This window comes from Aliifodinibius sp. S!AR15-10, from assembly GCF_031569985.1.
In the GTDB taxonomy this organism is placed as follows: Bacteria; Bacteroidota; Rhodothermia; order Balneolales; family Balneolaceae; genus JAMQKA01.
The window spans coordinates 1-56,096 of the sequence record NZ_JAMQKA010000040.1 but is presented as its reverse complement, the minus strand read 5'-3'; the positions used below and the strand labels follow the sequence as shown (position 1 = coordinate 56,096).

43 protein-coding genes are annotated in these 56,096 nt (G+C 44.3%); 38 read left to right on the top strand and 5 right to left on the bottom strand.

Translation table 11 applies throughout. From position 1 onward, the window contains the following. The 6 genes from NC796_RS19950 to NC796_RS19925 all read left to right on the top strand — a co-directional run. Nucleotides 1-237 (top strand): hypothetical protein (locus tag NC796_RS19950; RefSeq protein WP_310687094.1); only part of this gene is annotated, 237 nt, incomplete at its 5' end. A gap of 360 nt (nt 238-597) precedes the next feature. Then, the gene (locus NC796_RS19945) at nt 598-3,036 is read left to right on the top strand and encodes an SLBB domain-containing protein (protein ID WP_310687092.1); all 2,439 of its coding nucleotides are present in this window, start codon (nt 598-600) and stop codon (nt 3,034-3,036) included. A 1,752-nt stretch (nt 3,037-4,788) separates the two neighbouring features. After that, nucleotides 4,789-7,185, top strand: a complete 2,397-nt coding sequence (locus tag NC796_RS19940; protein ID WP_310687082.1) for a polysaccharide biosynthesis tyrosine autokinase — start codon at nt 4,789-4,791, stop codon at nt 7,183-7,185. A 2,603-nt stretch (nt 7,186-9,788) separates the two neighbouring features. Then, the gene (locus NC796_RS19935; protein WP_310687078.1) at nt 9,789-11,147 is read left to right on the top strand and encodes a UDP-glucose/GDP-mannose dehydrogenase family protein; all 1,359 of its coding nucleotides are present in this window, start codon (nt 9,789-9,791) and stop codon (nt 11,145-11,147) included. A gap of 116 nt (nt 11,148-11,263) precedes the next feature. Then, a complete protein-coding gene (locus NC796_RS19930; RefSeq protein ID WP_310687076.1) occupies nt 11,264-11,635 on the top strand; it encodes a four helix bundle protein in 372 nt (123 codons plus the stop codon). Between the two features lie 213 nt (nt 11,636-11,848). Continuing rightward, complete coding sequence (locus NC796_RS19925) at nt 11,849-12,823, top strand: UDP-glucuronic acid decarboxylase family protein (RefSeq protein ID WP_310687074.1); 975 nt, start codon at nt 11,849-11,851, stop codon at nt 12,821-12,823. Nucleotides 12,824-12,956: 133 nt separating this feature from the next. Here NC796_RS19925 and NC796_RS19920 read toward each other — a convergent pair whose 3' ends face one another. Together NC796_RS19920 and NC796_RS19915 are read right to left on the bottom strand one after the other, a co-directional pair. After that, nucleotides 12,957-13,094, bottom strand: coding sequence for a hypothetical protein (locus NC796_RS19920; protein ID WP_310687073.1), 138 nt, complete (start codon nt 13,092-13,094; stop codon nt 12,957-12,959). Between the two features lie 211 nt (nt 13,095-13,305). After that, nucleotides 13,306-13,743 (bottom strand): hypothetical protein, encoded by a 438-nt coding sequence (locus tag NC796_RS19915; protein ID WP_310687071.1) that lies wholly within the window; start codon nt 13,741-13,743, stop codon nt 13,306-13,308. Nucleotides 13,744-15,079: 1,336 nt separating this feature from the next. On the opposite strand from NC796_RS19915, the gene NC796_RS19910 reads away from it, so the two are divergent. The 4 genes from NC796_RS19910 to NC796_RS19895 all read left to right on the top strand — a co-directional run bounded on the left by NC796_RS19910 (nt 15,080) and on the right by NC796_RS19895 (nt 17,460). Continuing rightward, on the top strand, nt 15,080-15,508 hold the full coding sequence (locus tag NC796_RS19910) for a nucleotidyltransferase domain-containing protein (protein WP_310687069.1): 429 nt from the start codon (nt 15,080-15,082) through the stop codon (nt 15,506-15,508). Then, nucleotides 15,501-15,899 carry a type VII toxin-antitoxin system HepT family RNase toxin gene (hepT, locus tag NC796_RS19905; RefSeq protein WP_310687067.1) on the top strand — a complete coding sequence of 133 codons (399 nt, stop codon included), beginning with the start codon at nt 15,501-15,503 and terminating at the stop codon, nt 15,897-15,899. Before NC796_RS19910 ends, hepT begins: the two co-directional genes overlap by 8 nt. 905 nt (nt 15,900-16,804) lie before the next feature. Next, a complete protein-coding gene (locus tag NC796_RS19900) occupies nt 16,805-16,984 on the top strand; it encodes a hypothetical protein (protein WP_310687066.1) in 180 nt (59 codons plus the stop codon). After that, the gene (locus NC796_RS19895) at nt 16,981-17,460 is read left to right on the top strand and encodes a nucleotidyltransferase (protein ID WP_310687063.1); all 480 of its coding nucleotides are present in this window, start codon (nt 16,981-16,983) and stop codon (nt 17,458-17,460) included. The genes NC796_RS19900 and NC796_RS19895 overlap by 4 nt, the downstream gene beginning before the upstream one ends. A 679-nt stretch (nt 17,461-18,139) precedes the next feature. On the opposite strand, the gene NC796_RS19890 is transcribed toward NC796_RS19895, so the two are convergent. Continuing rightward, nucleotides 18,140-18,562: a hypothetical protein gene (locus NC796_RS19890; RefSeq protein WP_310687061.1), complete on the bottom strand. Its 423-nt coding sequence runs from the start codon at nt 18,560-18,562 to the stop codon at nt 18,140-18,142. A 1,098-nt stretch (nt 18,563-19,660) separates the two neighbouring features. Here NC796_RS19890 and NC796_RS19885 point away from each other — a divergent pair. From NC796_RS19885 to NC796_RS19780, 23 genes are all read left to right on the top strand, one after another. Then, entirely contained in the window at nt 19,661-19,876 is a 216-nt protein-coding gene (locus NC796_RS19885) for a hypothetical protein (protein WP_310687060.1), read from the top strand. Between the two features lie 1,883 nt (nt 19,877-21,759). Beyond that, nucleotides 21,760-21,927 carry a DUF4258 domain-containing protein gene (locus tag NC796_RS26880; protein WP_409070398.1) on the top strand — a complete coding sequence of 56 codons (168 nt, stop codon included), beginning with the start codon at nt 21,760-21,762 and terminating at the stop codon, nt 21,925-21,927. A gap of 125 nt (nt 21,928-22,052) precedes the next feature. Next, complete coding sequence (locus NC796_RS19880; protein ID WP_310687096.1) at nt 22,053-22,277, top strand: type II toxin-antitoxin system MqsA family antitoxin; 225 nt, start codon at nt 22,053-22,055, stop codon at nt 22,275-22,277. 171 nt (nt 22,278-22,448) lie between these two features. Continuing rightward, nucleotides 22,449-22,622 carry a hypothetical protein gene (locus NC796_RS19875; protein WP_310687058.1) on the top strand — a complete coding sequence of 58 codons (174 nt, stop codon included), beginning with the start codon at nt 22,449-22,451 and terminating at the stop codon, nt 22,620-22,622. A 478-nt stretch (nt 22,623-23,100) separates the two neighbouring features. Then, entirely contained in the window at nt 23,101-23,547 is a 447-nt protein-coding gene (locus tag NC796_RS19870; protein ID WP_310687057.1) for a hypothetical protein, read from the top strand. Nucleotides 23,548-23,612: 65 nt separating this feature from the next. Next, nucleotides 23,613-24,572, top strand: coding sequence for a GDP-L-fucose synthase (locus tag NC796_RS19865; protein WP_310687055.1), 960 nt, complete (start codon nt 23,613-23,615; stop codon nt 24,570-24,572). Between the two features lie 143 nt (nt 24,573-24,715). Then, a complete protein-coding gene (locus tag NC796_RS19860) occupies nt 24,716-25,084 on the top strand; it encodes a four helix bundle protein (protein WP_310687053.1) in 369 nt (122 codons plus the stop codon). 102 nt (nt 25,085-25,186) lie between these two features. Next, a complete protein-coding gene (gmd, locus tag NC796_RS19855; protein WP_310687046.1) occupies nt 25,187-26,257 on the top strand; it encodes a GDP-mannose 4,6-dehydratase in 1,071 nt (356 codons plus the stop codon). Nucleotides 26,258-26,294: 37 nt separating this feature from the next. Continuing rightward, complete coding sequence (locus NC796_RS19850; RefSeq protein WP_310687042.1) at nt 26,295-27,644, top strand: UDP-glucose/GDP-mannose dehydrogenase family protein; 1,350 nt, start codon at nt 26,295-26,297, stop codon at nt 27,642-27,644. A 49-nt stretch (nt 27,645-27,693) separates the two neighbouring features. After that, the gene (locus NC796_RS19845) at nt 27,694-28,677 is read left to right on the top strand and encodes a UDP-glucuronic acid decarboxylase family protein (protein WP_310687040.1); all 984 of its coding nucleotides are present in this window, start codon (nt 27,694-27,696) and stop codon (nt 28,675-28,677) included. A gap of 20 nt (nt 28,678-28,697) precedes the next feature. Next, complete coding sequence (locus tag NC796_RS19840; RefSeq protein WP_310687038.1) at nt 28,698-29,657, top strand: GDP-mannose 4,6-dehydratase; 960 nt, start codon at nt 28,698-28,700, stop codon at nt 29,655-29,657. 30 nt (nt 29,658-29,687) lie between these two features. Next, a complete protein-coding gene (locus NC796_RS19835; RefSeq protein ID WP_310687037.1) occupies nt 29,688-31,154 on the top strand; it encodes a lipopolysaccharide biosynthesis protein in 1,467 nt (488 codons plus the stop codon). Nucleotides 31,155-31,165: 11 nt separating this feature from the next. Continuing rightward, a complete protein-coding gene (locus NC796_RS19830) occupies nt 31,166-31,834 on the top strand; it encodes a hypothetical protein (RefSeq protein ID WP_310687036.1) in 669 nt (222 codons plus the stop codon). Between the two features lie 142 nt (nt 31,835-31,976). Beyond that, nucleotides 31,977-32,459, top strand: coding sequence for a methyltransferase domain-containing protein (locus NC796_RS19825; RefSeq protein WP_310687034.1), 483 nt, complete (start codon nt 31,977-31,979; stop codon nt 32,457-32,459). Nucleotides 32,460-32,468: 9 nt separating this feature from the next. Next, complete coding sequence (locus NC796_RS19820) at nt 32,469-33,347, top strand: glycosyltransferase family A protein (protein WP_310687033.1); 879 nt, start codon at nt 32,469-32,471, stop codon at nt 33,345-33,347. A gap of 19 nt (nt 33,348-33,366) precedes the next feature. After that, nucleotides 33,367-34,116, top strand: a complete 750-nt coding sequence (locus tag NC796_RS19815; RefSeq protein ID WP_310687031.1) for a hypothetical protein — start codon at nt 33,367-33,369, stop codon at nt 34,114-34,116. A gap of 15 nt (nt 34,117-34,131) precedes the next feature. Next, the gene (locus tag NC796_RS19810; protein ID WP_310687029.1) at nt 34,132-35,094 is read left to right on the top strand and encodes a glycosyltransferase family 2 protein; all 963 of its coding nucleotides are present in this window, start codon (nt 34,132-34,134) and stop codon (nt 35,092-35,094) included. Then, the gene (locus tag NC796_RS19805; protein WP_310687028.1) at nt 35,091-36,275 is read left to right on the top strand and encodes an O-antigen ligase family protein; all 1,185 of its coding nucleotides are present in this window, start codon (nt 35,091-35,093) and stop codon (nt 36,273-36,275) included. Before NC796_RS19810 ends, NC796_RS19805 begins: the two co-directional genes overlap by 4 nt. Before the next feature lie 12 nt (nt 36,276-36,287). Continuing rightward, a complete protein-coding gene (locus NC796_RS19800; protein ID WP_310687026.1) occupies nt 36,288-37,238 on the top strand; it encodes a glycosyltransferase in 951 nt (316 codons plus the stop codon). 9 nt (nt 37,239-37,247) lie between these two features. Next, a complete protein-coding gene (locus NC796_RS19795) occupies nt 37,248-38,099 on the top strand; it encodes a glycosyltransferase family 2 protein (protein WP_310687024.1) in 852 nt (283 codons plus the stop codon). Between the two features lies 1 nt (nt 38,100). After that, a complete protein-coding gene (locus tag NC796_RS19790; protein WP_310687022.1) occupies nt 38,101-39,042 on the top strand; it encodes a glycosyltransferase in 942 nt (313 codons plus the stop codon). Continuing rightward, nucleotides 39,024-39,893: a putative capsular polysaccharide synthesis family protein gene (locus tag NC796_RS19785; protein ID WP_310687020.1), complete on the top strand. Its 870-nt coding sequence runs from the start codon at nt 39,024-39,026 to the stop codon at nt 39,891-39,893. The genes NC796_RS19790 and NC796_RS19785 overlap by 19 nt, the downstream gene beginning before the upstream one ends. A gap of 370 nt (nt 39,894-40,263) precedes the next feature. Beyond that, on the top strand, nt 40,264-40,980 hold the full coding sequence (locus NC796_RS19780; protein WP_310687019.1) for a WecB/TagA/CpsF family glycosyltransferase: 717 nt from the start codon (nt 40,264-40,266) through the stop codon (nt 40,978-40,980). Between the two features lie 1,184 nt (nt 40,981-42,164). On the opposite strand, the gene NC796_RS19775 is transcribed toward NC796_RS19780, so the two are convergent. Next, nucleotides 42,165-42,458, bottom strand: a complete 294-nt coding sequence (locus NC796_RS19775) for a GIY-YIG nuclease family protein (RefSeq protein WP_310687018.1) — start codon at nt 42,456-42,458, stop codon at nt 42,165-42,167. A gap of 713 nt (nt 42,459-43,171) precedes the next feature. On the opposite strand from NC796_RS19775, the gene NC796_RS19770 reads away from it, so the two are divergent. The 4 genes from NC796_RS19770 to NC796_RS19755 all read left to right on the top strand — a co-directional run bounded on the left by NC796_RS19770 (nt 43,172) and on the right by NC796_RS19755 (nt 46,100). Next, nucleotides 43,172-44,422, top strand: a complete 1,251-nt coding sequence (locus tag NC796_RS19770) for an MraY family glycosyltransferase (RefSeq protein ID WP_310687016.1) — start codon at nt 43,172-43,174, stop codon at nt 44,420-44,422. A 482-nt stretch (nt 44,423-44,904) separates the two neighbouring features. Then, complete coding sequence (locus tag NC796_RS19765) at nt 44,905-45,123, top strand: hypothetical protein (protein WP_310687014.1); 219 nt, start codon at nt 44,905-44,907, stop codon at nt 45,121-45,123. Further along, complete coding sequence (locus NC796_RS19760; protein ID WP_310687013.1) at nt 45,123-45,356, top strand: hypothetical protein; 234 nt, start codon at nt 45,123-45,125, stop codon at nt 45,354-45,356. The genes NC796_RS19765 and NC796_RS19760 overlap by 1 nt, the downstream gene beginning before the upstream one ends. Nucleotides 45,357-45,638: 282 nt before the next feature. Then, on the top strand, nt 45,639-46,100 hold the full coding sequence (locus tag NC796_RS19755) for a zeta toxin family protein (RefSeq protein WP_310687011.1): 462 nt from the start codon (nt 45,639-45,641) through the stop codon (nt 46,098-46,100). A 2,492-nt stretch (nt 46,101-48,592) separates the two neighbouring features. Here NC796_RS19755 and NC796_RS19750 read toward each other — a convergent pair. Continuing rightward, the gene (locus tag NC796_RS19750; protein ID WP_310687010.1) at nt 48,593-50,845 is read right to left on the bottom strand and encodes a tetratricopeptide repeat protein; all 2,253 of its coding nucleotides are present in this window, start codon (nt 50,843-50,845) and stop codon (nt 48,593-48,595) included. A gap of 2,220 nt (nt 50,846-53,065) precedes the next feature. Between NC796_RS19750 and NC796_RS19745 the strand changes: the two genes are divergently transcribed. Further along, nucleotides 53,066-55,339: a S9 family peptidase gene (locus tag NC796_RS19745; RefSeq protein ID WP_310687008.1), complete on the top strand. Its 2,274-nt coding sequence runs from the start codon at nt 53,066-53,068 to the stop codon at nt 55,337-55,339. The last annotated feature ends 757 nt before the right edge of the window (nt 55,340-56,096 follow it).

Sequence of the window (56,096 nt, the reverse complement as noted above, 5' to 3'; positions counted from 1 at the left end):
TCGGGCAAACGCAGCGAAGGCGTTAAGAAAGAAACCATGCGAGAAATTTCGGTATATGCGGAGAGAGTGGAAAACCTCCATCTTTCGGGAGGGCTGCTAACGGGAACATATGGGTTTCTTTTATCCCATACAGCTGTCGGGACAGGCGAAGAAATCCCAGCCGGTGATTTTTTGGGTTCCTTTTTGTTCATACAAAAAGGAACACCTCTTGAACGGGGAAAAGCTTGTACTTTTTGAGGATGCCCTAATTAGATCTCCAGTTTTTCCTCCTCGTCGTTTATTCAATTCTAACTAGAGAAGCCAAAGAATCTGCTGGTCATCCCCCCAACCCCCACTCCTTCGTCTAAAACTACGGAGCGTATTCTTCAGTTTTCGTCCACTGCATTTATAAACTTTGATATGCCAAAAGGGGGAACTCTCAGGTGCTCAGCTCCAAGATAGTGCTTCTAACAATTCCTAATTTTTAAATCTTAATTCCTAATTCTTCCTGACTATTACTTTTGAATATTAATTCATTATCTTCTACCGACCTTGGCAGAAAAACTAAATTCCAATTGATTTAATCAACATATCATAGACGTTACTTAACTTATGATAATGAAACAGCTATACAGAGCCTCAGCTATAGCAGCTACACTTTTTTTCCTCTTCCTGGCCTCCGCCGTCGCCCAGGATATCAGCTCCATCGACTTTCAGAACCTCCGCTCCGCCGACCTGTCCGACCAGCAGATACAGCGCCTTTGGCAGCGAGCCCAGGATGAAGGCTACACAATTTCTCAGCTCGAGCAGATGGCCCTGGCACGTGGTATGCAGCCGACAGAGGTTACCAAACTCGTCAGGCGACTCAGAAACATCAGGATGCAGGGAGGGCAACAGCAAACACAGCGGCGAGCCACGCAATTGCGAACAGTGCAGACCGACAGCCTGGCCATACAACCAGACAGCCTGAGGAAAGATACCGCCAAACACAGGATATTCGGCTCCAGCCTGTTTCGTCGTGACAAAGTAACGTTTACCCCATCACTGAATATTCCCACACCCGAAAACTACCAGCTGGGACCCGGGGACCAGCTCATTATCGATATCTGGGGTGCAGCAGAACAGACCTACGAACTTACGATATCGCCGGAAGGAACCATCACCATTGCTAATTTGGGCCCCATATATGTCAACGGCCTGACCATCGAAAGAGCTCGCGAGCGGATTAAGAGCTCCCTCTCCAGAATCTATTCCGGCCTGCAAGCCGATCCTGACGAGCCAACCGACACCCAGGCACGTATTTCGCTGGGGAATGTACGCAGTATCAATGTCACCGTCCTGGGAGAAGCCCGCTTTCCCGGTACCTACACACTGCCATCACTGGCCACCGTTTTTAACGCCCTCTACTCAGCCGGTGGACCCGATTCAACCGGTACCTACCGTGATATTGAAGTGATCCGGGGCGACAGTATCGCCGCGCGACTGGATATCTACGACTTCCTGGTATATGGAGACCAGTCCGATAATATTCGGCTGCGAGACCAGGATATTATCAAGATAGATCCCTATATCTCGCGCGTTGACCTTCAGGGTAGGACCAAGCGTACAGGTTTGTTTGAGCTGAAGGAAGGGGAGACCATACAAGATCTCGTTAACTTTGCCGGGGGATTTGCATCCAACGCATACACCAAGCGTCTCACGATAGTAGGTAACACCGGTACTCAAAAACGGATTAACGATGTCAGTTATCCCCAACAGAGTGATTTCAGGCTCCATGATGGTGATAGCCTTTATGTAGGCAAGGTGTTGGACCGATTTGCCAACAGGGTGGAGATCCAGGGCGCCGTATTCCGTCCGGGTGGCTACGAGCTCAAGGATAGCACGACCGTGCATTCACTCATTCAAAGAGCAGAAGGTGTTAAGGAAGATGCATTCATGAACCGGGGGCTCATATATAGGGAGCAGCCTGACCTTACTATTGAGGCCGTCCCGTTTAGCGTCCGAGAAGTACTGACCAATCCAGAAGATGCCGATATTTCGCTGCAGAGAAATGACATCGTACAGATTTCCTCTATTTTTGACCTCCGCGAGGATTACACCATCAGCGTGGTAGGGGCAGTCCAGGAACCAGGCACGTTCCCCTATGTAGAGAATATGACCCTGGAGGATGTGATCTTGCAGGCCGACGGTTTCAAGGAGTCGGCAGCACCCTACCGGATTGAAGTGTCCAGGCGTATTGACAGTGGAGATTCCACCTTTGTGCCGCGAGAGATAGCCGATATCCACCGCTTCCGCGTGGATGAGAACCTGGAGCTGGGGGATGAGGCGGCAAAGTTTACCCTCAAGCCATTTGACAAGGTTTTTATCAGGAACTCCCCATCCTATTTTGAGCAGGAGCAAGTAACGATTAAGGGAGAAGTACTCTTTCCCGGTAAGTATACGCTGGATCAAAAGTATATGCGCATATCGGATCTCATCCAGCGGGCTGGTGGATTGACGCAGTATTCCTATCCCCAGGGAGCCAATCTGACGCGGGAGATTGAGCAAAAAGTTGACACCACTTTTTTGAATATTCCCGATACATTGCAGGATGGAAATGATCTGCAACAGAATACGACCAGGGTTGGTATTGAATTAGCCGAGATCATAAACAATCCCGGTGGGGAAGGAGATCTTATCCTGCGGGCCGGGGATGTGCTTGAGATTCCCAAAGAACTGCAGACCGTCCAGATTGCCGGAGAAGTGCTATATCCCATAAGTGTTCGTTATGAAAGGGGAATTTCCTTTAAGCAGTACCTTCGTGCGGCGGGGGGAGCCTCTGAACAAGGCAAACCAAAAGATGCCTACATCGTCTACGCCAATGGGGAAGTGGACCGTGCCCGAAAAATCCTGTTTTTCAGGGACTATCCAAGAGTGAGACCCGGTGCCACCATCTACGTGCCGCGCAAAGAACCAGGCGCAAAACTGAGCCCACAGGAGCGAATCAGTATCTTTTCCGCTATCGTTTCCATGGCCGCAATCGTAAGTAACACCATCTTCCAGATTTCACGGAATTGACAGACTCTGTTACCCATTAGTTTTTATCGGTCCCGGGATAGAATATAATCGCTTCACGTTCAGTGCATGTGCATGGGACGTTAGTTTTTCGAAAATATAAGACGACATCGTTTACCATTTAACTTAACGTCAGTCCGATATAAAATTTCTTATTAATAATAACCCCACGCTTGGTCCCTATGCTCTGCGTCCAGTATAACCTATAAGTGCGACAGAGACGCGGAGCGCCAGAGGGCTTCCGCCGCAAAGCGGACGGAAGCGAGCAATTGGTTGAACAGTCGTCGGGCTATCCGGAATGCTAAATGCCGGTCATCGACCGGTTTTTGGCAGATGGAAGTTCAGTGGTTGCAAAAGCAAATCGGAACGGCTGTTTATATCGTACTGACTTAAAATAATAGGGCACGGGTGTTAGTGCACCACGATTTCCCCTGAGAAGGGTTTGGGGGGATGAGGTAATAGTTCGTAAGGTTCCCAAGGCAGCAATGACGAGACCGTTCTGCTATTGATAGTCCAATTCAAACCGCGCCCTTCTCAGGAAAGATTTCTCCTTGTCAGTCGAAATGACGCTAGGGTGGAGGGGCTAGGTTGTTATTTTCTGCCCACTTTCTGATATAAATGACCCTTCCCCAGAACCGTCATCTCGAACGGAGCCTGCGCAGTGAGAGATCTTCCTATGAAAAGGGCAAGGAGGTAAAACAGTGCTGCTGGTCTGAAAGACAACTTCATCACCAGTTAAGTGCCCTTCTTATCTTAGCTTCCAAAAGAATATTCAGGCCGTATTCGTTTTATAGCCAAAAGTAAATTTTAGCCCTTATTCAGGAAAGATTTCTCCCTCTCGGTCGAAATGACGCTAGGGTGGAGGGGCTTGGGTTGTTGATCACGGCCCGCCCTCTAATATTGTGACCCTTTCCCAGAACTGTCATCTCGAATGGAGCCTGCGTAGTGAGAGATCTTCCTATGAAAAGGGCAAGGATGTAAAACAGTGCTGCTGGTCTGAAAGACAACTTCATCCCCAGTTAAGTGCCCTTCTTATCTTAGCTTCCAAAAGAATATTCAGGCCGTATTCGTTTTATAGCCAAAAGTAAATTTTAGCCCTTTTCAGGGAAGATTTCTCCCTCTCGGTCGAAATGACGCTAGGGTGGAGGGGCTTGGGTTGTTATTTTCTGCCCACTTTCTGATATAAATGACCCTTCCCCAGAACCGTCATCTCGAACGGAGCCTGCGTAGTGAGAGATCTTTCCTCGGAAAAGGGCAAGGATGTAAAACAGTGCTGCTGGTCTGAAAGACAACTTCATCCCCAGTTAAGTGCCCTTCTTATCTTAGCTTCCAAAAGAATACTCAGGCTGTATTCGTTTTATAGCCAAAAGTAAATTTTAGCCCTTATTCAAGAAAGATTTCTCCCTCACGGTCGAAATGACGTTATATTGGTTGGCATGGATTGTTGATTACGGCCAGCGCTCCAAAAACAAAAGCCCACTTCCCCATAACCGTCATCTCGACCGAAGCTTGCGTAGGGAGAGATCTTTCTGCGAAGAGGCAACAGTCTGGAGAGCCGGATACCCTTACGAGGAGCTCTTTCTGACTGATCCTAAACAACTTATGGAAACAAATCTCCGTGACTGTTGTAAACAAGTAAAACACAGGACATTAGTGCTTTATAGGTGAAGATATATTAATTGGCGAAAGCATATGTTAAAAAGTAATTTTATATGTATTTTCTAAGCCTTCAATAATTCAAGTTAATTCAAGTTAATGGCGAATAGTAATTATCCTCGGAACGGAGAAGGATTCTCCTCCAACGGTTCATACAAAGGAGAATATCACGGCAATAAACTTCCTGACCGTACCGATGAAGATGAGATAGATCTAAAACGACTTTTTTATATACTCTGGAATAACAAATGGCTCATCATTGGGTCTACTCTACTGTTTAGTATTATAGCAGGAGTCATTGCCTACCAGGTTACCCCCATTTATCAGAGCCAGGCATCGCTGCTGATCAGTCAGTCGCAGAACAGGTATTCATATGCCGGGAGTGATCTCGGCAGCCTTCTTTCCTCAACTTATGGTATTGGGACAGGTAGTACTATAGCCAATGAGCTCCAGATTTTGCGTTCGCGGCGCCTCTCAATGGAGATGGCCGATAGCCTGATGCAGGAACGATTGATGAAAAACGGGCGCCAGTTCCCGGTCCTTTTCAAAAGCTACCCGGAAGATTCCGCGATGACCGTGCAGGATACGGTGGCACTAAGGCTCCGTAACAGCATCCAGTTTACACAGGTCGACCGTGAAGCGGATATGGTGGAGATTACATACGAAAGTCCGGCCCCCCTGGAAGCAGCCTATATCGTAAATTTGGCAATCGATGTCTATTCAAAGCTATCCACCCGCCAGAACCGGAGTACCGCTAACTCCGCGGTGCAGTTCCTGCAGAAAGAGCGAAACCGTATAGAAGAACGACTGAACTCCGTGGAGAGCAGACTCAAGGAGTTTATGAACCAGGAGCAGCTGGTACAGGTGGATGCCCAGACGGAAGAACTGATTCGACGGATGGCCGAGCTGGAATCGCGAAGGCAGGAGGCTAGAACCAAGCTGGTAGCGGCTAATTCTGCTATTGAGCAGTACAAGCAGCGTCTCAACAGTATAAAACCCGGCCTTGCTAAGCAGTATGCCGATGCTGTGGGCCCCAATATGGTTCGACTGCAATACCAGGTCGCCGAACTTGAGATCGAGAAGATGCAGCTGCTGGCTAACAACCCCGGACTGAAAGACAGGCCCAATCCCCCGAAAGAGCTGCAGGAGCTCAATCAAAAAATTGAGCTTTACCGCAACCAGATCAGGAGCTTGACGGAGGATCTGATTAGCCAGAGCGACCAGTATGTCGGGTTCCTGGGTGGGGGAGACGGTAACGTGGCACAGACCATTACCGAGATAAACCAGAAGCTGATCGAGCTGCAGGTAGAGCAGCAGCAATACCAGGCCCAGGTTGATGTGCTGGATGAACAGCTCGGTGAGCAGGAGCAATTTTTTGAGAATCTGCCCGACAACATGATAGAGCTGGCCCGCCTGAAACGGGATGTAACGATCAACGAGGAGTTGTACCTTACGGTCTCCAAGCAGTATGCGGAGATGTCCCTTTGGGAGCAGACCCAGTTTGGCCTGGGGCGCCCGGTTGATGATGGCTTTGTGCCTGAAGATCCGGTGAAGCCGAATAAAGTATTATATGTGCTGGTCGGATTTATTTTGGGAGGCATACTCAGTGTGGGCTACATTTTTGTAAGTGAAGCCTTCAATACCACCATCGACAGCCTTGAAAAGATCAAGCGTTTTGGTCCGCCACTCCTTGCTGTAGTTCCGGATATGGATGACCACCTTAAAGAGAATTACGACGGCAAACGGACCGTGCAGGTAGGCAAGACGAAAGTCAACACCGGCCTGGTCACCGTTTTGGATACTGTATCACCCATTTCTGAAGCATACCGCAGGTTGGAAAGCAATATTATCTACTCCAACCCGGATCGCAAGATGCGCTCAATTCTTGTAACAAGTTCCTCCAAAGGGGAAGGTAAGACGACGCTGACCTCGAACCTCGGCGTAGTCTTGGCGGAAGCCGGCTACAGCGTAGTCATTGTTGATACTGATCTCCGCCGACCCAACCTCCACAATATGTTCGGGTTGAGCCGCTCCCCGGGAATCATTGAGATCCTTTTCGACGATCTCAGTCCCGAAGAGGCGATCAGGGAGACCGTGGTGCCGAACCTCTCCGTTTTACCTTCCGGGAAACGTCCGCCGAACCCGTCCGCCATCACGCAGAGCCGCAGACTTATTAAGGAAATACAGAAGTTGGAAGAGCAATTCGATTATGTATTGGTCGACTCTGCCCCCTATGGTATTATAACCGATCCTTCCGCCCTTATTAAGGAGGTTGACGGGGTACTGCTGGTAACCAGGTTTGGAAAGACCGATGAGGCCGAAGTGCAGCATACCATCGACAACCTGGGCCAGATCAACGCCCATATTATCGGTTCCGTGATCTCCTCGTTCGACTATGAGAAGAGCAACGATTACCACTACGGCTCATACCAGTACGGTTCCCGCTACTACCGCAGCCTGTACGAGGATTACGAGGCATATCACAAAGAAGCATAAGGATGTAATCCGCAGCGCTGCTGTTGGAATGAACTTTGAAAATGGCTGGTAACCGCGCCAGTGGCTTAGGGATCACCTGTTCGCTGCTTTTTCAGCATCATAAAAGGAAGGTGGGGGCAGCTTTGTATGTTATGCCTGCTTCAAAACAGAGCCCTTATTGAGGAGGATTTCTCCCTGACGCTCGAAATGACGTTGAGGTGATGGGGCTTGGTTGATGATTGCGGTCCGCGCTCCCAGAACAAAAGCCAATCCACCAAACCAGTCATCTCGACCGCAGCCTGCGCAGGGAGAGATCTTCCTACGAAGAGGGCAAGGCCTGGAACCTCCGCCTCGCATTAAAATACGGGGCTATGCTCTTTCGTGTATTTAAACACACGCAGGGTTTCTAGCCTGGTATTTTCAATGCCAGGCGATAGGGGAAGAGGCTACTGATTCATAAGGATTAGCACTCCATGTAATTTTGCTAGTCATAGGACCTGGACGCAGATCGCCCGGCCGGGTACCGCCGCAGAGCAATGGTACCGAGATAAAATGTTCAGCCAGTACAACCATATTGTTGCCCAATTCAAAACCGAACCCTTTTCAGGAAAGATTTCTCACTGACGCTCGAAATGACGTTTGAGTGGGAAGCTTGGTTGTTGATTGCGGTCCGCGCTCCCAAAACAAAAGCCCAATCTACCAAACCCGTCATCTCGACCGCAGCTTGCGGAGGGAGAGATCTTCCTAAGAGGAGGGCAAGGACGGAAACAGCGCCGCTAATACCTAATAAAGCCTGAGTTCGAAATAAGAAATACTTAAACAAAATAACTGTGATCCCGAGAAGCTTTGATGATGGCCGATTATCCTGTATGTAAAATCAGCTGATTTCACATTTCACAGTTGGAACCGGGATGGGCAGGATCAAAGGATTTTCGGGATTCCTTCTCAGGCAAACATTCCCATCCTGCAGATCCTCTGATCCTGTAAATCCTGGTTCCAATTTTCCCCGATGGTCACATAATCCCTCCCAATGACAGAATTGATATCGAACGGACGTTAATAAAGGTCACTGGTTCAATCACTGGGAATAAGCCAAATAACTTTGAAAGGAGTAGGTTACCGTTGGCACCCGTGACTGCACCAGATGAAATTATATTAGCCCCCTCAGCCACCGCCCCGCATTAAAATACGGGGCTACTGATTCATAAGGATTAGCACTCCATGTAATTTTGCTAGTTATAGGATACCTGGACGCAGAGCGCCCGGCCGGGTACCGCCGCAGAGCACCGGTACCGAGATAAAATGTTCAGCCAGTACAACCATATTGTGACCCAATTCAAAACCGAACCCTATTCAGGAAAGATTTCTCCCTCACGGTCGAAATGACGTTGAGGTGATGGGGCTTGGTTGATGATTGTGGACCGCTCTCTATGTACAAAGCCCTTATCTCTCAACCGTCATCTCGACCGCAGCTTGCGGAGGGAGAGATCTTCCTAAGAGGAGGGCAAGGACGGAAACAGCGCCGCTAATACCTAATAAAGCCTGAGTTCGAAATAAAAAATACTTAAACAAAATAACTGTGATCCCGAGAAGCTTTGATGATGGCCGATTATCCTGTATGTAAAATCAGCTGATTTCCCATTTCACAGTTGGAACCGGGATGGGGAGGATCTAAGGATTTTCGGGATTCCTTCTCAGGTAAACATGACCATCCCGCAGATCCACTAATCCTGTAAATCCTGGTTCCAATTTTCCCCGATGGTCACAAAATCCCTCCCAATGACAGATTCGATATCAAACGGACGTTAATAAAGGTCTCTGGTTCAATCACTGGGAATAAGCCAAATAACTTTGAAAGGAGTAGCTTACCGTTGGCACCCGTGACCTGCACCAGATGAAATTTTGTTTGCCCCCCCTCAGCCACGCCCCGCATTGAAATACGGGGCTATGCACTTACGTGTATTTAAACACACGCAGGATTTCTAGCCTGGTATTTTCAATGCCAGGCGATAGGGGAAGAGGCTACTGATTCATAAGGATTAGCACTCCATGTAATTTTGCTAGTTATAGGATACCTGGACGCAGAGCGCCCGGCCGGGTACCGCCGCAGAGCAACGGTACCGAGAAATAAACTTTCACCCTTCAACTTAACACTTAAGACTTTTAAACTTAACACTCCCTACTTGGTACTCCTATATATTAGCCAGGAATCCTTCCCCACCAACAAAACAGGAAACCTTTAAAAGATTCTCAAATCTTGGAACTATAGACACTAGATTAGTTATACATACATCCTTATACTCACATGAGTTTATAAACGCTGATTTTATCAGGGTTTTTATAGGAGAAATCTGTACTAACACGTTTCGTGGTTAGTTGAAATAACTGGAAATAGTTAACTATGCTCCGTGTCATCCCGGACCCGATCCGGGATCTCGCAAAGAGATACCCGTTGATTGGAGATCGATCCAGATCAACGTTTTCAGACCCTGCGAGATCCTGAAACAAGTTCAGGATGACACAGAGACTATTTCAATAACTAACCACTAAACTTGTTAGGTAAACCTGTAGCATTATCCATCAGGAAGACAAACAAAAATTTAACATCTAAAAACAGTTAAAGAATGAACATAGCAGTAATAGGCACCGGGTATGTAGGGCTGGTCAGCGGCACCTGCTTCGCCGATTCCGGGAATAACGTGACATGCGTAGATATCGACGAGAAGAAAGTAAAAACCCTTCGGGAAGGCAACGTCCCGATCTACGAGCCCGGCCTGGAAGCGATCTTTGACCGCTCCATCAGGGAGAACCGCCTGCATTTTACTACCGACATGGCCGAAGCGGTGACCGATGCCGACATCGTATTCCTCTGCCTGCCGACCCCCCCGGGCGGCGACGGGCAGGCCGACCTCTCGGCCGTGATGAAAGTCGCCGGGCAGCTGGGCGGGATGCTCACCGACTATACGGTCATCGTCAACAAGTCGACCGTGCCGGTGGGGACCGCCGACCGGGTGCGGGAGGCGATTGCCGAGCAGGCCGACCCGGAGCTGTTTGACGTGGTCTCCAACCCCGAGTTCCTGCGCGAAGGGGCCGCCGTGGAAGACTTCATGAAGCCCGAGCGCGTGGTCATCGGCACCGGCTCCGAGCGGGCCGCCGACATTATGACCACCCTCTACGAGCCGTTTGTGCGCTCCGGCAACCCGATCATTGTGATGGACGAGCGCAGCTCCGAGCTGACCAAGTACGCCGCCAACGCCATGCTGGCGACCAAGATCACCTTTATGAACGAGATTGCCAATATCTGCGAGCGGGTAGGGGCCAACGTGGACAACGTGCGCCGCGGCATCGGCACCGACTCGCGCATCGGCAAGCGGTTCCTGTTTGCCGGCATCGGCTACGGGGGCAGCTGCTTCCCCAAAGACGTGCAGGCGATCCACTACACCGCCGCCCAGAACGGCTACGACTTTAAGATCCTGGACTCGGTCATGAAGGTCAACGAGTCACAGAAAGTATCCATCGTACGCAAGATGGAGGCCTACTACGGGACCAACGATTTCTCCGGCAAAACCTTCGGGGTGTGGGGACTCTCCTTCAAGCCCGAAACCGACGATATCCGCGAGGCCCCGGCCCTGTATGTAGCAGATGAACTCGTAAAACAGGGCGCCAGGCTGATCGCCTACGATCCGGAAGCGATCGGCACCTTCAAGCGGGCTACCACCCAGCGCGTGCTGGACAATACCACCTTTGTCCATGACCAAAAAGACGCCCTTGAGGACATCGATGCGCTCATCATCTGCACCGAGTGGAACGAGTTCCGCCGCCCCACGGTCGACCACTTCAAAGACGAGATGAAACAGCCGGTCATCTTCGACGGCCGCAACCTTTACGACCTGGACCGCGCCCGCAACGCCGGCATCACCTACATCAGCGTAGGTCGACCAAGCGTGATCCATGAAGAGGTTGAAGAAGGTCGGAAGGTCTAAAGGTCGGAACGTCTAAGGTCTTTATTCGTTTAACTGTTGAGACGTTGAAGTGTTTAGTTGTTTAAGTCGAAGGTCAGAAAGTCAAAAGGTCAAAGTTGAATCAAGGGAGGTTTATCTTGGGACGGGTTGAGCGGTTTGAAGATTTGGATATATGGAAAGATGCCAGGTCACTAGTATCTGACATTTATTCTTTGTCCCGTGAGAATGAAGAATTATCTCGTGATTATGGATTTAGAAATCAGTTGCAACGAGCTGCTGTCTCCATTATGAATAATATCGCCGAAGGATTTGAAAGAGACGGTGATTCTTCTTTTAAACATTTTTTAAACTTTAGTAAATCTTCCTGTGGCGAGGTGAGAAGTATGATTTATCTCGCAAAAGATCTGTCATATATGGAGGAAGATGAGGCAGATAGATTAATTAAAAGGCTCAAAGTTTTATCCAGGAAAATATCGTCACTAATGAAATACCTGGGCACCAGCAGTTGATAAAAAAGACCCTTGGACTTTCAACCTTAGACTTTAAGACCTTGGACCTTTGACTTTAGGACCTTGGACCTTTGACTTTAGGACCTTTGACCTTTGACTTTAGGACCTTTGACTTTAGGACCTTTGACTTTAGGACCTTTGACTTTAGGACCTTTGACTTTAGGACCTTCAGACCCATATAAAACTAAATTCTAATTTTCAGACTTAAGACTTTTGAAAACTAACGGAACAAAAAAACGCATCCTCATCACCGGCGGCGCCGGCTTCCTCGGTTCCCACCTGTGTGATCGCTACCTGCAGGAAGGGTACGAAGTGATCTGCATGGACAACCTGAGTACCGGCAGTGCCGACAACATCGCGCACCTGATCGGTAACGAAGACTTTCATTTTATCAATCATGACGTCACCAATTACATTCACGTGGGAGGGGAGCTGGACCTCATCCTCCATTTTGCCTCCCCCGCCTCCCCGATCGACTACCTGGAGATGCCGATACAGACCCTGAAAGTCGGCTCGCTGGGGACCCACAAGGCGCTGGGGCTGGCCAAGGCCAAGAACGCCCGTTTTTTGCTGGCCTCCACCAGCGAGGTGTACGGTGACCCACTCGTTCACCCGCAGAAAGAGGAGTACTGGGGCAACGTAAACCCGATCGGCTTCCGCGGGGTATATGACGAGGCCAAGCGCTTTGCCGAGGCGATGGCGATGGCCTACCACCGCTACCACGGGCTGGAGACGCGCATCGTTCGCATCTTCAATACCTACGGGGCGCGCATGCGGATCCATGACGGCCGGGCCCTGCCCACCTTCATGCGGCAGGCCCTCAGCGGGAACCCGCTCACCGTCTATGGCGACGGCTCCCAGACCCGGTCGTTTACCTACGTGGACGACCTGGTGGAAGGGATCTGGCGGCTTTCCCAGAGCGACTACACCGAGCCGGTGAACATCGGCAACCCGCAGGAGGTCAGTATTCTCGATTTTGCCAAAGAGATTATCGAGCTGACCGGCTCCGACAGCGAAATTGTCTTCGAGGAGCTGCCCAAGGACGACCCCCAAGTGCGCCAGCCGGACATCACCCGGGCCCAAAAAGTGCTGGACTGGGAACCCAAACACGACCGCAAAGAGGGCTTAAAAAAGACACTCAGCTATTTCAAAGAAAAAGTAAAACAGGGCAGCGAAAGCACATCGTGAGGTGTTGATAGTTTAGTCGAAGGTCTGAAGGTCCAAAAGTCTAATGTCTTTTTGTTGTTGAGACGTCGAATTGTTGAAATGTTGAAGGTTATAGGTTGAATGTTGGTTGTCGCTTTCGGCCCGCTCCTGAACATTATGCCTCTATCCACAACCAGTCATCTCGATCCCGAAGGCTTTCGGAAGAGAGATCTTCCCAGGGAAAAGAGCAAACAAATGTAACCCGTAGCGCCGCTGCGGGAGTCAACGTCAAAAGGTCTCGTATCCATGCCATGGGCTTATGTTTATTATCAAAGAACACGTTTAGCGGTTAAAAAATAGCTTTTGTGTCATCCTGAACTTGTTTCAGGATCTCGTAGAGCCTCTATCTTTGATATCAGCTCTCAACAGATCAGCGTTTAGTGCCACCACGAGATCTCCGAGCTGTCGGAGGTCCGGGATGACACAGAGGGTACTTCTTGGTTCTTTGCCATCTAATCTAACCGCTAAATATGTTTAAAGAATAAGCCTTTATCGAGAAAGATTTCTCCCTGACGGTCGAAATGACGCTTACGTGTAGGGGCTTGGTTGTTGATTGCGCCCCGCCTTCCAAGAACAAAAGCCATATCTCCCAAACCCGTCATCTCGACCGAAGCCTGCGCATGGAGAGATCTTTCAAGGACAAGGGCACCCCTAAATCCTCCGCCAGTGGTCGGACAGGCTCTAAAGGGGACTTTCTGTGGAGCCATCATTAACAATTCAAAATTCCAGTACCCGCCCTTCGAAATTTTTGTTGAAGGGAGTGCCCGGAACCGGAGCGTGTAGAAACCATTTTTGATTAGGTCGAAAGTCGGAAGGTCTTTTTGTTGTTGAGTTGTTGAAACGTTGAACTGTTGAGTTGTTGGCAGCTTTCGAAATTTATGCCCTAACACATGAACCGTCATCTCGAACGTGAGTGAGAGATCTTCCTACGAAGAGGCCACAGGCCAGTGAAGAGCCGTTAAACCTCAAATACAACTCATCCACCAGTTCAGTGCCTTATTGTCCAGGCCTCCCAAAAAGAATGTTCAGGTCGTATCTCATTTTGAGGTCCCTATTCAAATCTAGCCCTTTTCAGGAAAGATTTCTCCCTCACGGTCGAAATGACGCTAGCGTTGAGAGGCTTGGTTGTTGATTGCGGCCCGCCTTCCGGGAATATAATCCTATCCTTAAACCAGTCATCTCGACTGTGTCCGACTACCGGCGGAACGGAGCCTGCGCAGTAAAAGATCTTTCAAGGACAAGGGCAGTCATAGTGGAAGATACAGCCCACCGTTGAGGTGGACCGCACCAGTATCTTGCTAATTTAATCTATAATGTTGGTAGGCAGTTGTACTGCCGACCAGCTTCGTTAGTCAAATGAGGATGCCTGGACGCAGAGCGCCCACCGGGTACCGCCGCAGAGCAACGGTACCGAGATATGGGTCGTAGTTTTGGATAGGAGAACAATGTATTAAAAGGACTCATATAAGTCCCCTCTTGGGAGGGGTGCCGAGTTCACGAGGCGGGGTGGGTTCCCGGGGCAGTGGGTTGTGGAAATATGCTGAGCCTTCTTCTATGCTAATAGCCTATTTATAACATAGAGCCCCCATCGAGAAAGATTTCTCCTTGGCAGTCGAAATGACGTTATAGTGTTTGCATGGATTGTTGATTACTGCCCGCTCTCCAAGAAGAAAAGCCACACCCATCAACCCCGTCATCTCGACCGCAGCCTGCGGAGGGAGAGATCTTTCAAGGACAAGGGCACCCCTAAATCCCCTAAAGGGGACTTTCTGTGGAGCCATCATTAACAATTCAAAATTCCAGTACCCGCCCTAACGTAAATTTCGCTGAAAAAAGAGCTCAGCCGAAGCATTAAGAAAGAAGTCCTGCTTAGTATTCACTGGGAGCTCCCCATCTTCGGCCTTGGTCAAGTTGACCGCCCGGAAGGAAACGGAGTGAAGCGTAAAGAAAAAATCTGTGATTTTTTTAGCGGAACGTAGAGCCCTTCAGGTCAAGTTTACACCAGCCGGCGATTTTTTTGATTCATTTTTTTATCGATAAAAAAATGAATACCACAACGGGAATAAGACTCCAATCTGATAATTAGGTCTCGAAACATATTCAATTGTGGTATGTGTGCAGCCACCTCGGAGGTAGACTGCACCAGTAATGCTTGCTACCTATTTTTAAATTTAAATCTTAAAATTTAAATCTTTATCCTGTATTTACCAGATTGATAATCCATAAAAATAATCTGCCATGAACAAGCAGACCATCCGGGCCGAAATTAAGCGCTACCTGGCAGATCAGCATGAGATTCTGTTTGCGTATATTTTTGGCTCGTTTGTTGAGGAGGAGCGATTCAGAGATATCGACATAGCGATCTATACAGGCACTGAACTTGATCTTCTCCGGTTGGGGTTGATGGAGACAGAACTGGGTGAACGGGTCAGTAAATCTGTGGACCTCACCTGTTTAAATAACATGCCGGGCAACCATCCCGCATTTGTATACGCTATTGTCACAAATGGCGAGCTGTTACTAAATAAAAACCCACAGCATCATACCCGCTTTAAGAAAAAGACATTGCTGCATTACTTCGATACTGCCCATTTGAGAAGAGAAATAGATAAGGCATTCTCAAAGCGACTGGAATCAGATAAATTTGGCCAGAGAAACTATGAATGAGCGGCTACGCCAACTGGAGGACAACATTGCAGAACTCGAACTATTCAAAAGGAAACATTCTTCCGAAGAGATTAAAAATGATACGACCAAAGAATGGGCCCTCCGCTATGGACTCCTCGAGTCTATACAGATTGTGATTGATATTTCCTGCCACCTGGTGGTTCACAACAACTTGGGGAATGCCGAAACATACGGGGATTGTATAGAGCTTCTGCGAAAGTTTGATTATATCGATGATAAGTTGAGCAAGAGATTGAAAGCGATGGCGGGCCTGCGAAATATATTAGTCCACGAGTATGTGACTGTCGATATTGACCGTCTGTACCACCTGCTGGACAACCTGGATGATTTCAACCGGTTTGCCAAGGCTGTAAAGTTAGAAGGTCTTTAAGGTCAAAAGTCACAAAGTCTGAAGGACTAAGGTCGTTTTGTTGTTGAGGTGTTGAACTGTTGAAGGTTATAAGGTTGAATGTTGGTTGTCGCTTTCGGCCCGCCCTCTGAACATTATGATCCTATCCTTAAACCAGTCATCTCGACCGCAGCTAGCGGAGGGAGAGATCTTCCCAGGGAAAAGAGCAAACAAATGTAACCCGCAGCGCTGCTGCGGGAGGCAACGTCAAAAAGGTCTCGTATCCATGCCATGGGCTTATGTTTATTATCAAAGATTAAAGCCTTTATCGAGGAAGATTTCTCCCTGACGGTCGAAATGACGCTTACGTGTAGGGGCCTGGTTGTTGATTGCGCCCCGCCTTCCAAGAACAAAAGCCATATCTCCCAAACCAGTCATCTCGACCGCAGCTAGCGGAGGGAGAGATCTTTCAAGGACAAGGGCACCCCTAAATCCCCTAAAGGGGACTTTCTGTGGAGCCATTATTAACAATTCAAAATTCCAGTATCCGCCCTTCGAAATTTTTGTTGAGCAAAGTGCCCGGAACCGAAGCGTGTAGAAACCATTTTTGTCTGAGATCCGTGTATTTTCGGATCGAGTTTAAATGGTTTTTCCCGAAAGCTTTCGGGAGGAGGAAACGCAACAAAAATTTCATCTGGCGGGGAATTTTTTGGTTCGTTTTTTCTTCAATGAAAAAATGAACATCACAACGGGAATAAGACTCCAAAATGATAATTAATTAGAATCCTGATCTCATGGACAGGCTCTAAAGGGGACTTTCTTTGGTGCCATTGAACTGTTAGGGAGAGAGCTCTACCATTACACCAGCCTTAGCAACCCCAAAAATTGGAAAAGTATAGGTTAACAACTAAATTGAAATCTAAAATTCAAACCTTGTTGAATTTGATATGGAGCGTATAGTACATATAGCTAAGAATCAAGATGAAGCACGGAAATGGGATATCCACCAAGCTTTGGAGATGACCCATGAGCAGCGACAAGAGGTTGCAGCAGTGTTAAAAAAGCGAGTATATGGCGAAAAAACGATCGACATAAGGGCCTACCACAAACATGAAGGAGAGGAATGAAAGCCGATCATTTTTCAGCTGATACACAGGAGTTTCTGTTTCTTCTTCATAAATACCAAGTAAAATATATGATAGTAGGTGGAGAGGCTGTCATTTATTATGGCTACCCTCGGTTAACAGGGGATGTTGATTTCTTTTACTTGAATAGTTCCGGTAATATTAAGGCTCTTTTTGAAGCCTTGTTGGAATTTTGGAACGGAGATATACCCGGAATAACAGACCAAGAGGAGTTGGGTAATCTTGGATATGTCATACAATTTGGGACGCCACCAAACAGAATAGATCTGTTGAATTCAATTGAAGGCGTAAAGTTTGATAATGCATGGGAAGATAAAAAGAGGGAGCAGGTCCAAATTAATGGCGAATCGGTACCCATCTTTATTATTGGCCTTTCACATTTATTGATTAACAAAGAAAAGGTTGGCCGAAGTAAAGATCAGGATGACTTGGAGTATCTGAGGCAAATTAAAGAATGATGTGTTGGGTTTTTAATGAGCCCTAATTGTTCCAGTTTCCGCCCTTCGAAATTTTTGTTGAGTAAAGTGACCGGAACCGAAGCGTTACGATAGGTCAAAGGATAGAAAGTCAAAGGTCTGAAGGTCGGCACAAAAGCTTTTCCAAGACTTTATTTGTGAATTCTGATTCTTTTTTCCGGCCTTGATTTATGACCCGCCCGGGCAAACGAAGCGCAGGCGTTAAGAAAGAAATCCTGCTCCAGTATTAATTTAAAACCAGTAAATGCTGAAAATTTGAATGCTAAGAAAAGACGGAGGATGTGAAAATCTAGATTTCTTTTAGCCAAAGCGAAGTGCAGCCAGGGGAATAAATCCCCGCCGGCGATTTTTTTCGTCTATTTTTTTATCGCTAAAAAAATAGACACCTATTTGTAATTCTATCCATATTTATACTATTTATAATAGTAGCAGATAGATATAGGATATAGAAGGACATTCAACCAAAGAAGCTCAAAGAGGATCGTTACACTAAGCCAGGATTATGACCATCCGACCCAAAAGGATAATACCGAACGTTATTGTTAGACTCACGAAGTAAAACGTCCTCATCCGGATATTTACAGATAAAAAAGCGACCCGGGCTCTAACCAAGGTCGCTTTTGAGATAGGGGCTCTTAGATTAACTTCTAAGAGCCTTTCTTTATGTCGAACCCGAACCCGAATCCGAGCCATCGCCGCCACTCGTTGACCCATTTTCTAATTCCGGATCAAACGTTATGGGACGAGTACCCGTGGGATCGATCTGGCTTTTCTGCGTTCCGCCGACCCTGCGGTATTCCATAGAGTCGCGTCCATACTTGGCCAGAACCATAGCCAACAAGCGCTCGGAGACATCCTGGGCCTGCTTTTCCAGGGCTTCAATGGATGAACGAAGGTCGTCCGCATCCATCAAAGCGGAATTGTAGTCATTGAGCGTATCCAGCAGGTTATCCGCCAGCTGCTCAAGCTGTTCCACTTCCAGCCCATTGTTGAAATCGAATTCAGGTTCAATCGTCTTTAACGCTTCCAGACGGTATGATAACTTATCATATGCGTCTGAAATGTTTCTCTTATTATAAGCCATAAATTGGCTCCTTTACTTTACCCGGACTTATTAGTAGGAATCACACGGTGTCCGGTTCCCCCTGTGATTCAGAATAGTCTTCTGTCATGATTTACATAATTACTTTTACCGGTTAGAATATGAACTGAGGTGACCTTGCCCCTGGATCGTGCCTACCACTTGCACGGGAATTAGTTACTGCCCTATGGATAAGGCATAACTGCGTTGTATTTGTCAAATAAGCGTTCCCAGACCTGATAATTAGGCTTTCAACCGCTAAACACGTTCTCATAATTCTCATATACAAATATTTTCAGATAATGAGAGGATACCTCTCAAGTAGTTCTCCATGATTTACGCTCTGCCAATAGAAACTAAATATTTTTTTACGAGATAATAAAGTAGTTTCTACAATATGATATATAAATTGACACTGTACTGTACATCTACAGGTCAATTAAATATAAATTCTATTATATAATTAATCATATTTGATATCAAGGCTCCATAGGCTGTAATAAGCCCTGTTTAGGGGATAATCACCTCTGATTATCTTGCAGGAGGATCACTTTTGTTAATAACATGCCCACTTTTTTTAGCAAGAAGCTTACGTTTTCGATAAATGAGGCCGCTTTTTTCGGAATTGAAGAGATAATTGTGGAAAACCAGTTCCAATTTGTGGATAACTAGTTCTCCAGGACGACAAAAGAGAACTAAAAAGTCGATCAAGAGTCCTCGGAAACGACAATTGTGACCTCATTATCAACAAAAGCGATCCATTTGCTCGGAAAGGCGATCTTCTTGACTGGTTGAGAGCCCCTTTTAGGAGGTAAACAGCCCTCATCACCACCTGAACAGCCCTGTTACACCCCTTGAGAGGTCTCCCAGCGTTGAAATGTTGAGTTGTTGAAATGTTGAACTGTTGAAGGTTATAGGTTGAATGTTGGTTGTCACTTTCGGCCCGCTCCTGAACATTATGCCTCTATCCACAACCAGTCATCTCGATCCCGAAGGCATTCGGAAGAGAGATCTTCCCAGGGAAAAGAGCAAACAAATGTAACCCGCAGCGCTGCTGCGGGAGGCAACGTCAAAAAGGTCTCGTATCCATGCCATGGGCTTATGTTTATTATCAAAGATAAAGCCTTTATCGAGGAAGATTTCTCCCTGACGCTCGAAATGACGCTTACGTGTAGGGGCCTGGTTGTTGATTACGGACCGCTATCCAGGTACAAAAGCCCCATCCCCCAAACCCGTCATCTCGACCGCAGCCTGCGCAGGGAGAGATCTTCCTCGGAGAAGGGCAAAAACAGAAACAACGTCGCTAATCTGAAATAAAGCTTTATCCCGGTTCCATACTCGTCAATGCTTCCCAAAAGCATATTCAGGCAGTATCCCATTTCATGGTCAAATTCAAAACGGAGCCCTTTTCAGGAAAGATTTCTCCTTGGCAGTCGAAATGACGTTATAGAGTTTGCATAGATTGTTGATTACTGCCCGCTCTCCAAGAAGAAAAGCCACACCCATCAACCCCGTCATCTCGACCGCAGCCTGCGGAGGGAGAGATCTTTCAAGGACAAGGGCACCCCTAAATCCCCTAAAGGGGACTTTCTTTGGAGCCATTTATTAATTCATAATTTTATCTTCTCCGGCCTCAGATTCATGAACCGCCCGGGGGCGAAAACGGATAGGCGTTAAAAGAAAGTAATTCTGCTCTGGATTTGTTGCGAGTTTACCCTTTCCGCCCTACGAAATTTTTGTTGAGCAAAGTGCCCGGAACCGAAGCGTGAAGAAACCATTTTGGGTAGGTCAAATGTCAGAAAGTCTAAGGTCCAAGGCCCGCCTGTTTTTTTCTCAGCCCATCTTCAAACAGAATGCTTTTATTTTTACTGTTTTTTTATGAATGGGGAACGGGGTCTGGGGAATTGCGCCACGTACAGGGGAAGTAGCCCCTGACGTTTAAAAGCAATCCGTTGTAAAAATACTCGGTAAGAGCAATATCTTCAATTCCCCAGTGAGTTTTTTGGTGGACAGTTCCAGTCCGACTCCTGGCGGATTTTCCTCATCGAAAAAATGAACACTACAACGGGAAAAAGACTCCAATCAGATAATTAGACCTCCCAATCCGAATTCAGCCATTCCTTTTATCTTTAAAAAGAACACACATACAAATTGTCAACCAGGAGCCTTATTCGATTACGCTGCTTTGATGACCCACCCCTGAACCCCTCCCTCCAGTGGAAAAAGCGCCGCTGCATGGAGGGGAACGCATGCATATCTTGCCAGGCCCTCATCAAACATTAATGCTTCGGTTTTCTTCTCGTGCTGTGAAACCTGAAGTCTAAGCAGAGAAAAACAGCAATGCTGGTCATCCCCCATGCCCCCTTCCGACACCACATTGTGATATTTACCAATGAATTGCCAAAAGGGGGACTAAACTTAATTTTCACTCATTCTTCATTTTAAATTCAAAATCGAAACTTCCGGCCTAGCGATTTATGACCCGTCCGGGCAAACGAAGCAGAGGCGTTAAGAAAGAAATCCTGCTCCTGTAAATAATTTAAAACCAGTAAATGCTGAAAATTTAAATGCTAAGAAAAGACGGGAGATGTGAAAATCTAGATTTCTTTTAGCCGAAGCAAAGTGCAGCCAGGGGAATAAATCCCCAGCCGGCGATTTTTTTCGTCTATTTTTTTATCGCTAAAAAAATGGACACCCCAAATGATATTAAGACTCCAATCAGATAATTAGACCTCACACCAATGCATCTATTCCTTTTATCACTAAAAAAGAACAATCACCTCGGAACATTAAAATTTTCTTAAAGTTATAATCACTCACAACTTGATTTAATCCCTGTCAGGCGTTACACTTAGCCACTTAATCGAAATGAGGCTTTTGAGGGGCGTAATGATCGTTGAAATGTTTAATCGTTGAAACATTGAGAAGTTTAAACCTGGCTTCAATTTCTCAATACATAAACGCCTTAAGACCTCAACAAGAACTTTGATTTTAAAACTTTTTGATCTTTTACACTAAAACTTAACTCCGTTGATCCGTTGAAAAGTTAGTCTTTGAAATGTTGAACCGTTGAGACGTTTAGGCGTTGAATCGTTTAGCTGTTGAAGCGTAAAAAAATTCAACAAATACACCCTTGATCCAAAACACAAAAACAAGCAATCTCTGTCATTCATAATTTTCAACTGTTAGAGCGTTAATAAGTGAATTGTGAAAAGTTTGATTTTACAAGGCATGCCATTGAGCAAATGTTTACGCGGGTTATATCTATAGAAAATGTGAAGACAGTGGTTAAGCATGGAAAAAAGATAGCATCATATCCCGATGATCGACCGTATCCAAGTTATTTGATGTTGTATATTATCAATTAACGACCGATACATGTTGTAGTTGCTGTTGATGCAAGCTCAAAAACCTGTATCATAATTACAGCTTACGAACCATCACCAGATATTTGGGAAGATGATTTTAAAACAAGAAAAAATTTGTGAGTTCAATGGAATGTACAATTTGTAAATCCGGAAAAATGAAAGATGGCAAGGTGACCGTGACCCTGCAAAGGGGCAATAGTATCATTGTGATTAAAAGTGTACCAGCCTCTGTCTGCGAAAATTGTGGCGAATACACATTAACAGAATCAGTTACAAAAAAAATTATGGATACCGCGGAAAAAGCTGTTGCCAATAATGCAGAAGTTGAAGTGCTGCAATACGCAGCTTGATTCGTTGAATCGTTGAGAAGTTTAGACGTTGAACCATTGAATCGTTTAGCAGATAAATCGTTTAACATTTAACCTTCAACCTTAAAATAAATATAGACCCCTGAATATAAGTACCTGTTATGCTATATTATTCGGTAACCCAAAAACCTTTAATATCCAGTAATCAGCAATATGTCTGTAACAATACATAAAAATGATTCAGATAAAGCCATATGTGAAGCAATTCATAAGGTGTTGAATCGCAAACACAAGGATAAAATAAAGCTTGATCGGTACTTCGGGAAAGTCTCTTTTGATATCGATGGATTGACATACCAAAAAGAAGTACGGAATGAGTGGAAATAACATCGTTGCTGACACTTCCTTGTTAGTTAATTTTTTTAATGGGTTGGAGCTTTCCAAAAAAGTGCTGAAAGGGCAGCATATTTGGGTTTCTTGCATTACAGAAATCGAGTTGCTCAGTTATCCCTAAAAACTTCGTTGAGCTGTTGAAGCGTTTAAACGTTTAGCAGTTAAACCTGCAACCTGCAACCTTCAACAACAAACGACCTTCGACTTTCAGACTTTTGACCTTAGACCTTAAAGACCTTCGACCTTAAGACTTCTTGTCCTTCGACCTAACACTTTAAACATCCTTAGCCTCGCACACGCAATACACTACAACATGATCTCCAACTTTTTACAAAAGCTGTCAGCGTCCATTACAGCACTCCAGCTGACCAAGGCCTTAACCTTAGTCTCAACCTCAACCTTAGTCTTAGTCTTTTCCCTCTTTGTTTCTCCATCTCAAAGTCATGCGCAAGATTCAGGGCGTCAACTGAACATGAGTCAACAGTTTCGTATGGCGGATCGAATTATACGAGTTGCCGAACCCGGACAGCTTGCTGATACGCTTAATGTATGGGGGGACGTAGGAAGTTCCGGTCGTTATTTGGTGCCACGAAATACATCACTTCCTGAATTGATTTCTTATGCTTTTGGCCCTCAAACGATAAGCGATGATCAAACCAGACTCGACTGGTCGAAACTGCGGGTAGAGGTAAATATTTCTGAGTATAATGATGTGACCGGTATGGAAGAGGTTCAAAATTTCAGGTACCGTTTTAACGAGCCGCTGCCGGATGGAATGCGCGAGTTTGATTTGAAGAACAACCAGGTGGTTGCACTGCAGGTCAAGAGGAGACCCTCATTCGTAGATTATGTACGGGTTGTGGCGCCGGTCTTGTCCAGTATTGCCACAGGGTTCCTTATCATTGAGCGATTGAGATAGATAATTCTAATCTGTAGAGACGCATCGAATGCGTCTTTGTAAAGACATTTCTAAGTACTCCTTACATGTTACAAAAAGATACCAAAATCTACATCGCCGGCCATCGTGGCATGGTAGGCTCAGCTGTTAAGCGTAAATTCGAGCAAGAGGGATATGAGAATTTAGTTTTGCGCACCAGTTCCGAACTGGATCTTCGCAACCAGCAGGCCGTACGTCAGTTTTTCCAAAAAGAAAAACCAGATATAGTTGTCGATGCAGCCGCAAGGGTAGGGGGGATATTGGCAAATGATGAATATCCCTGGCAGTTCCTGTACGAAAATCTTGAGATACAAAACAACATTATTGCGGCCTCTCATGAACATGAAGTTGATAAACTGGTTTTCCTGGGCAGCTCCTGTATCTATCCCAAGCACGCCGACCAGCCGATGAGCGAAGACGCACTCTTGACCGGCCCACTGGAACCGACCAACCAGTGGTATGCCATCGCCAAAATTGCAGGGGTGAAGATGGTGGACGCTTTGCGGAGACAATATGATCGTGATTATGTTTCACTGATGCCTACCAACCTGTACGGCCCCAACGATAACTTTGATCTGAAGACCTCTCACGTGCTGCCGGCCATGATACGTAAATTTCATGAAGCCAAAGAAAACAGGCATAGCCCTGTCCCCCTCTGGGGCACGGGATCGCCCATGCGTGAATTTTTACATGTCGATGATGTAGCAAATGCCGTGTTCTTTACTCTTAATAATGAGATGGAATATGATCTCTACAATGTAGGCACAGGAAAGGATATTACGGTTAAAGACCTGGCCCTGCTTATACAGGATATAGTCGGCCATGAAGGAGATATCAACTGGGATACCTCCAAACCCGACGGCACGCCAAGAAAGCTGATGGACGTAAGCCGTATGAACAAAGCCGGCTGGACCTATAACATCGAGCTGAAAGATGGTATAAAGGCTACTTATGAGTGGTTTAAAGAGAATTTAGACGAGATAAAAGAGCTGAAAGTTGAAAGCTGAAAGCCCCAAGCTCAAAGCATAACTCTTTCAACATTTAGCATTCAACTTTTAGCAAAATGCGTAAAAAGGATTTGATATCATAAAACTACTGACAGGTCAATTTTTAATTACTTTCAGCTTGAAACTTTGAGCTTTCAGCTTCTATGAACACAGATTTTGCTTTTAAAGATTTAAAGGTTTGGGAAAGAGCTATCGAATTTGCTGATTTTGCCATTTCCTTATCTGAGAATCTGGATACTCCACAGAATCATTTTAGACTGGTAGAACAATTCGAGTCAGCTTGTACGTCGGTTTCGATGAATATAGCTGAAGGAAAAGGCAGAAGGTCTAAAAAGGAATTTATTCAGTATTTATATATCGCCAGGGGCTCATTATATGAGACGATAACTTTGGCAACCATATTTCATAAGCGAAATTGGATTACTAATGAAGATTTTGAAAAACTCGAAAACGAGGCACTCGAAATAGCCTCCATGACTAAAGGATTAATCAACGCAATAAAGAAAAGTTGAAAGTCCCAAGCTGAAAGCTCAAAGTTTTTACTTTCAGCTTTGAGCTTTCAACTTTCAGCTTATTACTAACTTTGAAATTTATAACGACTAAATAACTGTACTTTGACTGCTACTAAAAACAAGGTTGCCCTAATCACTGGAATAACAGGCCAGGACGGATCATACCTGGCAGAACTACTACTCGACAAAGGCTATGAAGTCCACGGCATAAAGCGTCGTGCCAGCCAGTTTAACACCGACCGGGTAGACCACCTCTACCACGATCCCCACTTTAAAGGTCTTCCGTTTTACTTGCACTATGGAGACCTAACCGACTCCACCAACCTGATTCGAATCATCCAGGAAACTCAGCCGGACGAGATTTATAATTTGGCAGCCCAGAGCCATGTGCAGGTTTCGTTTGAGGCCCCGGAATATACCGCGGATGTTGATGCCCTTGGGGTGCTGAGGATACTTGAAGCTATCCGAATCCTGGGACTGGAAAAGAAGACAAAATTTTACCAGGCGTCTACTTCTGAGCTTTATGGAAAAGTGGTAGAGACGCCTCAAAACGAAGATACCCCATTTTACCCGCGCTCACCCTATGCGGCAGCAAAACTCTACGCCTACTGGATTACCAAAAACTACCGTGAAGCGTATGACATGTATGCGGTAAATGGTATCCTTTTTAATCATGAATCACCGCGGCGGGGTGAAACATTCGTAACACGTAAGATTACACGTGCGGCTGTTCGGATCGCAGAAGGCCAGCAGGAAAAATTATTTCTGGGCAACCTCAATGCCAAGCGCGACTGGGGCCATGCCAAAGATTATGTACGTGGCATGTGGCTCATGATGCAACAGGAGGAGCCGGAGGATTTTGTGTTGGCCACTGGTGAAACAACAACAGTGCGAGAATTTTGTACTTCAGCCTTGAAGTGCCTGGATATCGAGATTGAATGGCAGGGTGAAGGCGTGAATGAAGTGGGCATAAATAAAAATAATGGTAAACAGATTGTTGAAGTAGATCCACAGTATTTCCGGCCTACGGAAGTAGATATTCTATTAGGTGATCCCTCTAAAGCTAAAGAAAAGATGGGGTGGACCTTCGATTATAGTATTGATGATTTGGTCAAGGATATGGTCGAGAAAGATTTGAAGAAGATAAAAGGTGAAAAGCAACCTGCCAGTTAATATAATTTTAAAATCAAAATAATACTATAACTACGATATGAACATAGCAATAATAGGCACCGGGTATGTAGGGCTGGTCAGCGGCACCTGCTTCGCCGATTCCGGGAATAACGTGACATGCGTAGATATCGACGAGAAGAAAGTAAAAACCCTTCGGGAAGGCAACGTCCCGATCTACGAGCCCGGCCTGGAAGCGATCTTTGACCGCTCCATCAGGGAGAACCGCCTGCACTTTACCACCGACATGGCTGAAGCGGTGACCGGTGCCGATATCGTATTCCTCTGCCTGCCGACCCCTCCGGGCGGCGACGGCCAGGCCGACCTCTCGGCCGTGATGAAGGTCGCCGGGCAGCTGGGCGGGATGCTCACCGACTATACGGTCATCGTCAACAAGTCGACCGTGCCGGTGGGGACCGCCGACCGCGTGCGGGAGGCGATTGCCGAGCACGCCGACCCGGAACTGTTTGACGTGGTCTCCAACCCCGAGTTCCTGCGCGAGGGGGCGGCCGTGGAAGACTTCATGAAGCCCGAGCGCGTGGTCATCGGGACCGGCTCCGAGCGGGCCGCCGAGATTATGACCACCCTCTACGAGCCGTTTGTGCGCTCCGGCAACCCGATCATCGTGATGGACGAGCGCAGCTCTGAGCTGACCAAGTACGCCGCCAACGCCATGCTGGCGACCAAGATCACCTTTATGAACGAGATTGCCAATATCTGCGAGCGCGTAGGGGCCAACGTGGACAACGTGCGCCGCGGCATCGGCACCGACTCGCGCATCGGCAAGCGGTTCCTGTTTGCCGGCATCGGCTACGGGGGCAGCTGCTTCCCCAAAGACGTGCAGGCGATCCACTACACCGCCGCCCAAAACGGCTACGACTTCAAGATCCTGGACTCGGTCATGAAGGTCAACGAGTCGCAGAAACTCTCCATCGTACGCAAGATGGAGGCCTACTACGGGACCAACGATTTCTCCGGCAAGACCTTCGGGGTGTGGGGACTCTCCTTCAAGCCCGAGACCGACGACATCCGGGAGGCCCCGGCCCTGTATGTAGCAGATGAACTCGTAAAGCAGGGCGCCCGGCTGATCGCCTACGACCCGGAAGCGATCGGCACCTTCAAGCGGGCCACCACCCAGCGGGTGCTTGATGCTACCACCTTCGTCCACGATCAGAAGGACGCCCTTGATGACATCGATGCGCTGATCATCTGCACCGAGTGGAACGAGTTCCGCCGCCCCACGGTCGACCACTTCAAAGACGAGATGAAACAGCCGGTCATCTTCGACGGCCGCAACCTCTACGACCTGGACCGCGCCCGCAATGCCGGCATCACCTATATTAGTGTCGGGCGGCCTGTAATTGAAGCAAAAGAATTAGAGGCTGTGTAAACGGTTCAACAATTCAACGCCTCAACAACTCAACATTTAAACAGTACCAATGAATAAAGCTCGTAAACAAACAAAGCCTCGTATCTTAATCACCGGCGGCGCCGGGTTCCTCGGTTCTCACCTATGTGACCGCTACCTGCAGGAAGGGTACGAAGTGATCTGCATGGACAACCTGAGTACCGGCAGTGCCGATAACATCGCGCACCTGATCGGCAACGAGGACTTTAGCTTTATCAAGCACGACGTCACCAACTATATCCACGTGGGAGGGGAGGTGGACCTGATTCTCCACTTTGCCTCACCGGCCTCCCCGATAGACTACCTTGAGATGCCAATACAAACATTAAAGGTTGGTTCACTCGGCACCCATAAAGCCCTTGGCTTGGCCAAAGCCAAGGGAGCGCGTTTTTTACTTGCCTCCACCAGTGAAGTTTATGGAGACCCATTGGTACATCCCCAGGCAGAAGATTATTGGGGAAATGTAAATCCCATAGGAGATCGTGGAGTTTATGATGAGGCCAAACGCTTTGCAGAAGCCATGACCATGGGCTATCACCGGTATCATGGAGTGGATACCCGTATAGTCCGAATCTTCAATACCTATGGCTCACGAATGCGATTGAACGATGGACGGGCCTTGCCGACCTTTATGCGTCAGGCTCTGAATGGTAATCCGCTGACGGTGTACGGAGACGGATCACAAACCCGTTCCTTTATGTATGTGGATGATCTTGTTGAAGGGATCTGGTGCTTGTCGCATTCCGATTATATTGAACCTATAAATATTGGGAATCCCGAAGAGGTTACGATCTTGGAGTTTGCCAAAGAAATTATTGAATTAACCGAATCTGACAGTGAGATTGTCTTCGAAGAATTGCCGAAGGACGATCCTCAGGTCCGACAGCCGGATATAAGTCGGGCAAAAAAGGTTTTGGACTGGGAACCAATTATTGATAGGAAACAAGGACTCCAAAAAATTTTAGAGTACTTTTTGGAGAAGGTTAAAAGAGTAGGACATACAAATATTAGTTAATGATTCTTGAAGTATAGATTATGAGAAAAGTTATTGTTACAGGGGGCGCAGGATTTATAGGAAGCCACTTAGTAGATCGACTTCTCGAAAATGGAGATAGAGTAATTTGCATCGATAACTTTGATCCCTATTACAACCGCTCTATTAAAGAAAACAATATCAACAGCCATCGGATGAATAACAAGTATCGGTTGGTGGAAGAAGATATCCGGAATCTTGATACTTTCCGTGATAAGATTACCGAAGATATTGATGTAATTGTACATCTGGCCGCAAAGGCAGGGGTGCGTCCCTCGGTGAAAGATCCAGTTGGGTTCCAGGAAGTAAACGTGATGGGAACACAGAACATACTGGAATTTGCCAAGGAGCGGGATGTCAAACAGTTTATCTTTGCCTCATCTAGCAGTGTGTATGGTACCAATGAAAATGTGCCGTGGTCGGAAGATGATCATGTGCTGAAGCCGATCAGTCCCTATGCCAGTACAAAAGTGAACGGGGAACTGATGGGGCATGTGTATAGTGAACTGTACGACATGCAGTTCCTGGCCCTGCGCTTCTTTACGGTGTACGGACCGCGTCAGCGGCCGGACCTGGCTATTCACAAATTCCTGCGTTTAATGAGCAACGGAGAACAGATTACCTTGTACGGTGACGGCAGCAGCCGGCGCGATTACACCTATATTGATGATATCATTGACGGGGTAATGGCCGCTATTGACTACACCGACAGCATGTATGAAATCATCAACCTCGGCAATAACCGGACGGTGCAGCTCTTAGAACTGGTGGAAGCGATTGAAGAGGCTTCTGGTATTGAAGCGGATAATAAAACCCACGCTCCGGAAGTACCGGGCGATGTGGAGCAGACATGGGCGGATGTGAGCAAAGCGAGAGAGTTACTAGGGTATAATCCTAATTATAATTTGTATAAAGGATTGAAAAAATTTGTACAGTGGTATCAGAACACTTCTATAAATTAAAAAGAACCCATATAATTACGCTATTAGCTAATGTCTAATTTAGCCAGTAAGATTATAGGCGGTTCTTTTTGGGTATCTGTTTTTAGAGTTATACAAAAGGCATTTGGGGCTGTCAAACAGATAATCCTTGCCCGCTTACTATTTCCAGAAGATTTTGGTCTTTTCGGGATTGCCTCTCTTATGCTTCTTGCTTTTGAAGTTCTTACGAGAACTGGTTTTGATGATGCCCTGATTCATATACAAGAAAAAATTGAAGGGTATTTGCATACAAGCTATTGGATACAAGTTCTTCGTGGAGCTTTAATTGGCTTAATTGTATATATAGGAGCTCCAACAATTGCAGTATTCTTCAATGAGCCCCGTGTTGTGCCAATTGTTCAGGTACTTGCTTTAACACAAGTTCTTAAAGGATTTAGAAGTATAGGAGTTGTCTTATTTCGTAAGGAGATGGATTTTCGGAATGAGTCTATTTTCTTGTTTACAGGTGTTATGACAAACTTTATAGTCACAGTAATCTTGGCTTTTTTATGGCAAGATGTCTGGGCGTTAGTTTGGGGCAATGTTGCTGGGGAGGCTGTAATGTTGATAACTTCATTTTACTTTCATCCTTATCGACCTAAGATTTCATTCAATTGGCAAAAGGCAAAAGGACTTTTTAAATATGGGGTCTGGTTATTGGGTGCTGGTGTAGTAAGTTATATTTCTTTACAAGCAGATAATATATTTGTTGGCAAAATTATAGGTACTAGCGCTTTAGGAGTTTATCAAATGGCTTATTTTGTTGCTAATTTACCAACTACAGAAATAGCTAAGCAAATTGGTAAGGTTGTTCAGTCTAGTTATGCCGAATTGCAACATAATACAGAGTTATTACAAAAAAACTATAAAAAAACTTTTGCAGCAATTTCAATATTCCTGATGCCTTTAATAATATGGTTAATATTGTTAAATAATGAGCTAATCTTAATTGTTTTAGGAGAGAAATGGACAGAGATTATACCCATTCTACCAATTATAGCTGTTGGAGCCTTCTTTAGAGGTCTTGGTGCTTCAACAGCTTCTTTATTTAAGGCTATAGGATTTACTTCCAATGTTTTTCGAGTAGAAGCTTTACGTGCAGTAACATTATTGTTAGGTCTATTCTTTTGTAGTTTATATGAAGCAGGATTAATATATGTTTCTTTAGCATATGTCCTTTCAACAATATCTCTATTCATCTATTACATGCTTTTATATAGAAGAAAATTTCATGGTGTAGCATCAGTTATTTTTAGTTTATGGCCTGCACTTGTATCAGGATTAGTTTTAACAGTTGTAACATTAATATTATCAGCTTTCTTCTTTGAATACAATGGGATATTAAATGTTATTGTTACTGTATCATTAGGTTTTGGAGTTTATATAACGACTTTGGTAGTCATTGAAAAGATCACAGGAAGGACAATTTTAATAAGTTTATTTAAGAAATTAGGTGTAAAAATCCCTTTAATAACGTAAAAAAATAAGATATGGATGAAGCAATACCATCACTGAATACTCCTTATGGTCTAGGAGAAGATAATTATAAATTGATTAAGGACTTTTTAAAAAATAGAAATATTAAAAATATACTTGAGTTTGGGAGTGGTAATAGTACAGTTCGCTTAGCTCATGATTTTCAATCTTCAAGTATTACCTCAATAGAACAAAGCGAAAAATATTATAAAGAAACTAGTTCACTATTAAATTCATATGATATAAATAATGCAGTTGTTAAATATTGTCCTTTAAAGGTAATTTCGGTGGGCAAGTTAAGGTTATTTTTAACATATGATCTAAACAAGTGCGATAATAGTTCGGATATTGATTTTGTTCTTATAGACGGCCCAGTTGAACATCAAACAGTTCGTGGTAGAGAAGGTGTTCTTTATCAAATATTCTCAAATATCAACCAAAATGGGATTATTGCACTTGATGACTATCACCGAGAAAATTCCAAACAGACGGTTCAGAATTGGATTAATACTTATCGGGATCAATTACGTATAGTTCAAGAATATGATAATATAGTTATTCTTAAAAAAGAAGTAAGTAATACATCTTATTCTTATCCTGGTTTTTCTTCTGTAGTAGATAACTGGAAGTCTATTATTTATATGTTGAAAAGGAATCGGAAACAACTTTCAAGCTTATTCTGAGTTGCGGTCTAATTTAAAAATTATAGTTTTCAATTTTTAAATATGAGTTTGAAAAATAACAATAAAATTAAATTGCAGGTTGGGGGGGCGGCACGTAAAATATGGATGGATTAATGGAGATATTATAACGGGTGATATCTATTTGAATGCTACAAAGAAAATGCCTTTTCCAGATTATTCAGTTGATTATATATTTGCGGAACAATTTATAGAACATATTACTTTAGATGATGGTAAATATTTTATTAATGAATCTTATCGTATTTTAAAGAATGGTGGCGTGTTACGACTAGCCACACCAGATTTATTTTTGCTTTACCAGATATATTTGGATCAGAATGACATGGTATCCCAAAAAGAGGTTGTAGAAAGGCATAAAAATAACCATAACCCAGATGTAATGAACACCTGCCACTTTAACAATGATATGTTTCGTTTGTGGGGCCACCAATTCATTTATGATTATTCCACCCTCGAGAAAGTTTTACATTTAGCAGGGTTTAAAGAGGTAAACAGGTTATCATTTGGCGAATCTAGTATTGATGAGCTATCTAATTTGGAAAGACATGCTGATACTGAGTGGATGAAAAATGTTTTCCAAATAATATTAGAAGCTAAAAAATAATCCAAAAGAATGAGCAAGCCTTTAGTTTCAGTAATAATTCCAACGTACAACCGATCTAAGCTACTAAAAAGAGCTATAGATAGCGTACTGCAACAAACCTATTCTCATTTAGAATGTTTAGTAGTTGATGATGCTTCAACGGATAACACTAATGAGGTAATAGCAGAATATGAAGATGAAAGGATTATTTATATAAGACATAATGAAAATAAACATGTATCTGTTGCCAGAAATACTGGCATTAAACATGCAGGTGGAAAATACTTGGCATTTTTAGATGATGATGATGAGTGGTTACCTTCAAAGTTAGAAAAGCAAGTTCAAGTATTTGAAAGTGTTGACTCCAAAGTGGGATTGATATACTGTTGGATGGACTTCTATGACGGTAAAAAGTTGATACAACAGCGACATCCCAAACTCAGAGGAGATATTTTTAAAGAAACATTGTCATCTCAGCCAATAGGTAATGCATCAACTTTATTAGTGAAGACAGAAATTGCAGAAGAGATTGGTGGGTTTGACACTAATTTACCAAGGGGAAATGATGGAGACTTTATTAGGAGGATATGTCAAAATTATGAAGTCGACCTTGTCCCGGAAGTTTTGGTAAGATACCATGAAAATCATGGTAATAAGAGAATAACAAGAAATGATACTATAGGGCTAAAGAATGCTATTATAAGTCAGAAAACTAAGCTAAAAAAATTCAGGGATGAATTAGATTTAAATCCTGATTCTAAAGCTAAAGTACTAGCTTCAATCGGTTATTTCTATTCTCAAAGGAGTGATTGGAAAAATGGATTTAAATACTACAAAAAAGCTTTTCTAACTTGTCCATTCTCAAAGAGCCTTTATAAGTATTTGTATAGATCCATAAGGAAAACTTAAGTTGTAAAAAATACACACAATGATTTACGAAGGTATATTCAGAAGGCCAAGAATTAAAACTAATAAAATATTGGCGAAGTTTTCACACCATTTTAAGGGTGATGTGATTAATGTTTCTGGAGCTAGTGATTCTGATAAGCAAACCAATTTTTGGGATTACTATTTTGGTGATTATGATAAAGGCAAACGATATAAAAATTATTTTAAAAATTGTAACTCATATACAATCAGTAACTATCCAAGAGATAAAACTGAATATAGTATCAACGAAGATGAAATGATTTTTTTGGACCTTGAAGAAGAAATTGATAGTAGTTTAGAAAATAATTTTGATGTTGTTTTTTGCCACACTGTTTTAGAACATGTATTTGATGTTTTTAAGGCATTTCAAAATTTAGCCGACCTTTCAAACGATATCGTAATAGTAGTAGTACCTCAGTTTCAAGTAATACATGATTATCGGAGAGGTTACAGGGATTATTGGCGATTCACACCATTTTCCTTAGACAAGCTTTTTGAAAAAAATGGGTTGGAGGTTATATATCGAGAAACTACAAACGGAATATCCGAATCGATGTATTTATTTTATGTAGGATCAAAAAGACCTGAAAAATGGGAAGATATTTTTGAAAAAGAAATTGTCCCACCTAAAGATTATTTAAATCCTAAAAACGATGGTTCTCAGTATACTCAATTATCAAGATTACACATAAAATTTGACTTTCTTGTTAGAATGATACTTAAAAAGTTAAAAACGTTTTTAAAATAGCAGTTAATATTTTCCATGGAAATAACAGTAGTTATAACTACATATAAAAGATCAGAAATTGTAAAGAGAGCAATAAAAAGTGTCGTTAACCAAACTTATACACCCAATGAAATTATTGTTATAGAAGATGCATCAGATTCTGGGACTGATCACTGGTTACAGGCAAATTATCCTGGAATAAAATATCATAAAACCGAAAAAAATTTAGGTCTTGCCGGAAGCAGAAACAAAGGAATAGAATTATCCAATGGTGATTGGATAGCTTTTCTGGATGATGATGACGAGTGGTTGCCCAACCGGTTGAAAGAACAGGTAAATTGCTTTAACAATTTAAGGAAAGAAGAGAAAAAGAATTTGGCTTGTATGCAAGTGGGTACTGTTATACTAAATAAATCCGGAGAAAAAATTAATTCACAAATGCCAATGAACGAAGGAAATATTAGGGAAAGTATAAAAAAATATGGGGCGAGCACTCCTTCCTCTTCTTTTTTAATAAATAAGGCGGCTCTTAAAAATGTAGGTGGATTTGATGAATATTTAATATCGGGAATAGATCACGATATATTGATGGAATTAGCTATAGCCGACTATGAAACAAGAGCAGTACAAAAGCCGTTAGTTAAGATCTATCAGGAAGATGTAGATACTATGATGACAGATACTCGAAAGAGAATTAAAGGTTTAAAGCAATATACCAGTAAGTGGGAAAATACTTTTAGAGAATGGTATGGAGATAAATCTGGAGAGCACTATGCACGGAAGTATTTTATTAGAGTCATTAGTCCCTTGGCTGCTATTAACTTGGTAAATAGAAATTGGGAAGAAGCTGGTATCACATTTAAAGAGTTGCTTGGACATGTTAAATATAATCCCTTTTTATTTTTATTTATGTTTTACTCCTTCTTAAAAAAGTATGTGTTTATAACAAATCCTGAGGTTAGAAAGAGAATAAAAGCTGTACGAAAATATTTATCATGACAGTTAAAAAAGAGAGTATAGATTATTTTAACATTTTTATTGGATTGTGTTTGTCAGGTAACCCCTTATTTACTTCATCGGGTTATTTCGAAGTGCTGTTGATTCTATTTTCAATATATTTAACAGCTTATTATTTAAAGGGGGTATATTTTAGTATAAATAGTTTTCTGTTAATTTCAATTTGCTATTCCTGCCTATTTTTTATTCAAATATTTTCATTTGGAACTCTTAATGCAGTTACTTATATAGGTTTCATTGTAAAGCTGTATATCGGTTATGTCTTATTTACGTCAATAAAACAATTCGATACTAAGTTCATATCTGTAGTTCGATTTCTTGTAGTTATAAGTATTCCCTTCTTTTTATTAAATCTGGCAGCTCCCAATTTGAAGTTTATTATACCTTCTTTTTCGAGCTTTATTTATGATATAGAACAAGCATCGATCCATATTGGGATTTATAACTTTATGCTTGACTCAAGTCGAAATGCTGGTATGTTTTGGGAACCAGGAGCATTTGCTGGTTATATAGCTCTTGCTTTGACTTTCTTATTTATAAATAAGAAATCTGGAAAAAGTTATATTACTAAGAATTTGGTCTTATTTAGCATTGGCATAATTACTACTATGTCAACAACTGGTTATATAGCATTAACAATTTTAATAGTATTTTATTTTTATTTACGAAATGATATAGGTGTAAAACGACGAGCTTTATATGTAGTGTTATTACCCTTCCTTATTTTTTTCATCTATACTTCATTTAATAAATATGATTTCCTGGAAGAGAAAATAAAACAGCAATATATACAGGCTTTAGATCGTGAGGATAATTGGAGACTCAATAGATTTGGTACTCTAATAATGGATTGGGAGTATATAAAAAACAGACCTTTAACAGGTTGGGGGTTCCATCAATCCACTCGATATCAACTCAATCCAAGTGATGCTGAGATTGCTTCCGGGGCTGGTAATGGAATGTCCGATTTTATTGCGAAAACAGGGATACCATCTTTCTTTTTGTTTTTATTTTTAGTTTATAAAGGGGCAAGGAAGAAATTTACTCTTACTAAATTAGAAAGTATTACTGTAATTGCAATTATCTTGGTTTTACTTCAAGGTGAAGGTTTTTTAAACTTTCCAGTTTTTTTAGGTCTGTTCTTCACCCCATTCTTAAAATAAGTTTTTGAAAATATGGCATTTTATTATACAGTAATTGATAGAAAAGCAAAGGTTTTATTACTAAATAATTATGAAGATCTTCCAGAGATTGCAAAGGGCCTTTCTGACTTGAGGTATGATATAGATATTATTTGTGGAACTTGGTGGACCCTTGAGCATATTAAGAGAGTTATTAAAGTAGCATATATCTACTATTCAGTAAATAACAAGTATGATAATATAAATGTTATAATTGCATGTAATACGCTAAAAGAATATAGATATCTAAAAATATTGGGTATAGAAGTATTATTTTGTAACCAAAATTGTTTTGTCGATGAAAATTTATTTCGAATTTGTGATAAAGTTGATAGGAAGTATAAAGCTATATACAATGCTGTTTTAAAAGAATGGAAAAGACATTATTTATGTAACGAAATAGAGAATTTGGGAATTGTCACTTATAATTTTAGTAATACTGAATATAAAAATAGATTAGATAAATCATTAGATGATCCCTATTGGTTCAATTATAATAATGGAGAACCTCTATTTTTAAATAATGAACAATTGGTAAAGGCTCTTAATCAAGCCCAAGTGGGACTAGCTTTATCCAAAGAAGAGGGAGCAATGTATGCATCAATAGAATATTTGATGTGTGGTCTTCCAGTTGTTAGTACATCATCAAAAGGAGGGCGTGATGTTTTTTTCAACAATAAAAACTCAGTAATAGTAGAGCCTACCCCTAGCGCTGTAAAGGAAGGTGTAGATTATTTTCTAGAAAGAGATATAGATCCCTATCAGATTCGAGAAGTTACTCTTAATAAAATTCATGAACATCGGGAAAGATTCATTAGCTATGTTAATAAATTAATAAAAAAGAAAGGGGTTTCGCATGATATATCTGATACATGGAATCAATGGTTTGTTCACAAACTTCGACATGAGGGAACCATTAATAAAATAAGAAGAGAACTTGAGTGATTTTCAATAATGGGCAAGCGAAAAAAAATTGCGGTTTTACTTACGTGCCATAATAGAAAGCAAAAAACATTAAACAGTTTACATTCGCTTTTCAAGTGTGATTTACCAAAAAGTATCCAATTTAGTGTTTTTTTGGTTGATGATGGATCAACTGATGGAACATCCGACGCTATATCTAAAGAATTTCCTGAGGTTGAACTAATAACTGGAGATGGTAATTTGTTTTGGAATCAGGGAATGCGATTAGCTTGGAAAACGGCTGATAAAAGGGATAACTATGATTTCTTTTTTTGGTTAAATGATGATACGATTTTAGATGAAAAGGCATTCCATCATATTTTTAATACCTATAAAGAAGCCAAGAGGCACGAGGGCAATTCAGTTATAATAACAGCAGCATGTCGAGCTAAGGAAGGGACTTCTCGTTTTTCCTATGGTGGGCGTGATGATAAAGGGGCTGTTATTCCCAATGGAGAATTGCAATCTTGTAAATTGATTAATGGGAATGCTGTTTTAATTCCCAGAAAAATTGTTGAAGAAATTGGCAATTTATCTGATGATTATACACATGCAATGGGTGATTTTGATTATGGTTTAAGAGCCATAAAAAATGGATTCGCTTGTTATACAACAAAGGAATTTGTAGCTACTTGCCCTCCTAATGATGAAATTCCTAATTGGTGTAATCCGAAAATACCATTAAAAAGAAGATGGCAATTGATGCATAGTCCACAAGGGTTGAATATTCAAGAGCATCTTGTTTTTAGGGAGAAGTTTTGGGGAATAAAATGGGTAGTTTATGCATTGAAAGCATATTTAAAAGTATTATTTCCAAGAATTTACAGAAGATTGAAATCTTAGAATGAAACAGATAGCACCAATAGCCCTTTTTGTTTACAACAGACCTGAAAAGATAGAAAGGACCATAAATAGTTTACAAAAAAACTTTTTAGCAGAAAAAAGTGAACTATTTGTGTTTTCAGATGGTCCTAAATATCCAAAAGACAGAAAAAATGTTAAACAGGTTCGTGAATATTTGCAGGAAGTTGATGGTTTTAAGACGGTCCAGATTAAGGAGTCAACTGACAATAAAGGTCTATCAACTTCTATTATAAATGGTATTACTGAGATGTTTACTAAATATGGAAAAGTAATAGTTTTGGAAGATGATTTAATAACATCACCTAATTTTTTAGACTTTATGAATCAAGCGTTAAACTACTACGATAATAAAAGTAAAGTAATGTCAATAAATGGTTATTCTTTGGATGTAGGAAAAAAGGAAAATTGCAGTGATGTTTATTTTCATCCTAGAACTTATTCTTGGGGTTGGGCAACTTGGAAAGAATATTGGGATCGGAAAAAGTTTCAAACAGATTATATTATTGATAATTTTTCAAACGTAGATGTAGAAGAATATAAAAACATGATGGGAAACGATGCATTTAAAATGCTTGAAAGATCAATCAATAATTTAAATGATTCTTGGTATGCAAGATGGATCTTTCAGCACTTTGAAGAAAACAAGTTGTCTGTATATCCTTTTATTTCAAAAGTTAAAAATATTGGATTTTCAGAAGAGGGAACACACTGTAAAACTATAAACGCACATCAAATAAAATTTGATCAATCAAACAAGAGAAAATTTTCATTTACTGCCAATATTAATGTTCAAAAACAAATTAATAAAAGATTTAAAAGATATTTCAGTAAGTGGTATAAGGTTACTTATCGGTTTCAAATGCTCAAAAGTTTAGAAAGTATAAAACTTCTTTATAGAGATTTATGGCAAAAGCTAAAATAAAGATTATCTTTCGAAGATTTATAGCCCTGTACTTTAATCCGTTGGTAGAATTTGTATATCGTATAAAGTTCAAGTTTATATCATTTGGAAAACCACCCATCATCATTCTAACACCAGGTAAAGTTGGCTCTTCCAGTATTTATAAAACACTAAAAAGTGAATTTAAAAATCCTGTCTTTCATATTCATCGATTGTCGGCGGGAGGGGTAGAACATTCAATAATGCAACACCTTAATTCAGACCGTAAATCACGCCCCCTACATTTAATTGTTGCAAAATTACTGCGCGAGAAACTTAAAGCATACGATGGTGATCTTTATATCATTACAAGTATAAGAGAACCAATATCACGGGCGGTTTCCGCATTCTTTCAAAATACTGATTTTTATAAGAACGAAATTGAAAAGGCAGGCCTGAATATTGATCAGGATAAAGCAAAAAAGCTTTTATCAGAAAAATTAGATGCAAGTATTACAGATAAACTCGAAAACTGGTTTGAAGAAGAAATTAAGAGAAATTTTAATATAGATGTATTTGAAGAGCCGTTTAATACCTCAAATAACTATTTAATAAAAAGAAAGGATGATATTAGTTATTTGTTGCTAAAAATGGAAGCTTTAGATGAAACCTTTCCCATTGCAATTAAGGATTTCTTGGATTTGCCTAGTACTTTAAAACTCAAAAATACTAATATCGGTTCTGAAAAGCATTATTCAAAAGCATATAGAAATATTAAGAAAGATATCTCTATAAATACAAAGGACTTGGAAAAGATCATAAAATCTAAATTTTTCAAGAAATTCTACCCAAATAGTACAGAGTTGGTTAAACAAAAATGGGGCGACACCTAAATGATTATTCAGGTACTTCTATATATAGCTAAGAAAAGTTGGATTAAGGAAGTACTGAAATCCACTGAGACACTTATACTACATATCTGACAACCCCCTGTATTGTCTATGGTGGCTACCCGAGAGAGATGATTGATTTGTCCCACCAAGGATATAGATAACTTTCAAAGAATCTGGAACAATTGATTAAAAAACGGATTTAAGAAAGAAAATGAGTAAAGCTGCGAAACAAAAGATTTAAAGAAAACTTTACCATTGATCAATTCGAAATGAGATTAGAAACATTCTTGATGAGATTATTAATTAGTTGAACTTTTTACAAAAATAAGATTATATTAAACCAAAATTTCCTCGCAATAAGTCTACTAAAATGAGTAAATCCCTGGAATTGATGGGTTACAGAATTACAGAGAACGTCCCGTCAATTAGCTTCGAAAACAAAACGATCATAAATACAATTAATCCTCACAGTTTTGTTGTTGCAGAAGAGGACGAAGATTTTAAGGCCGCATTGCTAAATAGTGATTACCTACTTCCAGATGGAGTAGGTATTGTTCATGCAGCAAAACTCATTAAGAATAGGGCTATACCACGTATTACAGGTCCAGATTACCATGAATTTGTCCTGTCTGAATTGAATAAAGAGGGTGGAAGTTGCTTCTACCTGGGGTCTTCTCTAAAAACGTTAAAGAAAATTGAGAAGCGCTTACGAAAAGAATATCCAAAATTAAATTTTGATACCTATTCACCGCCTTTCAAGGAAAAATTTAGTGAAGAGGACAATGAATTAATGGTGGAAAAGGTTAATGCGTTCAAACCTGACGCCCTATTTGTAGGAATGACAGCACCTAAACAAGAGAAATGGGTATATAAACATCATGAACGATTAGAAGCCAAAGTAATATGCTCTATTGGGGCTGCCTTTGATTTTTTTGCCGGTACAAAAAAGCGACCAGCAAGAATTTGGGATAAGCTAGGTTTGTCTTGGTTACCAAGATTTTTGAGCGAACCTAAACGTCTCTGGAAAAGAAACTTAATATCTACACCGCTTTTCTTAAGGCAGGTTGCTAAACATAAGCTAAACTAAAATTATTTAGGACTGGGTTATGTAACCTGGAAAGTTTAGGCTTTAATGGTAATGTCTAATTAGATGGCGTTATTTGCACACAATGTTTGCCTCCCCCAGAACTGCATGCCTAAACGCTTATTCGACTCCGTCGCGGAAACCCATTCTCCTCCGCTCAGAATGACTTGGCAAAGGTTCCCAGAAGAGTTTCACCTCTGTATTACATTTTTCAGAAATGTAAATTTGAGCCCTTTTCAAGAAAGATTTCTCCCGAAGGCTTTCGGGATCGAAATGACGCTGACATGGAGGGGCTTGGTTGTGGTTTGCCCTCGAAGAATAGAACCTTTATCCCCCGAACTGGGAAAGTATGTAGCCCGTAGCGCTGCTGCGGGGAGCAATGACATGTGGGATGGTGCAGCCCACCGTAGAGGTGGACCGCACCCGTGACCTACACGATGAAATTTTATTAGCCCCCTCAGCCATCGCCCCGCATTAAAATACGGGGCTATGCACATTCGTGTGTTTAAACACACGCAGAGTTTCTAGCCTGGTATTTTCAATGCCAGGCGATTTGAGGAAGAGGCTTCCGATTCGCTAGGTTCCCAGGGCAGCAATATCGAGACCGTTTTGCTATTGATTGTCCAATCCCAACCGCGCCCTTTTCAGGAAAGATTTCTCCCTGACGCTCGAAATGACGACAACGGGAGAGGGCTTGGTTGTAGATAGCTGCCCGCCCTCTAACATAATGCCCCTACCCCCAGAACCGTCATCTCGAGCGGAGCTTGCGAAGTGAGAGATCTTCCTCGGAAAAGGGCAGGGACGTAAACAGCGCTACTAATCTGAAAGACAGTTCTATCACCAGTTTAGGGCCTTTTTTATCCTGGCTTCCAAAAGGGTGTTTAGGCCATATAACCTGTGGTAGCTCACTCTTAAACCGAGCCCTTTTCAGGAAAGATTTCTCCCTCGCGGTCGAAATGACGTTGAAGTTAAGGTGGCTGGGTTGTTGATTGCGTCCCGCCCTCTGAGAATAGAACTCAGCCCCTAAACCGTCATCTCGAGTGGAGCCTGCGCAGCGAGAGATCTTCCTCGGACAAGGGCAAGAGCGGGGAAATGCAACCTGACCATCCGCAGCCAAGGAAAGGGAGATTCTTCGACTCCAGTACCGAAAGCTTTCGGTACTTCCGCTCAGAATGACGCGACGTTGTTTACCTGCAGACTTCATCGTACAGATCAACCCAATCCGGATTCAGTCGATTGATTAAGGCCTCTTTCTTTTTCCGTTTCCAACCCTTGATCTGCTTTTCACGTTCAATAGCCTTTTGCGGAGAACGGAAATGTTCTACATATATAAGTTTATCGATATTATATCGCTTGGTAAAACCATCAGCCAATTTGTGCTTATGTTCCCAGCACCGGCGTACAATATCGTTGGTAACCCCGGTATATAAAACGGTGTTATGCCGGTTCGTCATAATGTAAACAGTATATTTATCCTTCATAGGTATTTATGATCCTGTTCAATCGAATTCCTTACAGATTTTTTTAAAGAAAGTTGGATTAACAACGCTGTGTCATCCTTTCCTGAGAGCCCCTTGTACGGTCGTTGCCAGTGAAGGGAGATTCTTCGACTTCAGGCCGAAAGACACGTCCTTCCGCTCAGAATGACATGGCGTTGTTCTCTTTTAAAAGGAAAGGGTATACAAAATAACAACGCTGCGTCATCCTGAGTGTAGTGAGGAGGTACGACGAACGGAATCGAAGGATCTCCATAAATCTGGCAACGTATCATGAGTGCCACCTTATCCACTCGCTGCAAGGAAAAGGGAGATTCTTCGATTCCGGCCTTGCAAGACCACAAGGCCTCCGCTCAGAATGACACGACGTTGTTTTAATAACCTTTGCCAATAATTGTGTCTTTCCGGGCAGGCAAAAACACTTTTAACAATTTCTTTCCATTTCAATAACCGGAGGTAAATAACCGCTTCTTAACATTGCCTAGTAGCACACAAATTGTATCAATTTATAAATTCCAAATAAAAAAAATTTCCCCGGGAACAATTAACTCATTGCGGCATATAATCTTATAAATATTAAAACTCTCTAATAATTGTGTGGCAAATTTAACTTCTTTGCGTATTTTTGTACCCTTGAACTCCAAAATCAGCATGCAGAGTGTTTAGTTGGCTTAATACAGGCGCAAAACAACATAACTATGGATTTTAATTTAACAGCAGAGAGCGTAATACCCATTGCTGCGTGCATAGGTGCCTTCATTATCGCCTACTACGTGATTCCGGTTATTATAAATGTCTCTCATCTGAAACACCTTTTTGACGACCCAACGGACTCTCGCAAGCTCCACACGGATGCCACCCCGAACCTGGGAGGAATAGCCATATTCAGTGGCCTGACTACTGCATTTTTACTGAGCAGTTATGCAACGGCCGGCTGGGTGCCTTATGTATTGGCGGGACTTGTAATCCTCTTCTTTTCCGGTATCAAGGATGACATCATGGTGATATCCCCCAGGAAAAAGCTTGCACTCCAAATACTGGCAATAGCGGCACCGATTGTAGGAGCCGGCGTTATGATCACAGATCTCGGTGGTGTCTTTGGCCAGCAGGCGATACCCGGGTGGGCCGGCATTGCACTTACCTTTTTTACGATGGTGGTCGTGGTGAATGCCTATAACCTTATCGACGGCATTGATGGACTGGCGGGTGGAGTGGGCGTTATCGTATCGCTCTTTTTCGGCAGCTGGTTCTGGTCGGAGGGACTGATGCCGGAGGCGGTGCTTGCCTTTACGCTGACAGGTTCTATCCTAGCATTCCTCTGGTTCAACTTTGAACCCGCGTCCATATTCATGGGCGATACCGGGTCGCAGGTCATCGGCTACGTGCTGGCATTCCTGGCCGTTCGCTTTGTTGACTTCGGCGTATCAACAGAAACGGCGGTCCTGTTCAAGAACGAAGTCCCGGTGCTGATCCTGGCGGTGCTCATCGTCCCACTTTATGACACATTGCGAGTATTTCTGTTGCGTGCAAGTAAAGGGCGCTCTCCATTTTCCCCCGATCGCCTGCACGTGCACCATCAACTGATCGATGCCGGTTTTTCCCACCGCTCCATATGCTACATCATCTATAGCCTGAACCTCTGCGTTATCGGCCTCACCATACTGATGGCCGGGACCAACGTAAACCTCATTTTGGCAACGATACTCGGCTTCTCAGTGGTCCTGTTTCCCACCACGGGACTGAAACGAAATATCTTGGAAGCCATGGGATTCAAGATGCCCTCTGCGCGCCATATCAACATCCTGGAGCGCAAATACGGCTTTACCCAAAAAACCATCGGTCGCGAGATGATCGTCACCAATGATGATATTGAGGAGACTACAGATGTCGATTCAGAATATGATTACGAGGAGCAGGACCACGAGTACGGCGAAGTAGCGAAGATGTAGCTGGTTGAATTGTTGAGACGTTGAAGTATTGAGTATTGAAGCAATGCTTACCTCACAGTGCTTGGTACCGTTCGCTCTGCGGCGGTACCTGGCGGGCGCTCTGCGTCCAATGCTCTCAAGCCCCCGGTTTGTTTCATAAGTGCAAACCGAGCCCTCCTCAGGAAAGATTTCTCCTTGTCAGTCGAAATGACGATGAGGTGAAGGGGCATGGATGTTGATCATGGCCCGCCCTCGAATATAATAACCCCACCCCTGAACCGTCATCTCGAATGGAGCCTGCGGAATGAGAGATCTTTCCTGAAAAGGGTAATGGTCGGGAGAACCCCAAATAAAACCCTTTCATGCTATTGTAGTGGAAAAAAATGTTGAGAGACAAAGAAGATAGGAAATATGCTTTTAATTGGTTAAGTAGCTTTTAAAAACTTATTATATAGAAAAGTTTACAACTCATTTAATCAGGAAAAGTTGTCAATATAACAACTATGAGTCGGAATAAGGACATAACAACTAGAGATCTCAATAAGGCGCTGCGACAGATTTCCCGCGATGCACGTCGAAAAAATAAAGCATTGGGACTCGAAACTATGTATGAAAGAGATGGCTATCTCGTCAGGTTAGATGCTTCAGGTAAAGAGCACAGGGTGAAAAAGCTGGAAAGAAAAAGAAGAACCTCTCCGCCCAAAGTTATTGAATTTGATTAATGACTGTTTCAAGAGTTAGAATGTTTGCCGGTCCAAATGGATCCGGCAAATCTGATCTTATCCATCGTTTGCAAGAATCTGATTTACCTCTTGGGCCTATCGTGAATGCTGATGAATTGCTTGTCTCATTACAGCATTCCGGATTTATAGACTTGCGTGAGTATGGACTTTCTGGGATTACATCTCAACCCGGATTATTCACCAAGAAATTTGGTTTTGCACAAGGCGAATGAAAAAAGGCGGCGGAAAGGTACTTATGTACCTTGAGCAAGTCATTTTTCATTTAACGATGTTCACGACCAAATTTCGCAGTCTTCTGCTACATTACTCAATTGGAGCTATACTTAAATTTCGATATATGAAATAACATCAATCACTCAAACTTCAACTTTTTTCTATTTCGTGAATAATCCGGGTTTCAAGATTGGGATAAGGCATTAAAAGGAGAGATTAATGAGATTAAGTCACGTATAGCAAAAGCTGATAGTATACCGAAAGTTCAAATAGAAGAGGATATGCTCATATGCAAAGAGAGTGATTTAGATGCATACAGCGTTGCGTTGATGGCCGATTTTATTCGTTATATGCTGATAGAACAGGAACAAACGTTTAGTTTTGAAACCGTAATGTCTCATCCTGGTAAGATAGATTTCTTACAAGTAGCGAAAAAAAGTGGATACAAAACATACCTTTACTTCATCGCTACAGACGATCCGGAAATCAATATTAGCAGAGTTAATAATCGGGTCCAAAAAGGGGGGCATCCTGTACCTAAAGAAAAAATTACTGAACGATATGAAAGAAGCTTAAATCTACTATACAAAGCATTGAAGGTGGCAGATCGTGCTTATATTTTAGATAATTCCAAAAGACGAAGTTCTGTACTGTTTGAAAAAAAGAATGACGGGAAGGGATATTTACAGGTTGAGAACTATCCCAGATGGTTTGAAAAAGCAGTAATAGAAAAACTAAATTGAACCCGTTTATCGGTTACCCAATTGGCTTTTAATACAAATTAGGAGCTAATTGAATCCACCCGGTCGCAAAAACAGCGGCCGGGTGGATTGAAACAGAATCTTAACTTGTAACCGACTTAAATTGATATAACTAATTTTTTCCTAATATGGAATTAGCCCCCGATTAGATATACGGGAACTATCAGGTACAAACCAGCGTCCTCCTCAGGAAAGATTTCTCCTTGTCAGTCGAAATGACGATGAGGTGAAGGGGCTGGGTTGGAGATAGCTGCCCGCCCTCTGAGAACAGAACCCAACCCCTCAACCGTCATCTCGACCGAAGCTTGCGCAGGGAGAGATCTTCCTACGAAGAGGGCAAGGACGGAAACAGCGCCCGCTAATACCTAATAAAGCCTGAGTTCGAAATAAGAAATACTTAAACAAATAACTGTGATCCCGAGAAGCTTTGATGATGGCCGATTATCCTGTATGTAAAATCAGCTGATTTCACATTTCACACTTGGAACCGGGATGGGCAGGATCTAAGGATTTTCGGGATTCCTTCTCAGGTAAACATGACCATCCCGCAGATCCACTAATCCTGTAAATCCTGGTTCCAATTTTCCCCGATGGTCACATAATCCCTCATAATGACAGATTCGATATCAAACTGACGTTAATAAAGGTCACTGGTTCAATCACTGGGAATAAGCCAAATAACTTTGAAAGGAGCAGCTTACCGTTGCACCCGTGACCTACACGAGATGAAATTTAGGTTAGCCCCCTCAGCCACCGCCCCGCATTGAAATACGGGGCTATGCTCTTTCGTGTGTTTAAACACACGCAGGGTTTCTAGCCTGGTATTTCAATGCCAGGCGATAGGGGAAGAGGCTACTGATTCGTTGGGTTCCTAAAGCAGCAATATCGAGACTGTTTTGCTATTGATTGTCCAATCCAAACCGAGCCCTATTCCGGAAAGATTTCTCCCTGACGCTCGAAATGACGTTATAATGAATGGGGCATTGGTTGTAGATAGCTGCCCGCCCTCTAATACAATAACCCTACCCCCAGAACCGTCATCTCGACCGCAGCTTGCGTAGGGAGAGATCTTCCTCGGAGAAGGGCAAAAGCCAGGAGCAACACAGTGAAACCAAATAAAGCTCCATTCTGTGATTAGTACCTTCCCGCTTATTTGCAATAAGCTCTTCCAAGGTCTCATTCTAGAATCCTAATTCTGTCTTCCGGCCTTTGTAAAGGTGACCGCCCGGAAGGAAACGGAGTGAAGCGTAAAGAAAAAATCTGTGATTTTTTTAGCGGAACGCAGAGCCCTTCAGGTCAGGTTTACATCAGCCGGTGATTTTTTTGATTCGTTTTTTTATCGGTAAAAAAATGAATACCCAATAAATAGATAAAAGTCCGTATCAGATATACAGGAACAATCAGTATAAAACCAGCATCCTTTTCCGGAGAAATTTTCTCTCCCGAAAAATACTTAAACAAATAACTGTGATCCCGAGAAGCTTTGATGATGGCCGATTATCCTGTATGTAAAATCAGCTGATTTCACATTTCACAGTTGGAACCGGGATGGGCAGGATTAAAGGATTTTCGGGATTCCTTCTCAGGTAAACATGACCATCCTGCAGATCCTTTGATCCTGTAAATCCTGGTTCCAATTTTCCCCGATGGTCACATAATCCCTCCCAATGACAGACTTGATATCGAACGGACATTAATAAAGATCACTGGTTCAATCACTGGGAATAAGCCAAATAACTTTGAAAGGAGCAGCTTACCGTTGCACCCGTGACTGCACCAGATAAAATTATATTACCCCCCTCAGCCACCGCCCCGCATTGAAATACGGGGCTATGCTCTTTCGTGTGTTTAAACACACGCAGGGTTTCTAGCCTGGTATTTCAATGCCAGGCGATAGGGGAAGAGGCTGCTGATTCGTTGGGTTCCTAAAGCAGCATTATCGAGACTGTTTTGCTATTGATTGTCCAATCCAAAACCGAGCCCTTTTCAGGAAAGATTTCTCCCTGACGCTCGAAATGACGTTTGAGTGGGGAGCTTGGTTGTTGATTGCGGTCCGCGCTCCCAAAACAAAAGCCCAATCTACCAAACCCGTCATCTCGACCGCAGCTTGCGGAGGGAGAGATCTTCCTAAGAGGAGGGCAAGGACGGAAACAGCGCCGCTAATACCTAATAAAGCCTGAGTTCGAAATAAAAAATACTTAAACAAATAACTGTGATCCCGAGAAGCTTTGATGATGGCCGATTATCCTGTATGTAAAATCAGCTGATTTCCCATTTCACAGTTGGAACCGGGATGGGCAGGATCTAAGGATTTTCGGGATTCCTTCTCAGGTAAACATGACCATCCTGCAGATCCGCTAATCCTGTAAATCCTGGTTCCAATTTTCCCCGATGGTCGAACTGACGTCACTTGAGAACCTTGTGACAGTATCAAAGGCAAACAGCCCAATCCTGCCACGAACAATTCCTAATTCTTAATTCCTCATTTTTAATTCTTCCAACAGCTGCCCGAACCGCTGATTATTTGGATAAAGCTCAACAAGCTTCTGTGCATAGGGGAGAGCATCCTGATACCGGTTCTGCTGAACGTACAGCGTGCAGATACCGTAGAGGTAATCCCCGTTCTCCGGCGCCAGGTCGATCGCCTGCTTGTATACCCCCTCCGCCTTTTGCGGTTGCCCCAGCCGCTGCAGCGAGATCGCCCAGTTATAGCGCACGCGGTGATTTTGGGGCATCAGGGACGCCGCCTTCTCAAAATGGGGCAGGGCATCCGGTAGCCGGTCCTGTTCCGCCCGCAGCAGTGCCAGGGAGTAGTGGGCCGGCCCGTAGGAGGGCTCCTGCTCAATCACCTTGTTCAGCAGCTCACCCGCCCGCTCGTTTTGTCCCGTTTGGTTATAAAGGTAGGCCAGGTTCAGGCGGGCCGCGTTAAAATAGGGATCCTTCTCCAGGGCCTTTTGATAAGCCGCTATCGCCTGCTGCGTCTGTCCCTGCTTCTCAAAATATTGCCCCCGGTTCATCTGTCCCTGCGGGAAGTACTGGTTGAGGTCGAGGTAGGCCCGGTACTCCGCCATCGCATCGTTGAACGGCTGCTTGAGGTTGAACGCGATATCCTGCACCGAGAACTCCGCCAGTCCCTGCGCCGCCGCCAGCCGCACCGCCTTCACCGAGTCATCAAGTGCATCCTGCAGGGGCAGTCGCCGCATCTCTGCCGGGAATCCTGAAATTGCCCGCGCCACACTGTTTCGCACCTTGGCGCTCTCGTCGTTGGTATATTGGCCAAGGATATCCAGGCTTGCCTGCGTGCCGAACTGCCCGAGGTACCAAGCCGAGGTGGCCCGCACGATATCATTATATGCTGTGTCTGAAATAACGGTCTCCAGCTCCGGGATAGTCTCTGTTCCAAGTGAGTCGGCACGCAGGAAGATCTCAGAAAAGTGGTCGGGGCGCGTGGGACCATACCACTGCTCTATTTGTTGCGCCGCCCAGTCCGCGGTGCGGTCGTCATGGCAGTCGTTGCAGGCGTTGGGATTCCCGAACTTCCGGCTCAGGTCGGGACGCGGCACGCGGAAGCTGTGGTCGCGGCGAAAGTCCACCTCCATGTAGTACCGCCCGGGCATATGGCAGTTGATGCACTGCGAGCTCTCCGTATTCGGCTCGTGGAAGTGGTGTGCCCGGCTGTTATATGTTGGCACGTGGCACTGCATGCAGAGGGTGTTGTCAGTCACGTTGGCCTTGAGCTCCAGGGTATGGGGATTGTGGCAGTCGGTACATTGCACCCCCTTCTTATACATCTTGCTCTGCAGGAACGAGCCGTACACGTAGACCTCCTCTTTGATCTGCCCGTCGGCAAAGTAGGCTTCCAGGTGGGGCAGCGTGGGACTGAAATGGTTCATGAAATCGCCCTTGTGCTCGTAGCCCGGTTCCAGCTTTTCCCGCAATGCGTGGCAGGGGGCGCACTGGTTAATCAGCTCCACCTGGCCGGTGCTGCCCGTCATCTTTAGGTCCTCACGGATGCGGTCAATCGTGGCCTGCTTCGCCTCTTCCGACTGCATCAGCTCCACATGTTCCTTCCCCGGCCCGTGGCACGACTCACAGCTCACGTTGATGCTCGACCACGTGGTATGAAAGGAGTCGGCTTCCGCAATGTAGTTCTGCTTGAGGTTTGTAGAGTGGCAGTCGGCGCACATCGTGTTCCAGTTCATTGCCCCGCCCGTCCAGTGCAGCCAGTCGCCGTGCCGGATATCCTCCTCCGGGTTGAGGGCAAACCACTCTTCCTTCTCCGTATCCCACGCGATATTCAGCGCTTGCAGCTTCCCCTTCCCAAAATCGACCAGGTACTGCTGCAGCGGCTCCCATCCAAAGGTATAGGAGATGCTGTATTCGGTGAGCTCCCCGTCGGGACCGGGCGCTTCCACCATAAACCGGTCGCCCTCGCGATAGAAACGGTACTGCTGACCATTGTGGGTAAAGCTGGTGTTGTCAAAATCGCCTCGCACATATTCATCCGTGGCCTTCTTCATGGCGTAATCGTGGTGCGAGTGTTGCCAGTCCGCAACCTGCTCCTGGTGGCACGACTGACATTTCTCAATACCCACAAACTGTGCGTTTCCAGGAGAGGAGTCCACTTGTGAGGAACTGCTGTCCTCACCCGACTGCGAGCAACTGTACCCGATCCCGATAACCAGGCAGAGACCAACAATAGTTAATAATACGTACGTGCGATTCATCTATAAAATAACCGAATAATTAATACTACCATCCCATCTGTTTCAAACCGGTTAAACCTATCGTTAATAAGGGTGGCGGTCAATAGGAAATATGGTAGTTGAAACGTTTAAATGTTGAAATGTTGAAGCATTCTTATCTCACAGTGCTTGGTACCGTTCGCTCTGCGGCGGTACTAGACTGACGCTCTGCGTCCAATGCTCTTCAGTGCCCGTGGGGACCATACCTTAGGTTACCCCCCTCATACACCGTCCCGCATTGAAATACAGGGCTATGCTCTTTCATGTGTTTAAAAACACGCAGGGTTTCTAGCCTGGTATTTTCAATGCCAGGCGATAGGGGAAGTGGCTACTGATTCGTTGGGTTCCTAAAGCAGCAATATCGAGACTGTTTTGCTATTGATTGTCCAATCCAAACCGAGCCCCTGACGCTCGAAATGACGACAACATGGAGGGGCTTGGTTGAGGTTTGCGGCCCGCTCTCTATGTTCAAAGCCCTTATCTCTCAACAGTCATCTCGACCGCAGCTTGCGTAGGGAGAGATCTTCCTCGGAGAAGGGCAAGGACGGAAACAGCGTCTCTAATACCTAATAAAGCCTGATTTCACATTTCACACTTGGAACCGGGATGGGCAGGATCTAAGGATTTTCGGGATTCCTTCTCAGGCAAACATGACCATCCTGCAGATCCTCTGATCCTGTAAATCCTGGTTCCAATTTTCCCCGATGGTCACATAATCCCTCCCAATGACAGATTCGATATCGAACGGACGTTAATAAAGGTCACTGGTTCAATCACTGGGAATAAGCCAAATAACTTTGAAAGGAGTAGCTTACCGTTGGCAACCGTGACCTGCACCAGATGAAATTTTGTTTGCCCCCTCAAGCCACCGCCCCGCATTGAAATACAGGGCTATGCACATTCGTGTGTTTAAACACACGCAGGGTTTCTAGCCTGGTATTTTCAATGCCAGGCGATAGGGGAAGAGGCTACTGATTCGTTGGGTTCCTAAAGCAGCAATATCGAGACTGTTTTGCTATTGATTGTCCAATCCAAACCGAGCCCCTCTCAGGAAAGATTTCTCCCTGACGCTCGAAATGACGTTTGAGTGGGAAGCTTTGTTGTTGATTGCGGTCCGCGCTCCCAAAACAAAAGCCCAATCTACCAAACCCGTCATCTCGACCGCAGCTTGCGGAGGGAGAGATCTTCCTAAGAGGAGGGCAAGGACGGAAACAGCGCCGCTAATACCTAATAAAGCCTGAGTTCGAAATAAGAAATACTTAAACAAAATAACTGTGATCCCGAGAAGCTTTGATGATGGCCGATTATCCTGTATGTAAAATCAGCTGATTTCACATTTCACAGTTGGAACCGGGATGGGCAGGATCAAAGGATTTTCGGGATTCCTTCTCAGGCAAACATTCCCATCCTGCAGATCCTCTGATCCTGTAAATCCTGGTTCCAATTTTCCCCGATGGTCACATAATCCCTCCCAATGACAGACTTGATATCGAACTGACGTTAATAAAGGTCACTGGTTCAATCACTGGGAATAAGCCAAATAACTTTGAAAGGAGCAGCTTACCGTTGCACCCGTGACCTGAACCAGATGAAATTTTATTAGCCCCTCATCCACCGCCCCGCATTGAAATACGGGGCTATGCTCTTTCGTGTGTTTAAACACACGCAGGTTTTTAGCCTGGTATATTCAATAACAGGCGATAGGGGAAGTGGCTACTGATTCGTTGGGTTCCTAAAGCAGCAATATCGAGACTGTTTTGCTATTGATTGTCCAATCCAAACCGAGCCCTTTTCAGGAAAGATTTCTCCCTGACGCTCGAAATGACGATTATATTTAGGAGCTTGGTTGTAGATAGCTGCCCGCCCTCTAATATAATAGCCCTACCCCCAGAACAGTCATCTCGAATGGAGCCCGCGGAATGAGAGATCTTTCTTGGACAAGGGCACTTGCCAGGTGAAAGACGACAAATCCGAAATAAAGCTCATATAAATCCCCTCCCCGGGAGGGGTGCCGCAGCGGAGCAAGGCGGGGTGGGTTCCCAGGGCAATAGATGTAATGAAGTCCCGGGCACCCTCCAGGGATTTGCAAGAAACCCATTGAAGAGCCCCAAAAAATAAACGAAATTGGGCAGGTAAAACTTTCAGGGTTTTAGGTAACCTTGGAAGTTGTTAAAAGCTAATAAACAACTGAATAGCCAAATTATGAGTAATCGGATCCGGTCCCGTCGTTTGTATTTCATCCTTTTAATGATAATTCTCTTGGTACCAGGAACCCTCCCCGCCCAGGTAGCAACGGAGGATCTCTCGGAGTTAACACTGGAGCGCATATACTCCAGCAATGAATTCCAGGCCGAGGGTATCGGTTCGCTCAAGTGGCTGGAGGACGGCACCGGCTTTACCAGGGTTGAGCCCGCTCCGAATGGTCAGGGGCTGCAGATTGTGCAGTACCTGCTGCCCGGCGGTAAGCGTTCAGTGGTGGTAACGGCAGAACAGCTCACGCCGCACGGGAGCGAAACGTCGCTAGAAGTCTGGGACTACACCTGGTCACCGAATAAAAACAAACTGCTCATTTTCACCAATACCGAGCGGGTGTGGCGCTATAATACGCGCGGCGACTACTGGGTCCTTAACATGCAGAATGACGATCTGCACAAGCTGGGTGGGGAAGAGGCCGAGCCTTCGACGCTGATGTTTGCCAAGTTTGCTCCCGTGGGAAACCGGGTGGCCTATGTTCGGGAGCACAATATCTATGTAGAGCACCTGGCCTCGGGACGAATTACACAGCTGACCCACGATGGTTCAGAAGATATTATCAACGGCACGTTCGACTGGGCCTACGAGGAGGAGTTCCAGATACGCGACGGTTTTCGGTGGAGCCCGGACGGCCGTTCAATCGCCTACTGGCGGCTCGATGCCAGCGGTATTCGCGATTTCCTGATGATTAACAACACTGATTCCCTTTACTCCTATACAATCCCGGTGGAATACCCCAAGGTCGGTACCGCACCCTCCGAGTGTAAAATTGGGGTGGTACCCATATCGGGTGGCGAGACAACATGGATGAATCTGCCCGGTGACCTCCACGACAACTACGTGCCGCGTATGGAGTGGGCCGCTTCTTCTGACCAGATTATCCTGCAGCGGATGAACAGGGCGCAAAATACCAACCGCGTGATGATCGGGAACGCCGACACCGGGGAACTCAAGACGATCTATACCGACCGTGATGAAGCCTGGGTGGATGTGGTTGATGACTGGCAGTGGTATGATAACGACAGCAAGTTCACCTGGGTGAGTGAGCGTGACGGCTGGCGACATATCTACTCTATCTCCAGGGATGGCAGCAACGTCACCAAGCTGACGCCCTGGCCGATGGATATCATCAATATCGAAAATATCGACACCGAGGGCGGCTGGATCTATTATATCGCCTCACCGGATGATCCCACGCAGCGCTACCTGTACCGCAGCCGACTGGATGGAAGCGGGAATCCCCAACGGCTGTCTCCGGCCAGTCAGCCCGGAACCCACAGCTACGATATCTCACCCGATGCCAGCTGGGCGATCCAAACCTACTCTTCTGCCGGCACGCCCCCGGTTACTTCGCTTGTTCAACTGCCCAATCACAACCGGATCAGGGTGCTGGCCAACAACAAGGAGCTTAAGCAGAAACTGCAGCAGCTCAAACGTCGACCGATGGAATTTTTCCGTGTGGATATCGGGGAGGTGGAGCTGGACGGCTACATGATAAAGCCGCCGAATTTTGATCCCAACAAGCGGTACCCGGTTCTTTTTCATGTGTATGGGGAGCCCTGGGGACAGACTGTGCTTGATGAGTGGGGAGGCAGCACCTACCTGTGGCACCTGATGCTGACGCAGAAAGGGTACATCGTGATGAGTGTGGACAACAGGGGAACGCCGGCACCGCGAGGTCGACAGTGGCGTAAGAGTATTTACAAAAAGATCGGCGTGATATCATCGCACGACCAGGCGGCGGCTGCGGAAGCCATTATGAAGCGGTATTCGTTTGTGGATCCTTCACGCATCGGTATCTGGGGATGGAGCGGCGGGGGAGCCATGACCCTGAATATGCTGTTCCGCTATCCCGATATCTACAAGACCGGGATGGCAGTGGCGCCCGTGACCGATCAACACTTGTACGACAATATCTACGAGGAGCGCTATATGGGGCTGCCGTGGGAGAATGAGGAAGCCTATGAAGAGGCTTCTCCCGTCAACTTTGCCGAAAACCTGGAGGGCAATCTCCTGCTGATGCACGGTACCGGCGATGACAACGTGCATTACCAGAATTCGGAGGTTCTGATCAATGAACTGATCAGGCACAACAAAGTGTTCACGATGATGCCTTACCCGAACCGTTCGCACGGCATCTATGAGGGCGCCAATACCTCCCGCCACGTCCGTGAGATGCTCACCTGGTACCTGATGGAAAACCTGCCGGCGGGGGGACGGTAGCAATTATCTCGTTCCGTACCTTAAGTGCTGAACATTTTCGGCTCAGGGTCACGCCAGTCCAATGCACCAGAGGTCAGGCACGAGATGAAATGTTGAGGTGTTGACGGTTAAGTCTAAAGTCAGAAGGTCCAAAGGTGTTGAGACGTTTGAAGTGTCGACGCAATTATTACCTCACAGTGCTTGGTACCGTTCGCTCTGCGGCGGTACCAGGCTGACGCTCTGCGTCCAATGCTCTTAAGAAACCTCCGTTTGTTTCATAAGTGCAAACCGAGCCCTCCTCAGGAAAGATTTCTCCTTGTCAGTCGAAATGACGATTATATTTAGGGGCTTGGTTGTTAATGGCTGCCCGCCCTCTGGATATTATACTCTTACTCATAACCAGTCATCTCGACCAAGTCCGCCTACTGGCGGAAGAGATCTTCCTACGAAGAGGGCAAGGCCGGAAACAGCACCGCTAATACCTAATAAAGCCTGATTTTACATTTCACACTTGGAACCGGGATGGGCAGGATTACAGGATTTTGGGGGTTCCTTCTCAGGCAAACATGACCATCCTGCAGATTCTCTAATCCTGTAAATCCTGGTTCCAAGTGTTCCCTGATGAGACTCTGAATTCCTCACAATGACAGATTTTATCTCGAACTGACGTGTGTGCCTTGAAGTAGAGACATGTTGTCCGACTTAAGCAACATGTTCTTTTACATACTGTTGTAGAGATGGTAGTTGGCCTACCGGAGGCGCTGTCAGCCAGTGCCTT

Bases quoted from the DNA above. Each gene is read 5' to 3' on its own strand.
- NC796_RS19765 (WP_310687014.1), top strand. From the start codon at position 44,905: ATGAGTCGGAATAAGGACATAACAACTAGAGATCTCAATAAGGCGCTG.
- NC796_RS19795 (WP_310687024.1), top strand. From the start codon at position 37,248: ATGGGCAAGCGAAAAAAAATTGCGGTTTTACTTACGTGCCATAATAGA.
- NC796_RS19820 (WP_310687033.1), top strand. From the start codon at position 32,469: ATGAGCAAGCCTTTAGTTTCAGTAATAATTCCAACGTACAACCGATCT.
- NC796_RS19945 (WP_310687092.1), top strand. From the start codon at position 598: ATGAAACAGCTATACAGAGCCTCAGCTATAGCAGCTACACTTTTTTTC.
- NC796_RS19780 (WP_310687019.1), top strand. From the start codon at position 40,264: ATGAGTAAATCCCTGGAATTGATGGGTTACAGAATTACAGAGAACGTC.
- NC796_RS19870 (WP_310687057.1), top strand. From the start codon at position 23,101: ATGAGTCAACAGTTTCGTATGGCGGATCGAATTATACGAGTTGCCGAA.
- NC796_RS19790 (WP_310687022.1), top strand. From the start codon at position 38,101: ATGAAACAGATAGCACCAATAGCCCTTTTTGTTTACAACAGACCTGAA.
- NC796_RS19805 (WP_310687028.1), top strand. From the start codon at position 35,091: ATGACAGTTAAAAAAGAGAGTATAGATTATTTTAACATTTTTATTGGA.
- NC796_RS19920 (WP_310687073.1), bottom strand. From the start codon at position 13,094: ATGGCATGGATACGAGACCTTTTGACGTTGACTCCCGCAGCGGCGCTA.
- NC796_RS19935 (WP_310687078.1), top strand. From the start codon at position 9,789: ATGAACATAGCAGTAATAGGCACCGGGTATGTAGGGCTGGTCAGCGGC.
- NC796_RS19910 (WP_310687069.1), top strand. From the start codon at position 15,080: ATGAACAAGCAGACCATCCGGGCCGAAATTAAGCGCTACCTGGCAGAT.
- NC796_RS19815 (WP_310687031.1), top strand. From the start codon at position 33,367: ATGATTTACGAAGGTATATTCAGAAGGCCAAGAATTAAAACTAATAAA.
- NC796_RS19900 (WP_310687066.1), top strand. From the start codon at position 16,805: ATGGAGCGTATAGTACATATAGCTAAGAATCAAGATGAAGCACGGAAA.
- NC796_RS19830 (WP_310687036.1), top strand. From the start codon at position 31,166: ATGGATGAAGCAATACCATCACTGAATACTCCTTATGGTCTAGGAGAA.
- NC796_RS19840 (WP_310687038.1), top strand. From the start codon at position 28,698: ATGAGAAAAGTTATTGTTACAGGGGGCGCAGGATTTATAGGAAGCCAC.
- NC796_RS19860 (WP_310687053.1), top strand. From the start codon at position 24,716: ATGAACACAGATTTTGCTTTTAAAGATTTAAAGGTTTGGGAAAGAGCT.
- NC796_RS19885 (WP_310687060.1), top strand. From the start codon at position 19,661: ATGTTTATTATCAAAGATAAAGCCTTTATCGAGGAAGATTTCTCCCTG.
- NC796_RS19785 (WP_310687020.1), top strand. From the start codon at position 39,024: ATGGCAAAAGCTAAAATAAAGATTATCTTTCGAAGATTTATAGCCCTG.
- NC796_RS19875 (WP_310687058.1), top strand. From the start codon at position 22,449: ATGTCTGTAACAATACATAAAAATGATTCAGATAAAGCCATATGTGAA.
- NC796_RS19865 (WP_310687055.1), top strand. From the start codon at position 23,613: ATGTTACAAAAAGATACCAAAATCTACATCGCCGGCCATCGTGGCATG.
- NC796_RS19755 (WP_310687011.1), top strand. From the start codon at position 45,639: ATGCTCATATGCAAAGAGAGTGATTTAGATGCATACAGCGTTGCGTTG.
- NC796_RS19880 (WP_310687096.1), top strand. From the start codon at position 22,053: ATGGAATGTACAATTTGTAAATCCGGAAAAATGAAAGATGGCAAGGTG.
- NC796_RS19745 (WP_310687008.1), top strand. From the start codon at position 53,066: ATGAGTAATCGGATCCGGTCCCGTCGTTTGTATTTCATCCTTTTAATG.
- NC796_RS19940 (WP_310687082.1), top strand. From the start codon at position 4,789: ATGGCGAATAGTAATTATCCTCGGAACGGAGAAGGATTCTCCTCCAAC.
- NC796_RS19800 (WP_310687026.1), top strand. From the start codon at position 36,288: ATGGCATTTTATTATACAGTAATTGATAGAAAAGCAAAGGTTTTATTA.
- NC796_RS19890 (WP_310687061.1), bottom strand. From the start codon at position 18,562: ATGGCTTATAATAAGAGAAACATTTCAGACGCATATGATAAGTTATCA.
- NC796_RS19775 (WP_310687018.1), bottom strand. From the start codon at position 42,458: ATGAAGGATAAATATACTGTTTACATTATGACGAACCGGCATAACACC.
- NC796_RS19895 (WP_310687063.1), top strand. From the start codon at position 16,981: ATGAAAGCCGATCATTTTTCAGCTGATACACAGGAGTTTCTGTTTCTT.
- NC796_RS19760 (WP_310687013.1), top strand. From the start codon at position 45,123: ATGACTGTTTCAAGAGTTAGAATGTTTGCCGGTCCAAATGGATCCGGC.
- NC796_RS19850 (WP_310687042.1), top strand. From the start codon at position 26,295: ATGAACATAGCAATAATAGGCACCGGGTATGTAGGGCTGGTCAGCGGC.
- NC796_RS19835 (WP_310687037.1), top strand. From the start codon at position 29,688: ATGTCTAATTTAGCCAGTAAGATTATAGGCGGTTCTTTTTGGGTATCT.
- hepT (WP_310687067.1), top strand. From the start codon at position 15,501: ATGAATGAGCGGCTACGCCAACTGGAGGACAACATTGCAGAACTCGAA.
- NC796_RS19845 (WP_310687040.1), top strand. From the start codon at position 27,694: ATGAATAAAGCTCGTAAACAAACAAAGCCTCGTATCTTAATCACCGGC.
- NC796_RS19750 (WP_310687010.1), bottom strand. From the start codon at position 50,845: ATGAATCGCACGTACGTATTATTAACTATTGTTGGTCTCTGCCTGGTT.
- NC796_RS19915 (WP_310687071.1), bottom strand. From the start codon at position 13,743: ATGACGGTTCATGTGTTAGGGCATAAATTTCGAAAGCTGCCAACAACT.
- NC796_RS19770 (WP_310687016.1), top strand. From the start codon at position 43,172: ATGGATTTTAATTTAACAGCAGAGAGCGTAATACCCATTGCTGCGTGC.
- NC796_RS19810 (WP_310687029.1), top strand. From the start codon at position 34,132: ATGGAAATAACAGTAGTTATAACTACATATAAAAGATCAGAAATTGTA.